The 55,279-nt window shown below is 60.7% G+C and carries 59 protein-coding genes (2 of these 59 cut by a window edge); 35 read left to right on the top strand and 24 right to left on the bottom strand.

The window, feature by feature from the left end; genetic code table 11:
• Both ACOQFT_RS07665 and ACOQFT_RS07660 read right to left on the bottom strand, forming a co-directional pair.
• On the bottom strand, positions 1-936 hold the 5' portion of the coding sequence (locus ACOQFT_RS07665; RefSeq protein WP_421597350.1) for an ATP-binding protein. 2,382 nt of this gene lie to the left of the window's left edge; 936 of the gene's 3,318 nt are visible here — the first part of the coding sequence; its start codon is at positions 934-936; the stop codon falls past the left edge of the window.
• 284 nt (positions 937-1,220) lie between these two features.
• Positions 1,221-1,691: an aminoacyl-tRNA deacylase gene (locus ACOQFT_RS07660; RefSeq protein WP_421597349.1), complete on the bottom strand. Its 471-nt coding sequence runs from the start codon at positions 1,689-1,691 to the stop codon at positions 1,221-1,223.
• A 260-nt stretch (positions 1,692-1,951) separates the two neighbouring features.
• Between ACOQFT_RS07660 and ACOQFT_RS07655 the strand changes: the two genes are divergently transcribed.
• The gene (locus ACOQFT_RS07655) at positions 1,952-2,920 is read left to right on the top strand and encodes a formylglycine-generating enzyme family protein (RefSeq protein WP_421597348.1); all 969 of its coding nucleotides are present in this window, start codon (positions 1,952-1,954) and stop codon (positions 2,918-2,920) included.
• 67 nt (positions 2,921-2,987) lie between these two features.
• Here the strand turns inward: ACOQFT_RS07655 and ACOQFT_RS07650 are convergent, their stop codons facing one another.
• From ACOQFT_RS07650 to ACOQFT_RS07625, 6 genes are read right to left on the bottom strand one after another with little or no spacing between them, the layout of a single operon-like run.
• Positions 2,988-3,371 (bottom strand): carboxymuconolactone decarboxylase family protein, encoded by a 384-nt coding sequence (locus ACOQFT_RS07650; RefSeq protein ID WP_421597347.1) that lies wholly within the window; start codon positions 3,369-3,371, stop codon positions 2,988-2,990.
• 17 nt (positions 3,372-3,388) lie between these two features.
• The gene (locus ACOQFT_RS07645) at positions 3,389-3,718 is read right to left on the bottom strand and encodes a hypothetical protein (protein WP_421597346.1); all 330 of its coding nucleotides are present in this window, start codon (positions 3,716-3,718) and stop codon (positions 3,389-3,391) included.
• Complete coding sequence (locus ACOQFT_RS07640) at positions 3,712-4,128, bottom strand: hypothetical protein (RefSeq protein WP_421597345.1); 417 nt, start codon at positions 4,126-4,128, stop codon at positions 3,712-3,714. Before ACOQFT_RS07640 ends, ACOQFT_RS07645 begins: the two co-directional genes overlap by 7 nt.
• Positions 4,129-4,146: 18 nt before the next feature.
• The gene (locus ACOQFT_RS07635) at positions 4,147-4,965 is read right to left on the bottom strand and encodes a hypothetical protein (RefSeq protein ID WP_421597344.1); all 819 of its coding nucleotides are present in this window, start codon (positions 4,963-4,965) and stop codon (positions 4,147-4,149) included.
• A gap of 16 nt (positions 4,966-4,981) precedes the next feature.
• Positions 4,982-6,073 (bottom strand): aromatic ring-hydroxylating oxygenase subunit alpha, encoded by a 1,092-nt coding sequence (locus ACOQFT_RS07630; RefSeq protein WP_421597343.1) that lies wholly within the window; start codon positions 6,071-6,073, stop codon positions 4,982-4,984.
• Positions 6,070-6,957: a MurR/RpiR family transcriptional regulator gene (locus ACOQFT_RS07625; protein ID WP_421597342.1), complete on the bottom strand. Its 888-nt coding sequence runs from the start codon at positions 6,955-6,957 to the stop codon at positions 6,070-6,072. Before ACOQFT_RS07625 ends, ACOQFT_RS07630 begins: the two co-directional genes overlap by 4 nt.
• Positions 6,958-7,025: 68 nt before the next feature.
• On the opposite strand from ACOQFT_RS07625, the gene ACOQFT_RS07620 reads away from it, so the two are divergent.
• From ACOQFT_RS07620 to ACOQFT_RS07590, 7 genes are all read left to right on the top strand, one after another.
• Positions 7,026-9,479 (top strand): FAD-dependent oxidoreductase, encoded by a 2,454-nt coding sequence (locus ACOQFT_RS07620; protein ID WP_421597341.1) that lies wholly within the window; start codon positions 7,026-7,028, stop codon positions 9,477-9,479.
• Positions 9,479-10,561, top strand: a complete 1,083-nt coding sequence (locus ACOQFT_RS07615) for an alcohol dehydrogenase family protein (protein ID WP_421597340.1) — start codon at positions 9,479-9,481, stop codon at positions 10,559-10,561. The genes ACOQFT_RS07620 and ACOQFT_RS07615 overlap by 1 nt, the downstream gene beginning before the upstream one ends.
• Positions 10,558-11,136 carry a dimethylsulfonioproprionate lyase family protein gene (locus tag ACOQFT_RS07610; RefSeq protein WP_421597339.1) on the top strand — a complete coding sequence of 193 codons (579 nt, stop codon included), beginning with the start codon at positions 10,558-10,560 and terminating at the stop codon, positions 11,134-11,136. Before ACOQFT_RS07615 ends, ACOQFT_RS07610 begins: the two co-directional genes overlap by 4 nt.
• On the top strand, positions 11,133-11,543 hold the full coding sequence (locus ACOQFT_RS07605) for a hypothetical protein (RefSeq protein WP_421597338.1): 411 nt from the start codon (positions 11,133-11,135) through the stop codon (positions 11,541-11,543). The genes ACOQFT_RS07610 and ACOQFT_RS07605 overlap by 4 nt, the downstream gene beginning before the upstream one ends.
• A complete protein-coding gene (locus ACOQFT_RS07600; RefSeq protein WP_421597337.1) occupies positions 11,540-12,652 on the top strand; it encodes a mandelate racemase/muconate lactonizing enzyme family protein in 1,113 nt (370 codons plus the stop codon). The genes ACOQFT_RS07605 and ACOQFT_RS07600 overlap by 4 nt, the downstream gene beginning before the upstream one ends.
• A gap of 112 nt (positions 12,653-12,764) precedes the next feature.
• A complete protein-coding gene (locus tag ACOQFT_RS07595; RefSeq protein ID WP_421597336.1) occupies positions 12,765-13,868 on the top strand; it encodes a mandelate racemase/muconate lactonizing enzyme family protein in 1,104 nt (367 codons plus the stop codon).
• Position 13,869: 1 nt separating this feature from the next.
• On the top strand, positions 13,870-15,147 hold the full coding sequence (locus tag ACOQFT_RS07590; RefSeq protein ID WP_421597335.1) for an aspartate aminotransferase family protein: 1,278 nt from the start codon (positions 13,870-13,872) through the stop codon (positions 15,145-15,147).
• Between the two features lie 223 nt (positions 15,148-15,370).
• Here ACOQFT_RS07590 and hemC read toward each other — a convergent pair whose 3' ends face one another.
• On the bottom strand, positions 15,371-16,330 hold the full coding sequence (gene hemC, locus ACOQFT_RS07585) for a hydroxymethylbilane synthase (RefSeq protein ID WP_421597334.1): 960 nt from the start codon (positions 16,328-16,330) through the stop codon (positions 15,371-15,373).
• A 108-nt stretch (positions 16,331-16,438) separates the two neighbouring features.
• Here hemC and hemE point away from each other — a divergent pair, with 108 nt between their 5' ends.
• Entirely contained in the window at positions 16,439-17,473 is a 1,035-nt protein-coding gene (gene hemE, locus ACOQFT_RS07580; protein ID WP_421597333.1) for a uroporphyrinogen decarboxylase, read from the top strand.
• A 60-nt stretch (positions 17,474-17,533) separates the two neighbouring features.
• Here hemE and ACOQFT_RS07575 read toward each other — a convergent pair whose 3' ends face one another.
• Positions 17,534-18,643, bottom strand: a complete 1,110-nt coding sequence (locus tag ACOQFT_RS07575; RefSeq protein ID WP_421597332.1) for a CaiB/BaiF CoA transferase family protein — start codon at positions 18,641-18,643, stop codon at positions 17,534-17,536.
• A gap of 154 nt (positions 18,644-18,797) precedes the next feature.
• On the opposite strand from ACOQFT_RS07575, the gene ACOQFT_RS07570 reads away from it, so the two are divergent.
• The 7 genes from ACOQFT_RS07570 to uvrC all read left to right on the top strand — a co-directional run bounded on the left by ACOQFT_RS07570 (position 18,798) and on the right by uvrC (position 25,493).
• A complete protein-coding gene (locus ACOQFT_RS07570; RefSeq protein ID WP_421597331.1) occupies positions 18,798-19,727 on the top strand; it encodes an ABC transporter ATP-binding protein in 930 nt (309 codons plus the stop codon).
• Positions 19,724-20,485 carry an ABC transporter permease gene (locus ACOQFT_RS07565; RefSeq protein ID WP_421597330.1) on the top strand — a complete coding sequence of 254 codons (762 nt, stop codon included), beginning with the start codon at positions 19,724-19,726 and terminating at the stop codon, positions 20,483-20,485. Before ACOQFT_RS07570 ends, ACOQFT_RS07565 begins: the two co-directional genes overlap by 4 nt.
• Before the next feature lie 113 nt (positions 20,486-20,598).
• The gene (locus ACOQFT_RS07560) at positions 20,599-21,396 is read left to right on the top strand and encodes a S49 family peptidase (RefSeq protein WP_421597329.1); all 798 of its coding nucleotides are present in this window, start codon (positions 20,599-20,601) and stop codon (positions 21,394-21,396) included.
• 1 nt (position 21,397) lies between these two features.
• Complete coding sequence (locus tag ACOQFT_RS07555) at positions 21,398-21,568, top strand: hypothetical protein (protein ID WP_170446400.1); 171 nt, start codon at positions 21,398-21,400, stop codon at positions 21,566-21,568.
• A complete protein-coding gene (locus ACOQFT_RS07550; protein ID WP_421597328.1) occupies positions 21,565-22,527 on the top strand; it encodes a calcium/sodium antiporter in 963 nt (320 codons plus the stop codon). Before ACOQFT_RS07555 ends, ACOQFT_RS07550 begins: the two co-directional genes overlap by 4 nt.
• A gap of 21 nt (positions 22,528-22,548) precedes the next feature.
• Positions 22,549-23,328, top strand: a complete 780-nt coding sequence (locus ACOQFT_RS07545; protein WP_421597327.1) for an SDR family oxidoreductase — start codon at positions 22,549-22,551, stop codon at positions 23,326-23,328.
• A 290-nt stretch (positions 23,329-23,618) separates the two neighbouring features.
• Positions 23,619-25,493, top strand: a complete 1,875-nt coding sequence (uvrC, locus tag ACOQFT_RS07540) for an excinuclease ABC subunit UvrC (RefSeq protein WP_421597326.1) — start codon at positions 23,619-23,621, stop codon at positions 25,491-25,493.
• Here the strand turns inward: uvrC and ACOQFT_RS07535 are convergent.
• A complete protein-coding gene (locus ACOQFT_RS07535) occupies positions 25,490-26,374 on the bottom strand; it encodes a DMT family transporter (protein WP_421597325.1) in 885 nt (294 codons plus the stop codon). The two genes, uvrC and ACOQFT_RS07535, sit on opposite strands and share 4 nt — an antisense overlap.
• A gap of 183 nt (positions 26,375-26,557) precedes the next feature.
• Between ACOQFT_RS07535 and pgsA the strand changes: the two genes are divergently transcribed.
• The 4 genes from pgsA (at position 26,558) to ACOQFT_RS07515 (ending at position 28,700) form a co-directional block, all read left to right on the top strand.
• A complete protein-coding gene (pgsA, locus tag ACOQFT_RS07530) occupies positions 26,558-27,226 on the top strand; it encodes a CDP-diacylglycerol--glycerol-3-phosphate 3-phosphatidyltransferase (RefSeq protein ID WP_421597324.1) in 669 nt (222 codons plus the stop codon).
• Between the two features lie 3 nt (positions 27,227-27,229).
• A complete protein-coding gene (gene moaD, locus ACOQFT_RS07525) occupies positions 27,230-27,475 on the top strand; it encodes a molybdopterin converting factor subunit 1 (RefSeq protein ID WP_421597323.1) in 246 nt (81 codons plus the stop codon).
• A 1-nt stretch (position 27,476) separates the two neighbouring features.
• Entirely contained in the window at positions 27,477-27,920 is a 444-nt protein-coding gene (locus ACOQFT_RS07520) for a molybdenum cofactor biosynthesis protein MoaE (RefSeq protein WP_421597322.1), read from the top strand.
• Between the two features lie 66 nt (positions 27,921-27,986).
• Complete coding sequence (locus tag ACOQFT_RS07515; protein WP_421597321.1) at positions 27,987-28,700, top strand: hypothetical protein; 714 nt, start codon at positions 27,987-27,989, stop codon at positions 28,698-28,700.
• Here the strand turns inward: ACOQFT_RS07515 and ACOQFT_RS07510 are convergent.
• From ACOQFT_RS07510 to ubiA, 3 genes are all read right to left on the bottom strand, one after another.
• Positions 28,697-29,017, bottom strand: coding sequence for a hypothetical protein (locus tag ACOQFT_RS07510; RefSeq protein WP_120632498.1), 321 nt, complete (start codon positions 29,015-29,017; stop codon positions 28,697-28,699). The genes ACOQFT_RS07515 and ACOQFT_RS07510 overlap by 4 nt on opposite strands.
• A gap of 1 nt (position 29,018) precedes the next feature.
• Positions 29,019-30,935 (bottom strand): OmpA family protein, encoded by a 1,917-nt coding sequence (locus ACOQFT_RS07505; protein WP_421597320.1) that lies wholly within the window; start codon positions 30,933-30,935, stop codon positions 29,019-29,021.
• 64 nt (positions 30,936-30,999) lie between these two features.
• Positions 31,000-31,962, bottom strand: coding sequence for a 4-hydroxybenzoate octaprenyltransferase (gene ubiA / locus ACOQFT_RS07500; RefSeq protein WP_421597319.1), 963 nt, complete (start codon positions 31,960-31,962; stop codon positions 31,000-31,002).
• A 12-nt stretch (positions 31,963-31,974) separates the two neighbouring features.
• On the opposite strand from ubiA, the gene ACOQFT_RS07495 reads away from it, so the two are divergent.
• The 8 genes from ACOQFT_RS07495 to pheT all read left to right on the top strand — a co-directional run bounded on the left by ACOQFT_RS07495 (position 31,975) and on the right by pheT (position 40,456).
• Entirely contained in the window at positions 31,975-32,700 is a 726-nt protein-coding gene (locus ACOQFT_RS07495; protein WP_421597318.1) for a 16S rRNA (uracil(1498)-N(3))-methyltransferase, read from the top strand.
• The gene (locus ACOQFT_RS07490; protein ID WP_421597317.1) at positions 32,697-33,545 is read left to right on the top strand and encodes a GNAT family N-acetyltransferase; all 849 of its coding nucleotides are present in this window, start codon (positions 32,697-32,699) and stop codon (positions 33,543-33,545) included. The genes ACOQFT_RS07495 and ACOQFT_RS07490 overlap by 4 nt, the downstream gene beginning before the upstream one ends.
• Positions 33,542-34,069: a hypothetical protein gene (locus tag ACOQFT_RS07485; RefSeq protein WP_421597316.1), complete on the top strand. Its 528-nt coding sequence runs from the start codon at positions 33,542-33,544 to the stop codon at positions 34,067-34,069. Before ACOQFT_RS07490 ends, ACOQFT_RS07485 begins: the two co-directional genes overlap by 4 nt.
• A 65-nt stretch (positions 34,070-34,134) precedes the next feature.
• Positions 34,135-35,505, top strand: coding sequence for a glutamate--cysteine ligase (locus tag ACOQFT_RS07480; protein WP_421597315.1), 1,371 nt, complete (start codon positions 34,135-34,137; stop codon positions 35,503-35,505).
• Between the two features lie 70 nt (positions 35,506-35,575).
• Positions 35,576-36,649 carry a phenylalanine--tRNA ligase subunit alpha gene (pheS, locus tag ACOQFT_RS07475; protein ID WP_421597314.1) on the top strand — a complete coding sequence of 358 codons (1,074 nt, stop codon included), beginning with the start codon at positions 35,576-35,578 and terminating at the stop codon, positions 36,647-36,649.
• A complete protein-coding gene (locus tag ACOQFT_RS07470; RefSeq protein ID WP_421597313.1) occupies positions 36,650-36,955 on the top strand; it encodes a hypothetical protein in 306 nt (101 codons plus the stop codon).
• Between the two features lie 231 nt (positions 36,956-37,186).
• Positions 37,187-37,981, top strand: a complete 795-nt coding sequence (locus ACOQFT_RS07465; protein ID WP_421597312.1) for an alpha/beta hydrolase family esterase — start codon at positions 37,187-37,189, stop codon at positions 37,979-37,981.
• A 78-nt stretch (positions 37,982-38,059) separates the two neighbouring features.
• Positions 38,060-40,456, top strand: coding sequence for a phenylalanine--tRNA ligase subunit beta (gene pheT, locus ACOQFT_RS07460; protein ID WP_421597311.1), 2,397 nt, complete (start codon positions 38,060-38,062; stop codon positions 40,454-40,456).
• Positions 40,457-40,728: 272 nt separating this feature from the next.
• Here pheT and ACOQFT_RS07455 read toward each other — a convergent pair whose 3' ends face one another.
• Complete coding sequence (locus tag ACOQFT_RS07455) at positions 40,729-41,034, bottom strand: hypothetical protein (protein ID WP_421597310.1); 306 nt, start codon at positions 41,032-41,034, stop codon at positions 40,729-40,731.
• Between the two features lie 226 nt (positions 41,035-41,260).
• Here ACOQFT_RS07455 and ACOQFT_RS07450 point away from each other — a divergent pair, with 226 nt between their 5' ends.
• Positions 41,261-41,710 (top strand): YtoQ family protein, encoded by a 450-nt coding sequence (locus ACOQFT_RS07450; RefSeq protein WP_421597309.1) that lies wholly within the window; start codon positions 41,261-41,263, stop codon positions 41,708-41,710.
• A 220-nt stretch (positions 41,711-41,930) separates the two neighbouring features.
• Positions 41,931-42,692 carry a mechanosensitive ion channel family protein gene (locus tag ACOQFT_RS07445; RefSeq protein ID WP_421597358.1) on the top strand — a complete coding sequence of 254 codons (762 nt, stop codon included), beginning with the start codon at positions 41,931-41,933 and terminating at the stop codon, positions 42,690-42,692.
• Between the two features lie 189 nt (positions 42,693-42,881).
• Here the strand turns inward: ACOQFT_RS07445 and ald are convergent, their stop codons facing one another.
• Positions 42,882-44,000: an alanine dehydrogenase gene (gene ald / locus ACOQFT_RS07440; RefSeq protein WP_421597308.1), complete on the bottom strand. Its 1,119-nt coding sequence runs from the start codon at positions 43,998-44,000 to the stop codon at positions 42,882-42,884.
• Between the two features lie 137 nt (positions 44,001-44,137).
• Between ald and ACOQFT_RS07435 the strand changes: the two genes are divergently transcribed.
• The gene (locus ACOQFT_RS07435; RefSeq protein ID WP_421597307.1) at positions 44,138-44,596 is read left to right on the top strand and encodes an Lrp/AsnC family transcriptional regulator; all 459 of its coding nucleotides are present in this window, start codon (positions 44,138-44,140) and stop codon (positions 44,594-44,596) included.
• A gap of 96 nt (positions 44,597-44,692) precedes the next feature.
• Here ACOQFT_RS07435 and ACOQFT_RS07430 read toward each other — a convergent pair whose 3' ends face one another.
• On the bottom strand, positions 44,693-45,439 hold the full coding sequence (locus ACOQFT_RS07430) for a CPBP family intramembrane glutamic endopeptidase (protein WP_421597306.1): 747 nt from the start codon (positions 45,437-45,439) through the stop codon (positions 44,693-44,695).
• A 283-nt stretch (positions 45,440-45,722) separates the two neighbouring features.
• On the opposite strand from ACOQFT_RS07430, the gene ppk2 reads away from it, so the two are divergent.
• Entirely contained in the window at positions 45,723-46,640 is a 918-nt protein-coding gene (ppk2, locus tag ACOQFT_RS07425; protein ID WP_421597305.1) for a polyphosphate kinase 2, read from the top strand.
• 55 nt (positions 46,641-46,695) lie between these two features.
• On the opposite strand, the gene ACOQFT_RS07420 is transcribed toward ppk2, so the two are convergent.
• The 3 genes from ACOQFT_RS07420 to rpsU all read right to left on the bottom strand — a co-directional run bounded on the left by ACOQFT_RS07420 (position 46,696) and on the right by rpsU (position 49,664).
• On the bottom strand, positions 46,696-47,832 hold the full coding sequence (locus ACOQFT_RS07420; RefSeq protein ID WP_421597304.1) for a CAP domain-containing protein: 1,137 nt from the start codon (positions 47,830-47,832) through the stop codon (positions 46,696-46,698).
• A 248-nt stretch (positions 47,833-48,080) separates the two neighbouring features.
• Positions 48,081-49,157 carry a CAP domain-containing protein gene (locus tag ACOQFT_RS07415; protein WP_421597303.1) on the bottom strand — a complete coding sequence of 359 codons (1,077 nt, stop codon included), beginning with the start codon at positions 49,155-49,157 and terminating at the stop codon, positions 48,081-48,083.
• Positions 49,158-49,457: 300 nt separating this feature from the next.
• Positions 49,458-49,664, bottom strand: coding sequence for a 30S ribosomal protein S21 (rpsU, locus tag ACOQFT_RS07410; RefSeq protein WP_005614280.1), 207 nt, complete (start codon positions 49,662-49,664; stop codon positions 49,458-49,460).
• A 111-nt stretch (positions 49,665-49,775) separates the two neighbouring features.
• Here rpsU and ACOQFT_RS07405 point away from each other — a divergent pair, with 111 nt between their 5' ends.
• Together ACOQFT_RS07405 and ACOQFT_RS07400 are read left to right on the top strand one after the other, a co-directional pair.
• Positions 49,776-50,468, top strand: coding sequence for a COQ9 family protein (locus ACOQFT_RS07405; RefSeq protein ID WP_421597302.1), 693 nt, complete (start codon positions 49,776-49,778; stop codon positions 50,466-50,468).
• 56 nt (positions 50,469-50,524) lie between these two features.
• Positions 50,525-51,511, top strand: a complete 987-nt coding sequence (locus tag ACOQFT_RS07400) for an NAD(P)H-quinone oxidoreductase (protein ID WP_421597301.1) — start codon at positions 50,525-50,527, stop codon at positions 51,509-51,511.
• A 34-nt stretch (positions 51,512-51,545) separates the two neighbouring features.
• On the opposite strand, the gene ACOQFT_RS07395 is transcribed toward ACOQFT_RS07400, so the two are convergent.
• Positions 51,546-52,403, bottom strand: coding sequence for a DUF2189 domain-containing protein (locus tag ACOQFT_RS07395; RefSeq protein ID WP_421597300.1), 858 nt, complete (start codon positions 52,401-52,403; stop codon positions 51,546-51,548).
• A gap of 193 nt (positions 52,404-52,596) precedes the next feature.
• Between ACOQFT_RS07395 and ACOQFT_RS07390 the strand changes: the two genes are divergently transcribed.
• Entirely contained in the window at positions 52,597-53,580 is a 984-nt protein-coding gene (locus tag ACOQFT_RS07390; protein WP_421597299.1) for a quinone oxidoreductase family protein, read from the top strand.
• Between the two features lie 51 nt (positions 53,581-53,631).
• Here ACOQFT_RS07390 and ACOQFT_RS07385 read toward each other — a convergent pair whose 3' ends face one another.
• The 3 genes from ACOQFT_RS07385 to ACOQFT_RS07375 all read right to left on the bottom strand — a co-directional run.
• Positions 53,632-54,165, bottom strand: a complete 534-nt coding sequence (locus tag ACOQFT_RS07385; protein ID WP_421597298.1) for an outer membrane protein — start codon at positions 54,163-54,165, stop codon at positions 53,632-53,634.
• Between the two features lie 268 nt (positions 54,166-54,433).
• Complete coding sequence (locus ACOQFT_RS07380; protein ID WP_421597297.1) at positions 54,434-54,907, bottom strand: YHS domain-containing (seleno)protein; 474 nt, start codon at positions 54,905-54,907, stop codon at positions 54,434-54,436.
• 195 nt (positions 54,908-55,102) lie between these two features.
• A protein-coding gene (locus ACOQFT_RS07375) for a hypothetical protein (protein WP_421597296.1) crosses the window boundary here: on the bottom strand, positions 55,103-55,279 show its 3' portion. 93 nt of this gene lie beyond the right edge of the window; only the last 177 of its 270 coding nucleotides appear in the window; its start codon lies beyond the right edge, outside the window; its stop codon occupies positions 55,103-55,105.

Below are 55,279 nucleotides of genomic sequence, written 5' to 3'. Positions count from 1 at the left end.
CAGCCGAGATTTGCCAATTCCCGGCTCACCCGACACCAGAACAACCTGCCCCTGACCACCACTGGCCAGCTTCCACTTTTCGTTCAGGGTCTCGTATTCGGCAGCACGGCCAACCAAAGGGTTAAGTAAGGCATCGTCCAACGCCATGAAGCGGCTGACCGTTTCCCGCGCGCCGGTTACTTGCCAGGCTTCGACCTCTTTCGCAAAACCCTTGAGCTTGAAGGCGCCGCGTAAAACGTATTCGAATGCGTCCCCTGCCAGCTGATGGGTGCTGGGGGCGATAATAAGCGTACCAGGGTCCGCCATGGCCTGAAGACGCGCCGCCAGATTTGGTGTCTCGCCCATTGCTGTGCCGTCCTCGAACATCTTTTCGCCGCGCAAATCGCCGACCACAACCAGCCCGGTCGCGATCCCTATTCGGACGTTCAGTTTCGCATGGGTGCGGATGTCCGGAATTTCCTTGATGATCCGCAGGCCCGCACGCACCGCCCGCTCGGGATCATCTTCGTGGGCATGGGGAAATCCGAAAAAGACCATGATCCCGTCGCCGTAATAGCTTGCGATGTGACCATCAAATGCAGCAACAGACGCCGCACATGTTTCCTTGAAAAGCCGCAGAACTTCGGCCAGGTCTTCCGGATCGACACGCTGGGATATTTCGGTGGACCCAACCAGGTCGATAAACATGACGGTAAGTTGCCGGCGCTCTGCGACAATGGCGGGGCCCGGTGCTGTGTGTTGCGGGCGTCGCCCGTCCTCGGCGCCAGCACGAACTGCTTTCAAGAAACGCCGTCTCGGACCCAGAGGAAGCCCGATCGTGACAAGGTCCTCGTCGGTCAACTCTGTCAGATCGCCGAGTTCAATTTCGTGCTTTTCAAAGGCCCCTGCGTATTTGGACAATCCGTGATTTTCCAACCAGACCGCGATATCGGACATATTTGATCGTTTCGCTTGCTGTTTTCGGCAGAACCGTCATCTGCACCCCAACAGCGCGCATCCCCCTGTTTACTTGGTCTGTGCAGAACACACCGTGCCGGAGTATCCAGTCCTTTTTCTCAATGAAGTACGCCGATCCGGTTTTGGTCAAGGGGTTCATGGCGCTTTACCGGGCTGGGCCGCCAACAATTCTGTGACCTTTCTGGGCTTGGCGCAAACGCAAACCGCTTTGTTGAACCTAACCGAATAGGCCCAAGACCCGTCTGCCAGATTTCGTCCGATACCTAGTGCATACAGCAGAAGGCCCCGTGCGGGGCGTCTTTCATCAATGTATCGAAATCCTTGCCGCGCATCTCGACCAGTGTTTTGTGGTCACCTGCTTCGAACCAGATCTTGTCCAGCCCGGTCAGGCTGTTGTCGACGACGGTCGGCAGATCGTAGGCTTCGCCCACAGGCGGCACCGCACCGAGGGCGCAATCATCGAACAGACCATCCATTTCAGATTCCGGCGCCAAGCCAAGACGCCGATTCATCATCGATTGCAGTGCGGTCAGGTCAATCTGATGATTGCTGGGCAGAACCGCGAGCAAGGGGCCTTCCTCCATATGGATCAGAACCGATTTGGCGAGGTGGTCACCGGGGACATGCGCCGCTTCGGCGCATTCGGCTGCGGTTGCGGCATAAGGATGGGGAACGGTTTCAAACGGAAGCCCTTGGGCATCCAGATGATGTTTCAGACGAGTCGCAATGGTCATTTAGCCCTCCGTATCATCGAAGGCGTCCCGGTCGCGAAACGTGTGACGGTGCGCAACTAGGGCGCAAGTGTGTGTGAGCCCATATTGTGCGCCCATTAGCCGGATCGGGCAAGGGGGCGGAGCGGTGATCGGCTGGAACAGATCAGACCGTCTTGACAACATGCTGTTTGAAAACCAAGAAAAATTCGCAGTGTCGGGAAATCTGTTGTCGTCCGCCCGTTCCAGACATCATCAGGTATTTGCGCCAAGGGGTTATTTCCATGAATTACGGTTTTCTGGGCATCTGGTTTCTGTTGTCGATCCTCACGACACCAGCGCAGGCGCAGTACCGGATTGCCGATGGAACACAGGTAGACGATCTGGAGATGTTTCAGGAATGCGACGTCTGCCCTGAGATGATCGTCCTGCCCCTTGGTGAGTTTACGATGGGTGGTCCAATCGGCGACTCGATAAACGGGTTGGTTATCCTTGATGGCAAGTTGGCTATGGTTGAGGTCGGGCACCCGGCCATTGGTGCCGACGAACGTCCTCTGCATCGTGTTGAGATTGATATACCCATCGCCATGGGGCGTAACGAAATCACTTATGATCAGTGGATGGCTTGCGTCAATGATGGCGGGTGTGGTGGGCATGTTCCCGAAAATATCATCTTACATCTCAATGACGCCGGGAAGCATGTCGAAACCCCTGTGCACGGCAATCACCCGGTTGTTGATGTGTCTTATTGGGATACGCTGGCATATATTGAATGGCTCAACGAAAAGGCTGGGACTGATGCCTACCGGCTACCGTCAGAGGCCGAGTGGGAATATGCGGCGCGCGCGGGTACTCAGACACGTTTCGCGCAAGGGGATGAACTAACATCAGATCAGGCAAATTTCTTCGGCCTTGGAACCGAGCAAATGAGCGGAGTTCCCCGTCCCGATTTGCTCTCGCGGAGGGTTCCAGTCCCGGTGGACGAGTTGGACGCGGCTAACGCCTGGGACGTCCGACATATGTCCGGCAACGTTATTGAACAAACACGATCGTGCTACACGAAAGACTACGCTGGTTGGACCACATCCAGTGAGTGGTTGCTACAAAGTGAAACAGAGAGTTGCAAGCGCGTTTCCCGTGGAGGCGCGTTCAACACAGGTATGGACTACATCCGCGTAGCCTCCCGAGGTTCGGGGTCCGAAGACCATCGCAGCCAGTATTCCGGCTTTCGTGTTGTTCGGCAAATGAAGTGACATCTTTGCGCTGCGGAACAGGCTGTGAAGTCACCGATGCTGATCCTGCTTCGACCTAGCTGAGGGCCTACCCCGCTTCAATCACTTTTCGCGCAACCCGAAAACACTCCAGCGCCTGGGGCACGCCGCAGTAGATGCCGACCACGTGGATGATGGCGCGGATCTCTTCTTTGGTCACGCCGTTGTTGATCGCGCCTTTGCAGTGAAGCTCCCACTCGTGCATTTTGCCCAGTGCGCCGATCATCGTCAGATTCATCATCGACCGGGTTTTCGCGTCGATCACGTCGTCGCCCCAGCCAAAGCCCCAACACCAGGCGGTCATCGCCTCTTGAAACGGGCGGGTGAAATCATCTGCCGCTGCAAGGTTCTTTTCCACGTATTCGGCGCCCAGAGTGCCTTTGCGTTGTTCCAGCCCTTTGAGGAAAAGGTCTTCGTCGAAAATATCTGCCATGTGGGGTCTCCGGTGCTTCAGCGCGTCAGGCGGTGTTTGTAGAGGTGATCATAATGCGGTTTCATCCGGCGATGCACCTGTTTCACCCGCTCCGGCGCATCGTCGATTTCCACATAGCGGCGGGGCTGCGGTGCAAGGCCCGTTGAATTCGCAAGGTTGGCGTGGAAGGACCCGCCATCCCACCAGCTATGGGCCGAGGGGTCGCCGCCCGCCACCCAACTCAGGGCGTCTTCGATAAAGGGAATGCCGACGGCGTCGCAGAACGCTTGCGTCATGGCGTGCGGGTCTTCCAGCAGATCATCGCTGTCGATCACCGGCGGCGGGGTGCCGTTCAGCGCGGTCAGCAATTCGAACAGGGCGCGTTTACGGGAAAGCCGACCTCGCCCTCGGCAAAATCGGGCCAGCGTTTGAACATCGAAGTGATGGTTTTGGCGGGGTCGCGGATCAGGAAGGCATGGTTGAAATGCGACAGGAACTCGGCATCCCACATGTGGTTGATGTAATGCGGGAAGTCCTTGAGGAAAACCGGCCCCTTTTTTGCACGCGTTTGAATGTCCCGCCACACGCTGTCCAGCGTCAAGCCCGGCGTCGTCACATCGCCCGGCTTGAACCGATGCCACAGCGGGTCTTCGCCCTGGTACCAGGCCTCGCCAAACGGTTCGTGCAGACAATCCAGATCACCACGTTGCCGCATCATCCATTCAAAGGCCGTTGAGGTGGAGCGTGGCAACGCCCAGAGCGCGAGGATTTTGTGCATGGGTTTGGAACCTCCGGGTCAGAGCCGTTTCAAAAGCTGGCCGTGCGGCGTTTCCGGTGACAGGCCAAGCGATTTGAAGATGCGCCAATAGAGCGCGATGTCGTGGTCGATCACCGGCTTGCCAACGGCAGTTTCCAACGCGGCGGCCAGATGCAGCGGGCGCTGTGGCAAGCCATTCGGACCAGTTCGAAAATTGCACATGCCATTGATCAGGATCGCATCGGCCTGCGGGACTTGCTCGGCCACAAATTCAAAGCTCTTGACCGCCAGATCACCGTCAAACACCCAGCGGCACGCGTTGATATCTTCCTGACTGGCAAACCACCCCTGATCGTGGAAATTGCCCGCATAGTGCACATCGAACCCGGCCTCTTGCAGATATCCGACCGTGCCCTGCCACCATTCGGGCCAATGATAGGCGGCGTTCAGCGCGACCTTCTCGACATTCATCTCGCGCAAGGCCTCGATCATGGCGTAACCGGCCATGTGGAATCGGGTGCCGTATTTGTCGGACAGCTCTGCGCAGTGCTGACGCACGCCCTCGACCCCCAACCCGCAGGCGTGGACCCAATTGGACCCGACCTGACCGCAGACATCGACACCGTTACGGGACATACAATGGACGAAATCCTCGAGCATCCCGAAGTTCTGCTTGCGCTGGTCCAGCCCGTGCGCGTAGTCCGGCACATGCAGCATCCAGCCATGCACGCCGACCGTCTCGGGGCAGATGCGTAGAAAATCCGACGGAGCCGCGTCAAAGTCGAAGGGCGGACAGGTGAAGCCGACCTGATGCGGGAACAGCTTGTGTTCGGGTCGCCAGTCTTCGGGCATCAGCATGGGTGGATCACTGCGATCACCCGTCCACCGCCTCGCGCATCCATTGCTGCAGCCGAGCGATCGAGTGTTCCGACATTACACCGCAGCTGGGGTCCAGAACCAGTGGGCCGGGGCGGTAGCCGCGGGATTTCAGGCCGCGATGAACGGACTCGACCAGACGGATATCCTCCTCGACCGTGGTTTCGCGGTCCTGCACGGCCAACTGCCGGATCACCGCACTTTCCGAACCGCCCTCGGTGTACCAGCCGCGCCAGACGGTGCAGTGATCGGCATCATTGGCGCGCCAGTGATAGGTGTTCAGCACATTGCCGGGGTAGCACTGGAACGAGAACATCGGCCACAGGAACCATGACTGGTACTCGCCCGCATGGGGCACTGACAGGTCGATGGGATAGGTCATCTTGTCGAGGCTCTGACACTCGGTCGTGTGTCGCAGGACATAGCCGCCACCCGCATCGGGCTGAATGTCATAGGTCTCGGGCTTGACCACGCCTTCGGAAAAGGTCGGGTGATTGGATGGGCAGTGATAGCATTCCGAGTAATTCTCGATGCTGACTTTCCAGTTGCAGTGTTCCGGAATCTCGACCCATTCCAGCGGTTCCAGATCGTCGATCTGTGGCACGAAGGCGCGGAGTTCCTCGCGCACGCCGGGGTACCATTCGTCCATCGGGGCGGCTTCATCGTCGAGGTTGACGAAGATGAAACCGTGGAACACTTCGGTCCGCACCGAGGTCAGGCAGATGGCGCTGCGGTCGAAGCCGGGGACGGATTTGATGTTCGGTCCGGCGCGCAACTGGCCGGACAGTTCATAGGTCCAGGCGTGGTAGGGGCAGACGACGACGCGGGTGTTGCCCGCGCCGCTGACCATTTCGTGCGCGCGGTGCTGGCAGACGTTGTAGAAGGTGCGGATTTCGCCGTCCCGGCCGCGAATGCAGAACAGGCTTTGCCCGGCGATTTCGAACGCGAAATAGTCGCCGGTTTCCCGCACCTGCGCCACATGGCCCGCGAATTGCCAGGTTCGGGACAGAAGCCCCTGCATTTCCAGCTGAAAAACCGCAGGATCGGTGTAATAGCGCGCGTCCAGCGAGTGCGTCAGCGGTGCGTTCATTCGGGCTCCTCCGCGTAGAGGCCAAGTTGGTAACGGCGTTGGTGAAACCGTTCCACCCGTTCGACGATCTCGTCACTGGATACCGCGATCACGAAAGATAGCAGCGTTTCCAGCAACGCGATGGTCGAGACGGATGACGGGAAGAATTGCGGTGTGTCGGCGGCGACGACAAAGCCGTGATGGGCGTTCAAGATGACCGGACTGGCCGGGCTGTCGGAAATGCCGACAACGGTCAGGCCCTGTTGGCGCGCCAGTTTGATCGCATCGATGACTTCGGTGCGATAGGGGTGGCAGGTGATGGCGATCAGCACGTCCTGCTCATCGGCCCAGGCCAGATCATCCACCGGGGTCGAGCCGGGGCGGGGGATGGCGTGGAACTGTTTCATCCCTGTCGAGGCCAGATAGGTAAAATTGCGTGCGTTCGAATTGTTCACGCCCACGCCCAGCGTGAAGATCTGGCGGCAGTTCCAGATGTCCTCGGCCGCCGCCTTCAGGCGCGCGGCATCGATCCCGGCAAAGGTGTCCTCGATATTGCGGATCGCGGCGCCGACCATATCGGCGTAAAGGCCGCCCAACTCTCCGGACTTGCCGATATCCTGCAACCAGCGGGCGCGGTCGGGAAACGACACGCCGCCCTGCCGAATCGCATCCCGGAACGGGGCGCGGAAATCCTCGTACCCTTCGAACCCCACCTGCCGCGCCATGCGCACGAAAGTGTTGGGTTTGACCTTGGCGGCCTCGGCAATCTCGCGCACGGTGGACACCCCGACATCTGTGGGGTTTTCCAGCACGTAGCGCGCGGCTTTCTGGGCCTCGGGGGTCAGGGCGTCCCATTCGGCGCTGAGGCGGTCAAGAACGGTCGATGATACATTTGTGTCATTCATGATTGACGATGGTACAATTGTGGAATTAGCCTGTCGAGCAGAAAAGCGACTCGGGAAGAGGAAATGTCATGTCCGGGAAGATTTTGCCCACCCACGCGCGCGTGGTCATCGTCGGAGGCGGCGTCATGGGGGTCGGTCTGGCCTATCATCTGGCGAATGAAGGCTGGGGCGCGGATACCGTCCTTTTGGAAAAGGCAGAACTGACCAGCGGCAGCACCTGGCATGCGGCGGGGCAGATCACCCATTCGACCTCCAGCTTCGGGCTGGGCAAATGCGTCGATTACAATATCGGCCTGTATTCAGGTGCGTTGGAGTCTGAGACCGGTCAACCGGTGACATGGCATGGCTGCGGTTCGTTTCGCCTGGCCTATACCGAGGATGAGATGGACTGGTTGCACCACACCCTGTCGGTGGGCCGGTCGCTGGGGTTCAACATCGAATTGGTGGGGCCCGAGAAGGTGGCTGAGCTGCATCCGTTCTACAATCTCGACGGCGTTTTGGGCGCGCTGCACACGCCGGATGACGGCCATGTCGATCCGACCAATGTGACCATGGCGATGGCTGCGGGTGCACGCCAGAAGGGTGTGCAGATCTTCCGCAACTGCCGCGCCACCAACATCACGCAGGCCGAAAATGGCGAGTGGGTGGTCGAGACCGAGATGGGCACCATCACCTGCGAGCATGTGGTGAATGCTGGTGGCACCTATGCGCGGCAGATGGGCGAATGGTCGGGGCTGCAACTGCCGATGACCTCGATGACCCACCACTACTTCGTGACCGAGCCGGTGCCCGAATTCCAGAATCTGGACAAGGAACTGCCGGTAATCCGCGATGACCGCAAGGTCTCGGGCTATATCCGGATGGAGCAGCAGCGCGGGCTGATCGGGATCTACGAGAAAGAGAACCCGAACTCGGTCTGGCATGATCACTGCCCTTGGGAATATGAAAACTGGCTGTTCGACGCGGATTACGACCGGGTGATGCCGTGGCTTGCGGAAAGCCTGAACCGGATGCCGATCTTTGCCAATCTGGGCATTCAGCGCGAGGTGCACGGCGCGATTTCGCACCCGCCGGACGGCAATCCGCTGATCGGGCCCGCGCCGGGTGTGCGGAATTATTGGTGCTGCTGCGGGACGCAGATCGGCATCGGTTGGGGGCCGGGCCTGACCCGCGAACTGGCACGCTGGATGGTGCATGGGGCAGCGGATATCTCGATGCGCGAGTTCGATCCGCGCCGTTTCGGCAGCTATGCGACCAGGGACTGGCAGGTGATCAAGGCCGAGGAAGATTACTGCCTGCGCCACGAAATCCCCTTTCCACATTTCAACCGTTTGGCAGGGCGTCCGATCAAGCCATCGCCGCTGTATGAACTGCTGAAGTCCAAAGGCGCGGTGCATGAAGAGATCTATGGGTTCGAACGCCCCCGCTGGTTCGCGCGGGACGGTGTGAAACAGCGCGATCACTATTCCTTCCGCCGCACCCCCGCCGACGACATGGTCGCGGTCGAGGTCAAAGCGGTGCGCGAGCGTGTCGGTATCATGGATGTCACTGCCTTTACCAAGGTCGAGGTTTCGGGGCCGGACGCCTATGCCTTGCTGGATCGGCTGACCGCCAACCGGATGCCGCAAAAGGTCGGCTCGATCACGCTGACCCATATGCTGAACCGGCGCGGTCGGATCGAGTTGGAGACAACGATCGTCCGCATGGCCGAAGACCGCTTCTATCTCGTCTGTGCCGCCTTCTTCGAACAGCGCCTGCTGGACCACTTGACGCAACAATGCGCGGAAGAGGATGTGCAGATCGCCGCCCTGTCCGCCGAATGGTCGGCCTTGTCGCTGAACGGCCCTCGGTCGCGCGACGTGCTGGCACGCTGCACTGACGCGGATCTGACCAATGCCGGGTTCCGTTGGTTGTGCGCTCAGGAAATCACCATCGCCGGGCATAAAGTCTGGGCCTTCCGCATGTCCTATGCGGGCGAGTTGGGGTGGGAATTGCACATGCCCAACACCGCATGTCTGGATGTCTACAACGCGCTTTGGGCAGCAGGCGAATTGCATGGCATCACCGACTATGGCAGCTTTGCCATGAACGTGATGCGGATGGAGAAGGGTTTCAAGGGTGCGGGCGAGTTGACCAACGAAGTCACTCTGGCCGAGGCGGATGTGCTGCGCTTTGCCCGCACGGACAAGGTCTATCTGGGCAGGGATAAGACTTTGAACACCGACCTGCCGTGGGTCTGCGCCTATCTGGAAATCGAACCGGATGGCGAGATTGACGGCCATGGTGGTGAGGCGGTGATGCTGGACGGGCGTGGCGTAGGGTCTACCGCTTCGGTGGTCTACGGGCATACGGTCGGAAAGATTCTGGCCTTCGCCTATATCAGGCCCGAAGCCGCAACACCCGAAACCGCCCTGCAGGTCGTGATCCACGGCTCGCCCCGCGCCGCCCGCGTGCTGGGCGAGCCGGCCTATGACCCGCAAAGCCTGCTGCCCCGCACAGACACCGCAATGGAGACCGCGTGATGACCCTGCCCGATACGATGAAAGCTATGGTCACGATGGGACATGGCGGTCTGGACCAGATGGTGTTGCACGCCGATTGGCCGCGCCCGGACCCCGCCACCGGAGAGGTGCTGATCAAGGTTGCCGCCTGCGGTCTGAACAACACAGACGTCAACACGCGGTCGGGCTGGTATTCCAAGACCGTTACCGACGCGACCACCGGAGGAGCCTTTGAAGAGGTCGGCGAAGAGGACCCCACATGGGGCGGCGCGCCGATCACCTTCCCGCGCATTCAAGGCGCCGATATCTGCGGCGAAATCGTTGCCGTGGGCGATAACGTGGACCCCGCCCGTATCGGCGAACGTGTCATCACCGATGGCTGGCTGCGCGATCCGTCAGATCCCGGCAACATGGACAAGACCGGCTATTTCGGCTCGGAACGGGACGGTGGTTTCGCGGAATACGCCACAACGCTGGCCGCGAACGCGGTGCCGATTGCGTCCGACCTGTCGGATGCGGAACTGGCGACGTTCTCCTGTTCTTATTCCACCGCCGAAGGCATGCTGACCCGCGCCAATGTCACCGGCAGGGATACCGTTCTGGTGCCCGGCGCCTCGGGCGGTGTCGGTGGTGCACTGGTGCAACTGGCCAAACGGCGCGGTGCCCGTGTGATCGCATTGGCGTCCAAGGCGAAGCATGCCGACGTGGCGGAACTGGGGCCGGACATGATCCTGCCTCGGGCACCCGAAAACCTGCGTGCGGCGCTGGGCGACGAAAAGATCACCGTGGTGGCCGATGTGGTCGGCGGCCCCTATTGGCCGCACCTGATCGACATCCTCGAACGTGGCGGCCGGTACACCTGTTCCGGTGCCATCGCCGGCCCGATGGTCGATTTCGACCTGCGGACCTTTTACCTGCGCGATCTGACCTTCACCGGGTCAACCGTGATCGACCCGCAGGTGATGCGCAACCTCGTGACATATATCGAGGCCGGTGAAATCAAACCCGCCCTCGCCGCGACCTATCCGCTGGAGGAACTGCGCGAGGCGCAAGCCGCCTTCATCGCCAAACAGCACACCGGGAATATTGTGGTGATCCCATGACTTTGGACGACGTATTAGAGGCCGCGCGGCAATTGCATCAGGCGCATCCCGACCTCTCGGCGTTCGGCGCGTGGCCTACGGACCTGACGGCAACCCGATTGCGGCCCAGCCACATTCCCGCGGTTGATCTGGTGCGCGACTTCGATGCGGACGGCAGCGAAACCACCCGCGCCTTGTCCGACGCGATCAGGGCCACTGCCCATTTGGCCCATTGGAAGCTGACCTATACCGAGGAGGAAGTCGGGGCCGATTTACTGCAACGGTACGGGTATTACGAACTGTTTGGTCCGACCGGTCATTTCCACTCGACCCAGTTGCGGGGGTACGTGGCCTATTGGGGGGCGGGTCTGCATTATGACTGGCACAGCCATCAGGCTGAGGAATTGTATCTGACGCTGGCAGGCGGGGCTGTGTTCCGAGTTCCAGGTATTGAGTGCTTTGTAGGGCCGAACAAGACGCGTCACCATGAAAGCTGGCAAAGCCACGCGATGACCACGACCGACCAGCCGATCCTGACCTTTGTCCTTTGGCGGGGCGAAGGCATGGACGATCTGCCACGGATGGATGCCGCATGAAGATCACCCGCATCCACATCTACCAGACCGATCTGCCCTATGTGGGCAGGACCTATGTCTGGGGTACTGGTAATGAGATTGAAAAGGCTACGGCGTTGGTGGTTGCGATCGATACCGGCGCCGGATTGCAGGACTGTGATAAGTTCACACCCTGCGGCGAGAACTTCATGGTTGCTCATTCCGAGGGCAGGGCGGCGCTGGCCCGCCTGGTGGCGCATTTTGCGGCCTGGACGCCGCCCGATTTCCTGCAGAACACCACCGACCTGATGAATTACAAAACCCGTTCCACCGGAATAGGCGGCCCGGTGTCGCGGGATGGCAAGCTTTACGCCCCGGACACGCCAGGATTGGGCGTAACCCCGGATTTCGAAAGCCTCGGCGCGCCGGTGGCGGAGTATGACCTATGAAAATCAAGACTACCACAGTTTTCCAAGTCGATCTGCCGCTGGAGCATCCCTATTGGCTGTCCGGCGGGCGGCTGAAATTCGAAACGCTCGACGCGACGGTGGTGAAAATCGAAACCGATACCGGCCTGATTGGCTGGGGCGAGGGCACCCCATGGGGCCATACCTATGTGCCTGCGCATGGGCCGGGCATCCGCGCCGGGATTGAAACGATGGCACCGTTCCTGCTCGGCCTCGATCCTCGCAAGGTGCTGAATGTGGAACGCGCAATGGATCTTGCGCTGCCTGGGCATCTTTATGCCAAAAGCCCGATCGACATGGCCTGCTGGGATATCGCGGGGCAGGCGGTGGGCCTGCCGATTGCCGATCTGATGGGCGGAGGGTCCCGCACCCCGCGCCCGATTGCTTCGTCGGTTGGCGCAAAAACCATCGACGAAACTCGCGAGGTGATGGACCGCTATCGCAGCCGGGGCTACATCGCCCATTCGGTGAAGATCGGCGGCGATGTGGAACGCGACATCGCCCGCATCCGCGACGTTGAGAGCATTCGGCTTCCGGGTGAGATCGTCCTCTACGACGTGAACCGGGGCTGGACCCGGCAACAGGCCCTGCGGGTGATGAGCGCCTGCGAGGACCTGAACGTGATGTTCGAACAACCCTGCGAGACACTGGACGATATCGCCGCGATCTCTGACCGTCATGCTTCGCCCGTGTCGGTCGATGAAAGCCTCGTCACCCTGCAGGACGCCGCCCGCATTGCCCGCGATGGCCTGGCCGAGGTGTTCGGGATCAAGCTGAATCGCATCGGCGGCCTGACCAAGGCGGCACGGATGCGGGATATCGCGCTGGCGCATGGGATCGACATGTTCGTTATGGCGACCGGAGGTTCGGTTCTGGCCGATACCGAGGCGCTGCATCTGGCCGCAACAATCCCGGATGGCAATTGCCACGCGGTCTGGGCCTGTCAGGACATGATCACCGTCGATATCGCCGGTGGTCGCGGGCCGCGCAACATCAATGGACACCTGCACCTGCCGGAAACGCCCGGCCTTGGCGTGCATCCTGACGAAGACAAATTGGGCTCGCCAATTGCAACCTACGAGGCCCCATGATGATCCGCCTCTTCATCTGGCCAAAAATATCCCGGGGAGTGAATTGGCCGCAGGCCAAGAGAGGGGCTGGCCCCTCTGTCAGCGCCACGCCCAAACGCAAAGGACGGGTTGAATGAAGATCAACAAGATAACGCTTTGGTCCGTCGACCTGACAAGCCATGAAACCTATCACATGGCCGAAGGCAAAACCTGCGGTACCGTGACCTCTCATATCCTCTGTCTTGAAACGGATACCGGTCTGATGGGATGGGGCGAGGTCTGCCCGATCCCGCATTACCTGCCTGCCTATGCGGGGGGTGTGCCGAGTGCGATCAGGGAAATGGGGCCGGAGATCCTGGGCATCTCCCCGTTTGGAGCCGATGCGCCGATGCGCAAGCTGGATGGATTCCTGCAGGGCCACCGCTATGCCAAGTCCATGGTCGATATCGCCTTGTGGGACCTGTTCGGGCAGGCCACCGGCCAGCCGCTCTATGCGTTGCTGGGCGGCCGGACGCGCAAGGACATGCCGCTCTACCACTCAATCACCTGCATCGCCCCGGATGAGATGGCCCGCATCGCCCAGACCGCTTATCAGACCGGCATCCGTCAGTTTCAGGTCAAGCTGGGCGTGGAAAGCGACTGGCAGGCCGATGCCGAGCGTCTGATCAAAGTGCGCGAGGCCGTGGGGCCGGGTCCGCTGATCTATGGCGACTGGAACTGTGGCGCGTCTCGTCTGCAGGCCACGCGCACAGGCCGGGCCGTGGCGCATCTGGACGTAATGCTGGAACAGCCCTGCAAAACGCTTGAGGATTGCGCCGCCGTAAGGCAGGCCACCGGTTTGCCGATGAAGATCGACGAGAACGCCCATGATCTGGCCTCGTTGCTGCGCGCGCATGAGCTGGGCTGCATGGATGCGGTGGCGCTGAAACTGTCGAAATTCGGCGGGCTGTCCGCCATGCGCCGGGCGCGGGACCTGACGGTGCATCTGGGGGCCGAGATTTGCGCCGAATGCACCTGGGGCTCGGATATCGTCACTGCCGCGTCACTGCACTTTGCGGCCTCGACCCCGCACGGATCGCTGCTGAACACGTGTGATCTGTCCTCCTATGTGGCCCCGCGCCTATGCCCGGACGCACCAAACCGTGAAGAGGGCCGGATTGCCCCGCCCGACGGTCCGGGCTTAGGTGTAACCCCTAACCCGGAAATCCTTGGTTCCCCGATATTGGAGATCGTGTGAGATGCTGAAGATCAACACCCAATCCGAATGGATCGCCCGCGCGAATGAGGTTCTGCCCGCCGGAGGGTTTGGCAATTTCGACCCCGGTATCATCATCGCCCGCGGCCGAGGCAGCCGGGTCTGGGACGAGGATGGCAATGAATATATCGACTATCTGATTGGCTCTGGCCCCATGCTGTTGGGCCATGGCCACCCCGAGGTGATGGAGGCCGTGCTGGAACAACTGCCCAAGGGCATGACCTTCTTTGCCAACAACTCCAAAGGCATCGAACTGGCCGAAGCCATCGTCGAGGCCGTGCCCTGCTGCGAACAGGTGCGCTTTGTTGCCTCGGGCGGTGAGGCGGATATGTACGCCATCCGTCTGGCCCGCGCCTATACCGGGCGCAACAAGATCCTGAAATTCGAAGGCGGCTATCACGGCATGAGCGCCGAGGCGCAGATGAGCCTCGCCCCCAGCCGTCGGGTAAATTTCCCTCAGGCGGTGCCGGACAGTGCGGGTATTCCCGACAGCGTGGCCGAACAGATGCTGATCGCGCCTTATAATGACCTCGAGGCCGTCGCGGCCCTGCTGGACGAACATGACGACATTGCCGCGATCATGGTCGAACCGTTGCAGCGGATCATCCCGCCGCTGCCCGGATACCTGCAGGGGCTGCGTGATCTGTGCGACAAGCACGATGTCCTGCTGATTTTCGATGAGATCGTCACCGGATTCCGACTGGCTTATGGCGGTGCGCAGGAAAGATACGGGGTGACGCCCGATATCTGCACGCTGGGCAAGATCATCGGCGGCGGCTTCCCCCTGGCCGCGCTGGGCGCCAGCGCCAAGATCATGCAGCATTTCGACAAGGCCAAGGTCGGCGAGGAGGGCTGGCTGATGCAGTTGGGCACCCTGTCAGGCAACCCGGTGGCCTCGGTTGCAGGGCTGAAGACAATGGAGGTTCTGCGGCGTGATGGCGTATATGACCAACTCCGCGCCACCGGGGCGGCGTTGCAGCAGATGCAGGGGGCGGCGCTGGCCAGGGCCGGTATTCCGCATCAGATCGTCGGGGATGAGACGCTTTTCGACATCAACTTTACCGATGCTGCCTGCCGCGACTATCGCAGCGCCAATCATGACGACCCCGGCCGTAATGCGCTTTACAACGATACGTTGCGTGCGCATGGGATTTTCAAATCACCGGGCAAGCTCTACCCGTCGCTGGCGGTGACCGAGGGTGATCTGGAACAGACCCGGTCGGCCGTCGATCAGGCCGTGCGGGCGATCAGTGCAGTCTGAGGTGCTATAACGGAATAAAATGGGCCGCTGTCATAATGTGACAGCGGCCCTTACCAATCGGATATCAAGGTTGGTCTCGCCCCCTCGAATACCACTTAATCAAGTTAACTGAACAAAAACTTTCGACTTATTCGAGACCGATCCAACATCGCAACCGGTATGACTCATTTATGCCCGATCCGGATGTTGGTTACAGTGAAGTTGTTCACATTGAATAAGTTTTTCAGCCTCTCCAGTCGAAAAAACCCGGCCCTGCCTGTTTCAGAAGGGTCTCAGCCATGACGCGGCCCATCTCGGCGCCGTCGGCAATTGCGCCGGTGATGCCCTCGGATATCGCCTCGGACCCGTCAGGGCGCAGCACTTCGCCGCGCAGGCGCAGCTGGTCGCCCTGTATCTCGGCCAACCCGGCAATGGGCGTTTCACAAGAGCCGTCCAGCGCGGCCAGCAAGGCGCGTTCTGCGGTAAGGCGCTGGCCGGTTTCAGCGTGATGGATGGCCTCAAGCATACTCGCAGCGCGGGAATCGTCGCTGCGGCGTTCGATGCCGATCGTGCCCTGTGCGATGGCGGGCAACATGTCCTCGGGGGCGATGGCGGTGGCGGGAACCTCGTCCATGTTCAGGCGGCGGATGCCGGCCATGGCCAGAAAGGTGCAATCTGCCACACCGTCGGCCAGTTTCTTCAGGCGGGTCTGCACGTTGCCACGGAATTCGACCACGTTCAGGTCGGGCCTCCGGTTCAGCAATTGCGCCCGACGGCGCAGCGATGAGGTGCCGACCACGGCCCCCTGCGGCAGATCATGGATCGAGCTCAGGCTGGGTGAGATGAACGCGTCGCGCACATCTTCACGCGGCAGGAATGTGTCCAGCACCAGGCCGTCGGGCTGCTCCACCGGCATGTCCTTGGTGGAGTGCACCGCGATGTCGATATCGCCGCGCAGCATCGCCTCTTCTATTTCCTTGGTGAACAGGCCCTTGTTGCCGATTTCTTTCAGCGGGCGGTCCGCGTCGATCATGGCGCGGTTGTCGCCGGTGGTTTTGATCACCACAATCTCGAACGCCTCTTCGGGCAGGTCGAATGCCGTTCCCAGCCGTTGCCGGGTTTCATAGGCTTGTGCCAGCGCCAGGGGCGAACCACGGGTGCCGATCTTGAGCGGTGAGGCGGGGGAGGGCAGGGTCAGTGTCATGTGCACAGCTTTAGTCGCGTCACATTGCCCTGACAATGGGGGCATGGCTTGACAAATTGCCGCCGAAGGAAGACCCGTTGCGACAAACCGGATGATTGGGGGCAAAAGATGGCCGAGACAAAGAAACTGCTGCGGGCGCTTGCGGGCGAGGTACAGGATGTGCCGCCGATCTGGATGATGCGTCAGGCGGGGCGGTATCTGCCGGAATACCGGGCGACGCGGGCGCAGGCGGGGGATTTCCTGTCGCTGTGCTACAACCCGGAACTGGCCGCCGAAGTGACCCTGCAGCCGATCCGCCGCTATGGGTTCGACGCGGCGATTCTGTTTGCCGACATTCTGCTGGTGCCGCAGGCGCTGGGCGCGGATCTGTGGTTCGTCACCGGAGAAGGCCCGCGCCTGTCAACGATCACGCAGCAATCGGAATTCGACGCGCTGAAACCGGTTGAGGCCATTCACGAGACCCTGTCACCGGTCTATGAGACGGTGCGTATCCTGTCGCGGGAATTGCCGTCCGAGACGGCTCTGATCGGGTTCGCGGGCGCGCCGTGGACGGTTGCGACCTATATGATCGCCGGGCGCGGCACGCCGGATCAGGGTCCGGCCCATGCGCTGCGCGAAGAAAACACCGCCCTGTTCGAAGCGCTGTTGGAACGGATCACGCTGGCCACCATCGAATACCTTTCGGCCCAGATCGAAGCCGGGGCCGAGGTCGTTAAGATTTTTGACAGTTGGGCCGGGTCGCTGAAAGGCGATGCGTTCCGGAAATATGCGGTCGAACCCTGTCACGTGATCACGCAAGCGATCAAGGACCGCCATCCCGGCATCCCGGTGATCGGCTTCCCGCGTGAGGCGGGCGACGGCTATATCGGTTTTGCAAAGGCGACCGGTGTGGATTGTGTGGCGCTGGACAACTCGGTCTCGCCGGAATGGGCGGCCGAGCATGTGCAGGTCGATGGCTGTGTACAGGGCAACCTGGCCTCGTCGCATATGGTGACCGGTGGGCAGGCCTTGGTGGATGAGACTCGGCGTATTGTCGAGGCGTTCTCGAAAGGGCCGCATATCTTCAATCTCGGTCACGGGATTACACCGGACGCGGATCCGGAGAATGTGCAACTGATGATCGACACGGTGCGCGGGCGGTAAGCTAGGGAAGGGGGCCAGCCCCCTTCTTGGCCTGTGGCCAATCCATCCCCCGGGATATTTTTAGCCAGATGAAGCAGCGGATGTTTGCTGCGCGTCAAGCTCGTTCAGGATGTCTTGACGGTGTTCTCCGCGTCTGGGGCTGGGTTTGGGGTGCCATTCGGACGTAGAGAATCTGGGTGCGGCAGCGGCTTGCAGGGTGCCATCTGTGCTGTGCCATGTCTTTCGGTCGGCGTTCATCGGGTGGGCGTGTGCTTCGATTGGACTAAGGACCGGCGCGACGCAGGCATCAGTGCCCTGGAAAAGATCGGCCCAGTGATCGCGGGGGTTTCTGGCGAAGATTTCGGTCAGGCGCTGGGTGAGGGCGGGCCATGTTGTGGGATCGAATTGCGATTGGAAGCCGGAGTCGTCCGACAGGCCCATTTTCTGCAGGAACTGTGCATAGAACTTGGGTTCGAGGCATTGGACCGTCACGAAGCCGCCGTCGGAACAGGTATAGGTGCGGCTCCAATGGGGGCCGTCCAGCAGGCTTTGGCCGCGTGTCTCGGACAGGTTGCCGGATTGGTTCAGGCTCATGAGCAGGTTCATCATATGCGCCGAGCCATCATAGATGGCGGCATCGACCACGGTGCCTTTGCCCGTTCTCTGCGCGTTCAGAAGCCCGGCCAGAAGGCCCGCGACCAGATACATGGCGCCTCCTCCGATATCTCCGACCAGGGTTGCGGGGGTTTGTGGTGGCTGGCCGGGGGGTGAGGCGTACCAAAGCGCACCGGACAGGGCGATATAATTCAGGTCATGCCCTGCCGTATCCGACAGGGGGCTGTCCTGACCCCAGCCGGTCATGCGACCATAGACCAGCCTGGGGTTCATCTCGTGGCAGGGTTCCGGACCGAGGCCGAGTTTTTCCATCACACCGGGGCGAAACCCTTCGATCAACGCATCAGCCGAGGCGATCAGGCGTTTGGCGATCTCCAGATCGCTTGCATCTTTCAGGTCGAGATCAATCGACCGTTTGCCGCGGTCCAGCACCGAGCGTTCGGGCATTCCCGGCGTTTCGGCCTGTCCCTTGCGGTGGATGGTGATCACATCGGCGCCCATATCCGCCAGCAGCATGGCGGCAAACGGGGCAGGGCCCAGCCCCTCAATCTCAATGATCCGTGTACCGTTCAGCATGGTCCCCCCTTCGATTAAGCGCAGGGTTCCGGGAACGCTGGCAAATTGCAAGGCCAGAGGTCAAACCCGCAAAAAAGCGCAGAACGTTGTGCGAAATTGGCCTGTTCTGTGCCAGTGGGCCGGGGTAGGGTCGCCGCCAGAACGGGGAACTTGCATGACGACCATTCTTTCGATCAAGGATTTGCGCAAATCCTATGCTGACGGGTTTGAGGCGCTGAAGGGCGTGTCTCTGGATATCGAGCAGGGGGAGATTCTGGCGCTGCTTGGCCCGAACGGAGCGGGCAAGACGACGCTGATCTCGACCATTTGCGGGATCACCACGCCGACCTCGGGTTCGGTGACGGTGGGTGGCCATGACATCCAGGCCGAGTTTCGCGCCGCGCGCCGCATGATCGGTCTGGTGCCGCAAGAGATCGCGCTGGAGCCCTTCGAAAAGGTCTGGAACACGGTGCGGCTGTCGCGCGGGCTGTTCGGGCTGGGCCGTGACAATGCTATGATCGAAGATGTTCTGCGCAAGCTGTCCCTGTGGGACAAGCGCAAGAACGCGATCAAGGAACTGTCGGGTGGCATGAAGCGCCGGGTGCTGATCGCCAAGGCGTTGGCGCACGAGCCGCGCGTGCTGTTTCTGGACGAGCCCACCGCTGGGGTCGATGTCGAGCTGCGCAAAGATATGTGGGAGATCGTGGCCGAACTGAAACGGGCTGGCGTCACCATCATCCTGACCACCCACTATATCGAAGAAGCCGAAGCCATCGCCGACCGCGTCGGTGTCATCGACAAGGGTGAGCTGCTGCTGGTGCAGGACAAGGACACGCTGATGGCGCAGATGGGTAAGAAACAGCTTGAGGTGATGCTGGCCGACCCGATCCAGACCATTCCGGACAGTCTGGCGGCGCATAATCTGGCGCTGAATGGCAATGGGGATGCGCTGGTCTATACCTATGACACCCACGCCGACCGCACCGGCATCACCACATTGCTGAATGACGTGGCGCAGGCCGGGCTGGTGTTGCGCGACGTGCAAACCCGCCAGTCGAGCCTGGAAGAGATATTCGTCAATCTGGTGTCCGGAGAGCCCGCATGAACTGGTCCGCCATCGCCGCCATCTACCGGTTCGAAATGGCCCGGTTCTTCCGCACATTGGCGCAGAGCTTTCTGTCTCCGGTCCTGTCGACCTCGCTGTATTTCGTAGTGTTCGGCACCGCCATCGGCAGCCGTATTCAGGAGGTCGAAGGGGTGTCCTATGGCGCCTTCATCGTGCCGGGGCTGATCATGCTGTCGGTGGTGATGCTGGCGATTTCCAACGCATCCTTCGGCATCTATTTCCCCAAGTTCCTGGGCACGATCTACGAGCTGCTATCGGCCCCGGTGAATTTTATCGAGATCGTGATCGGATATGTCGGGGCCGCGGCGACCAAGGCGTTGTTCGTGGGGTTGGTGATCCTCGTAACAGCCTCATTTTTCGTGGATTTACGCATCGAACACCCGTTTGCGATGGCAGCGTTCCTGATCCTGACCTGTCTGAGCTTCTCTCTGCTGGGGTTCATCATCGGCATCTGGGCCAGCAATTTCGAACAAATGTCGCTGGTGCCGCAACTGGTGGTGACGCCGCTGATCTTTCTGGGCGGGACGTTTTACTCGATTTCGATGCTGCCACCGCTGTGGCAGACCATCACCCTGTTCAACCCGGTGGTCTATCTGATTTCGGGCTTTCGGTGGTCCTTCTACGGCTTGGCGGATGTGCCGATCGGACTCAGCCTGCTGGCCATTCTGGCCTTTACCGGCCTGTGCCTGGGCATCATCGGCTGGATTTTCAAAACCGGCTGGCGCATTCGCAGCTAGGGTGTACCGGGCGTTGCATTTTTGCCCAACGACCCCGGGAAATGTGTTCACGTCACGTCTATCGGCCAAACGGTCCCTTGTTTACCGGTTGGGTGCACTCTACATCGGCATCCATGAAACTCAGCCTGCCGTTTCTCAAAAAGCAACCTTGCGTGGCCGTTGTACGCCTGTCCGGTGCCATCGGAATGGCCGGACGTGGGTCGATGTCCGACACCGCACTGGCCCCTGTTCTCGAGAAAGCCTTTCGCAAGGGCAAACCTGCCGCCGTCGCGCTTGAGGTCAACTCGCCCGGTGGCTCGCCGGTGCAAAGCTCGCTTATAGGCGCGCGAATCCGGCGTCTGTCCGAGGAACTGAGCGTCCCCGTCATCGCGTTTGTCGAGGATGTGGCGGCGTCGGGCGGTTACTGGCTGGCAGCTGCGGCGGACGAGATCTATGCCGATGACAGCTCGGTATTGGGCTCGATCGGAGTGATCTCTTCAGGCTTTGGCGCACATGTTCTGCTGAAACGGCAGGGGATCGAACGGCGGGTGCATACGGCGGGGCAGTCGAAATCCATGCTCGACCCGTTTGCGCCGGAAAAGAAAGAAGATGTCGCCCGGCTGGAGACCCTGCTGGCCGATATCCACGAGAACTTCATCATTCATGTCAAAACCCGGCGCAGCGGCAAGCTGGACGAAAGCCAGGATCTGTTCACCGGGGAAATCTGGCTGGCGCGGCGGGCGCAGGAACTGGGCCTGATCGACGGTATCGCGCATCTGAAACCGAAGATGCAGGAACGCTTTGGCGACAAGGTGAAATTCCGCCGCTACGGGCTGCGTAAACCGATCTGGGCGCGCTTTGGGGCGTCGCTGGCGCAGGATGCCATCGCCGGGCTTGAGGAGCGTGCTGCCTACGCGCGTTTCGGTTTGTGACGTGATTATCAAGATTGTCACCCTTTTCCTGATCGCCATGGGCGTGCTGGCGATGTTCGGCAAGCTGCGCTTTCCCGGGCAGAAACGGCTGCAATCCTCAAGATGTCCGCGCTGCGGGCGGTTCAGGATCGGTAAAGGCCCCTGCGCCTGCGAAAAAGGAGGCCGTACATGACGGCATGGCTGTTATCCGGCCTTGGGTTGCTGATCCTGCTGCTGGCGGGTGATGCGCTGGTGCGCGGTGCGGTAAACCTGAGCCTGCGTCTGGGCGTGCCGGCGCTGATCGTCAGTCTGACAATCGTGGCCTTCGGCACCTCGGCGCCCGAGCTTTTGATCGCCATCAGCGCGATCAAGGAAAACGCGCCGGGGATCGCCCTGGGTAACGTAGTCGGGTCGAATACGGCAAATATCCTGCTGGTTCTGGGCGTTCCGGCGCTGCTGTCGACGCTGCAGACCAGCGAATGCAACAGCCGCAGGAACTATGTGTTCATGCTGATGGCCTCGGTCCTGTTCATCGGTCTGGCCTTCTGCGGCGTGTTCACCCTGTTCAGCGGGGCGATTCTGCTGACGGCATTGGGTCTGATCTTGTGGAACGCCTTTCACGAGGCGCACGCGCATCGCAAAGCCTGCGGTCAGGCCTGCGCCGAGGATGAAGAGCTGGACGGTCTGGAAGAGGCCGACCCCAACATGGCTTACTGGAAGATTTCGATCTATCTGGTGCTGGGCCTGATCGGCCTGCCGATGGGGGCGCATCTGCTGGTCGAATACGCCACGGTGATCGCCCGCACCTATGGCGTCAGCGAAACGGTGATCGGCCTGACGCTGATTGCGGTCGGGACCTCCTTGCCGGAACTGGCGACCACGGTGATGGCCGCGATGCGGCGGCAGGCCGATGTGGCGCTGGGCAACGTTATCGGGTCGAACATGTTCAACCTGCTGGCCATTGTCGGGATTGCTACGCTGGTCGGGCCGATTCCCGTTGACCCGGAATTCTTGCGGTTCGACCTGTGGGTCATGCTGGGCGCTTCGCTGCTGTTGATCCCGTTCGTGTTTTTCAAGCAGGACATCACGCGCATCTGGGGCGTTGTGTTGACTCTGTTATACGCGGTCTACCTCATCGTATTGCTGGCGTGATTTGACTGAGAGGGAACACCCATGACCCGAGCGTTAGTGACCGGTGCCGGAATTCGCCTTGGCCGGGCCATGGCGCTGTATCTGACCCGCCGCGGCTATGACGTCGCCGTGCATTACGCCACCTCGGAACAGCCCGCACAAGAGACCGTGGCCGAGGTTCAGGCCCTCGGCCGCAAGGCTGTGGCTTTGCAGGCCGATCTGCTGGACGAGGCACAGGTCAGCGATCTGCTGCCCCGCGCGGCCGAGGCACTGGGCGGGCCGGTCACCTGTCTGGTCAACAACGCCTCGATCTTTGAATACGACAACATCCACACCGCCACCCGGCAAAGCTGGGACCGGCATATGGACAGCAACCTGCGCGCGCCCTTCGTTTTGACGCAGGCCATGGCCGCACAAGGGCTGGCGCCCGACACGGATGAGGCGGGCGAACCCGTCGCGACCGGTCTGATCGTCAACATGGTCGATATGCGGGTGCGCAAGCTGACGCCCGAGTTCATGTCCTACACCATCGCCAAGATGGGCCTGTGGGCGCTGACCCGTACCGCCGCGCAGGCCCTGACCCCTGCGATCCGCGTCAACGCGATTGGTCCGGGACCGACGATTCAGGGGCATCGGCAATCCGAAGATCACTTCAAGGCACAGCGCGCCAACACGGTTCTGGAGCGTGGCGCGAACCCCTCGGATATCACTGCCGCGCTGGGGTATTTTCTGGATGCGCACGCGGTTACCGGCCAGCTTTTATGCGTGGATGGCGGGCAGCATCTGGGCTGGCAAACGCCGGATGTTCTGGGGGTAGAATAGGTAAATTTGCTGCAAGTTTTGCACTGCTCACGTTCGCGTTACCTGCCCGTTACAAAATTGTCTTTTTTTTCATATGCTTGTCTTGTGCACAAAATAAAATAGCCTAAAAACAACAGTTTAAATATGTGCCTAATTTTTGTGCAACTCATTGAATCCATAAGCATACAAGGGATTTTCGCCATCCCCGGAAACTTATCTGCATAGTTATCCACAGAAACCGTGGATTTGTTTTCTCTTGATCTGGGGCCCTCAAGATTGCAGCCATTGTCAGGGAATCATATCTCAGGCCCATGACGACCCAGGACGAATCAAATCCGGACATTCAGCCCACCGGCTATGCCTGCATCCAGCGCTATGTAAAAACGCTGGACAGCTCGCCCGGTGTGTACCGGATGTTGGATGCGGACAGCCGGGTTCTGTATGTCGGTAAAGCGCGAAATCTGAAGGCGCGGGTGTCGAACTATACGCGCCCCGGCCATTCCGGACGGATCGAAAAGATGATCGCCTCGACCGCTTCGATGATGTTCCTGACCACGCGGACCGAGACCGAGGCGCTGCTGCTGGAGCAGAACCTGATCAAGCAGCTCAAGCCCAAGTACAACGTGCTGCTGCGTGACGATAAGAGCTTTCCAAATATTCTGGTCGCCAAGGATCATGCCTATCCGCAGATAAAGAAGCACCGTGGCGCGAAGAAAGAGAAGGGGGCTTATTTCGGCCCCTTCGCCAGTGCCGGTGCCGTGAACCGGACCCTGAACCAGCTGCAAAAGGCTTTCTTGCTGCGCAACTGCTCGGATTCCATGTTCGACAGCCGCACGCGACCTTGTCTGCTCTATCAGATCAAACGGTGCTCGGGGCCGTGTGTCGGGCTGATCTCGGAAGAAGGTTACCGCGAAAGCGTCCGCGACGCCGAACGGTTCCTGTCAGGCCGCTCGACCAAGGTGCAGGAGGATCTGGCCGAGCAGATGATGGCGGCGTCTGAGGCGATGGAGTTCGAACGCGCCGCCGGTCTGCGCGACCGTATCCGGGCGCTGACGCAGGTGCAGACCAGCCAGGGCATCAACCCGCGCGGCGTGGCCGAGGCGGATGTGATCGGCCTCTATATGGATAGCGGGCAGGCCTGCGTTCAGGTGTTCTTTATCCGCGCCAATCAGAATTGGGGGAACAAGGATTTCTACCCTCGGGTCGGGGCGGATGTGTCCCCGGCTGAGGTGATGGAGGCGTTCCTTGGCCAGTTCTACGACAACAAGGAACCACCGCGGCAGTTGATCCTGTCGGACGGGATCGAAAACACCGATTTGATGCAAGAGGCTCTGTCCGAGAAGGCAGGCCGCAAGGTCGAAATCCTCTTGCCCCAGCGCGGCGAGAAACAGGAACTGGTCGCCGGAGCCCTGCGCAACGCGCGTGAATCACTGGCGCGGCGCATGTCGGAAAGCGCCACGCAAACCAAGCTGTTGCGCGGGGTGGCCGAGGCGTTTGATTTGGATAACCCGCCGGGCCGCATTGAGGTCTACGACAACTCGCACATTCAGGGCACCAATGCGGTGGGCGGCATGATCGTGGCGGGTCCCGAAGGGTTCATGAAAAACGCCTATCGCAAGTTCAACATCCGCGGTGATGACCTGACCCCCGGTGACGATTTCGGGATGATGAAAGAGGTCCTGACCCGCCGCTTTACCCGCTTGCAAAAGGAAGACCCGGATCGTGAAAAGGGCATGTGGCCCGACCTTCTGCTGATCGACGGTGGTGCCGGGCAGGTGAGCGCGGTGCATGAGATCATGGTCGAACACGGCGTCGAAGACATCCCTATGGTTGGTGTCGCCAAAGGCGTCGACCGCGACCATGGCAAGGAAGAATTCCACCGCATCGGTCAGCGCCCCTTTGCGCTGAAACGCAACGATCCTGTGTTGTATTTCATCCAACGCCTGCGAGATGAGGCGCACCGGTTCGCCATAGGTACCCACCGTGCAAAACGGGCCAAGGCCGTGGGCGCGACACCTTTGGACGAAATCCCCGGCGTCGGGGCGGCGCGCAAACGTGCCCTGCTGGCCCATTTCGGTAGTGCCAAGGCGGTCAGCCGGGCCAATCTGGCGGATTTGAAGGCGGTTGATGGAATCTCGGCCGGGTTGGCGCAAAAGGTCTATGACTTCTTCCACGACAAGGGTTAGGTTTTTCGCCCGCGCCACAGGATATACAGCCCCGAGGCCACGATCAGCGCGCTGCCGATCCAAACGGTCTGATCAAGCTTCTCGCCAAACATCACCACGCCCAGTCCAACACCGAACAGCAGCCGCGAATAGCGGAACGGAGTGACGGCTGAAACTTCTCCGGTCCGCATGGCTTTCATCAGCGCCGCGTACGCCGCCGTGCCCATCACGATCGCGCCGCCCACATGCAGACTTGTGTGCAGGTCCAGCGGTGCCATCGGTGTGCCCTCCCAGAACCGATAGGCCAGCCCGGCAACGACGATGCAGAGGAAGCCGTAGAACCCCAGTACCTCGGTCCCCAGTGTTGCGGGGGCGGCGCGGCTGGCCAGATCGCGCCCGGCAAAGCCCAACATGCCCATCACTGCAAGGATCGACAGCGTCGAAAAACTGTCTCCGGTCGGTTGGACAATGATCACCACGCCGATCAGGCCGATCAGAATGGCGCTCCAGCGGCGCCAGCCGACGGCCTCGCCAAAGAACAGCGCCGCGCCTGCGACCACGACCAGAGGCGTGGCCTGCAGGATCACGGTTGCCGCAGACAAGGGTGTCAGCGTGATCGCCAGCACATAGAACAGCCGCCCCAGAATCTCGAACAGGACCCGCACCTTCATCGGGCGCGACAGCACGTCCCTGTGAAACAGATTCGTACGCCGCAATGCGGCCACCGCCGCAAAGATCACCGTTCCACCGACGCCGAACAGAACCAGAATCTGCCAGATCGGCAACGTGGCCGAGGCGCCCTTCAGCAGCGCGTCCTCCAACGCGAACAGCGCCATTCCGGTAATCATCCATGCACCGCCGTTCAGGTTGGATCGGGGGTCGGTTTGAATATGTGCGGTCATGACGTTTGGGTGCTCCTGAACCGCCCGCCAATCTGACCGCAAAGACGCCGCGCGCCAAGCAGTATCTGGCTGAGAATTCCCGGTTGCGACCCTTTGCCTTTTGGCCCTGCAACCGCCTGTGATCGGGTCAGTTTTTTGCCGCCCCGTCTTTCCTGTCCCGGACCGGCGATGTAGGGTCGGTGCATGAAGTGGAACCTGCCCAATATTCTGACCGTGCTGCGCCTGCTTGCGGCTCCCGGTCTGGCCGTGATGTTTCTGTATTTCACCCGCCCCTATGCCGACTGGTTCGCGCTGATCCTGTTCCTGACGGCAGCGATCACCGACTGGTTCGACGGCTATCTGGCCCGTGCATGGAAGCAGGAAACCAAGATTGGCGCGATGATGGACCCGATTGCGGACAAGGCGATGGTGGTGATCGCGCTGATGATCCTTGTGGGCTATTCGACCGAGCACTGGACGCCGTGGCTGGTGTTGCCTGCCACCGTGATCCTGTTCCGCGAAGTTTTCGTCTCGGGGCTGCGTGAATATCTGGGCGATACGGCGGGAACGCTGAAGGTGACCAAACTGGCCAAGTGGAAGACGACCGCGCAGATGGTTGCCATCGCGGTTCTGTTCTCGCAGGGGATCTTCGAGCATAATTTTGTCATGGCCACCTTCGGAATGGACTCCACGATCATTGATCAGGTTTTGACTGGGCAGGTCGAGGACCTGAACCACATCCGCTGGCATCTGGAGGGGATGTTCTGGTCCGGCCGCATCGGCTTGTGGCTGCTGTGGATTGCCGCCACGCTGACATTGATCACCGGCTATGACTACCTACGTAAAGCCATGCCCCATCTGAAGGAGAGCTAACCGATGGACGTGCTATATTTCGCCTGGGTGCGCGAACGCATCGGCCTGCCGAAGGAAAAGGTCGAAACACAGGCCGCGACGGTGTCCGACCTGGTGGTTGAACTCAGCGCGCGCGAGGACCGCTATGCCGCAGCCTTTGCCGATCTGTCCGCGCTGCGGGTGGCGCTGGATCAGGAGCTTTCGGACTTTGACGCCTCGTTGGCGGGCGTGCGCGAGGTCGCGTTCTTCCCGCCGATGACTGGTGGCTAAGATGCGCATCGCGGTTCAGGAAGAGGCGTTCGATCTGGGGGCCGAGGCCAACGCATTCGCGTTGGGCAACGCGGCCAACGGTGCGATTGTGACCTTCACCGGCGTCGTGCGTGATCTGGCATCTGGCGATCTGGATGTGATGGAGATCGAGCATTACCCCGGCATGACGGAACGCGCCCTGACCAAGATCGCCGAAGAGGCGCAATCACGCTGGTCGCTGGGGGATGTGCTGGTGATCCACCGCCACGGGCGTTTGGCCCCGGGGGATCGGATCATGATGGTGGCCACGGCTGCACCGCATCGCAAGGACGCGTTCGAGGCGGCGGAATACCTGATGGACTACCTGAAATCCCGCGCGCCGTTCTGGAAGAAGGAAATCACCAAATCCGGTGAGGAATGGGTGGCTGCCAAGGACGAGGACGAAGACGCGCTGACCCGGTGGTGAAGGCTGGGAGACTCCATTGCAGCTTCTCCAAAACTACGTATCGTGTAGCTTTTGGAGAGATCATTGATGACATTTTATGCCCCCGAGAACCGTTTGGTTCTGGCGTGTTTCGAAGCGAGCCGCGCATGGTTTTCTGACGAAATAACCTTGCAGAAAGCGATCAGTTCGAAGTCCGAAACAGACAACGGCGAATTCGCACAATTCCTAAAAGTCTGGCAACTCAGGCGGAATGCCAAAGCGTGTCCGGAGAGTCGGCGACAACTTCTAAAGCGGCTCGGTTCTATTGCTGAAAACTACGCAGATCGAGAAGCGATCAAGCGGCCTGGGTTCCAAGCAGAAATTGACAGTTTGCGAATTACCGAGTCGCAACCGGACGGCCTTACTTACGGCAGACCTGTTTCGATGGTCTCGAAATTCCTGTTCTGCAAAAACCCTTGGGAGTTCTCACCCTATGATCAATACACGCGTCGCGCATTGAATTCCTTGGGGGCCAGTATAACCGTGGCCAACTATGCTGCATTTGTGGATGCTTTTGACCGGTTCCATGAGTTTGTTCAAAAAGACATGAGCAAAAAAGAACTCGAGTATGAAGCTTTCAAATTTGGCACCAAGAAATTTGAGAGCAACGAGTTGTTCACCCGCAGGGTGGCAGACAAGTACCTCATGCTACTGGGCGGGTTCGGTGATGGCCGAATGGTCAACGACATAAACGAGGTCAAAGGCGAGTTTCCAAGAAAGACGCGGGCAGACCACGGGCACGTACTCGAGCCGCGGTCTTAATCCGCGTTGTTGATGCGGCCGCGCAGTTCCTCGGCCTCTTGCCGGGCGGCGCGCAGGCCGTCCATGGCGGCGGCCAGTTCGGCCTCGGTCTGGGTCAGTTGATTGGTCAGTTCGGCCTCGCGCTGTTGCAGGTAGGTGATCGCCTGATCGCGGGTTTCCTCGGCCTCGTGCAATTCCTGGCTCATGCGGTCCAGATCGGCCACGTCGCTTTGGCGCACGCGCGACAGGCGATGCGCCAGCCAGTTGGCGAACCAGCCCATGCAGAAGGCTGCGAACAGGATGATGGCGGTGGCGATGATGAATTCGAATCTGTTCAACTTATTGGTCCCCTGCATCCGCGTCTGAGGCGGGTGTGTCCGTCTGTTCCGCCTCGATTGATTCAGCCTCGATCGCGTCCAGCCCGGTTTCGGTGTTTTCCACCGGCTCGGGCCGGATCAGGCGGAATTCGATCCGGCGGTTTTCCTCGCGGCCTTCTTCGGTGCCATTGTCGGCGATCGGTTGCGTTTCACCGTAGCCTATTGCGGTAAAGCTGGCAGTGGGCACACGGCGCCCGCGCAGCTCGTTCAGGATAGACTGAGCGCGCGACTGGCTGAGCTGCTGGTTCATCTCTTCGCGGCCCTGACTGTCGGTATGGCCCTGAATCTCAAGGCGGATGGGGCCGCATTCGCGCAGGATGTCGGCAATCTGGTTCACCGTATCGCGCGAGTCGGCAGCGACGGTTGCCGATCCGGGCTCGAACGCGATCTTGGTGCTGGCCTGAGCCTCGGCGATGCGCTCTTCGCAGACCTCGGGGTCGGGCAGCTTGTCGGCGGGTTCGGGCGGTTCCTGATAGGTGATGGACAGGGTGAACTCCTGCGCGTCGCCCAGTTTCTCGGACAACAGACCGGCGATCTGTGCCTTCGTTTCAGGGTCATGGCTGATTCCGTTCAGGACCAGATCATCCGGCGTGACCGTCAAAGCGCCGTTATGCAGTTGGGCCAGCGCCTCAAGCCCGGTCAGAATCCGCACCGGCCAGCCCATCGGCAGGCCATCGGGCGCGATGCGGGTCGCGATGTGAACCTGTTCCGAGCCAAAGGCGGCGCGGGCATAGCTGTCGACCATGTCGCGCTGGGTCTCGTCGCCCAGACGCCCGCGCATCTGCACCAGCCCTTCCGGGCTGCGCGTTGCATTGAATTCGGGGGGGCCTTCTTCGCCCTCGGTTTCGGGGGGCGGCAGGATGGCGTGCAGGGCAAAGACCGGGGGCAGGGCGTTCTCCAGTTCACCCACGACACGGTCGAATGTCCCGGTTTCGGTGCCTTCTGCCGCGGCCAGCGTGATGTCAGCATCCGACATGGTCACCGAACCGCCGCCCAGTTCCGCCAGCGCGTTGATGCTCAGCGCAGCGGCCTCGGACCAGCGGGGTGAGGGCACGCCCAGCCCGATGGTGCAGCTATAGGGGCCGGTCATGCCCGCCTCTTGCGCGGCGGCGACGATCGCTTCGCGCGCTTTCTCGTCCTGTGCCGAGCAGGCGTCGAACTGGCCGCCATCCTCGTCGATCAGAAAGCGCAGGGTATAGGGCGTGATCACCGGGCGCGGGGCCGAGATCGACAGGCCGATCCGCAGGCTTGGCGGCGCGGCGCGGGTCAGATCCTGTTCCAGCTTTTCCTTTTCCTGCTGGCTGTCGGCAATCGCGGTGATCTTGACCAGACCGGGGCTGGCCGAGATTTTCGCGCGCGGCAGGCGTGTCAACGCGTCAACGGCATAGGTGATCGCGGCGTCCCAGCCTTTGGGCTTGGGATAGTCGGCGGTTTCCATCAGGTCCGAAACCGGGGCGCCACCGTCCAGATCGCTGAGCCGTTCCATCAGCGCCTCGCGGTCTTCGCTGACCGGGATCAGGCCAATCACCGAGATGCCGCTGTCATTGCGCAGAATCTCGGCCGAGAACCGGGGCGCGGCCAGTTCGGTTGTCGGGGCCACCTGCATTTCGTCGATCACGCGCGAGGTGTCGACCTCGGTGCCCGCTGCGGTCAGCGCGTTGAAGCGGGTCGCCTCATCGGTTGCGGTTCCTGTCAGCACGACACGTAAACCGTCCGAATGCACCTCGGCCCAGTCATGCCCTTTCAGGTCCAGCGCCCGGCGCACGGCAAATTCGGACGTCTCTTCGACCTTGGTCACCGCAAAGCTGGAGGCCAGCAGGCACAGGCCAGCCGACACGAGGAAGATAAGTCCAACGGCAATGAAATATGGCAAACGCATGTGCGGGTTATCGACTCCTCAAGCGATTGTGCGAACTCTTACAGAGGCATGCGCCAAGGTGCAATCAGAGCAGCAGCGCGACGCAGAGGAAGATCAGCGGAATAAGGCCAGTGTCCCGGTTGGCGCGGAACAGTTGCAGCAGTTTCGCGTTATCCTCGATATCCAGTCCGCGCAACTGCCACGCCATGTGCCAGCCCATCGCCCACGGCCCGGCCAGGGCCACGGCCAGCGCCAGCACCGAGGCCTGCGCCAGCGCCCCGTCGATGATCGCCAACCCCATCAGGAACACCGTGGCCACAAGGAAGTATTTCAGCCAGCGCGCAGTATCGGTGCCAAACAGCCGGGCAGTGGATTTGATGCCGATCAGCTCGTCATCTTCGGCGTCCTGATGCGCATAGATCGTGTCATAGAACAGCGTCCATGCGATCCCGGCCAGATAGAGCGTGATCGCGGGCACGCCCACCGTGCCGGTATGCGCGGCCCAGGTCAGCAGGATGCCCCAGTTGAAGGCCAGCCCCAGAAACACCTGCGGCCACCAGGTGAACCGCTTGGCATAGGGGTAGATCGTCACCGGCAACAGCGACAGCACGCCCATGGCGATGGCGGCCTGGTTGAAGCTCAGCAGTATCCCCAGCGCCAGCAGGCATTGCAGGCCCATCCAGATCACCGCCTGACGCACACTGACCTGACCCGATGGAATCGGGCGCGACCGTGTGCGTTCCACCTGTCCGTCGAACTTGCGGTCGGTGATGTCGTTCCAGGTGCAGCCCGCGCCGCGCATCAGGAAGGCGCCGAACGCGCAGCCGATGGCGATCCACAGGTCCTCCCACCGCGGGCTCCCGTCGCTGAGGATGGCCAGCGCCAGACCCCACCAGCAGGGGATCAGCAGCAGCCACGTGCCGATGGGCCGGTCCGCACGGGAAAGGCGCAGGTAGGGGCGGGCGAAAGCGGGCGCGTGTGTGTCGACCCAGTTGCCACTGACCGCATCTGCGACCTGACCGTCTGGTGTTGGGGCGTTGCCTTGCATATGTAACGTCTCATGAGTGCAAAGATCAGACTGTATGTAGAGCACCCTCTGGGTCAGGGGCAATCGGTAGATTTGACGCGCGAACAGGCCCATTACCTGTTCGGTGTCATGCGTCTGGCCGTGGGCGGGCAGGTGGCCCTGTTCAACGGCAAGGACGGCGAATGGCTGGCACAGGTCGTTGAGGCGGGCAAGCGCAGCGGCGTTCTGACTTGTGTCGAGCAGACCAAGCCGCTGCAATTGCCGCCCGATCTGTGGTTCCTGTTTGCGCCGATCAAAAAGGCGCGCACCGATTTCATCGTTGAAAAAGCGGCGGAAATGGGCGCTGCGCGGATCATGCCGGTGCAGACCGAATTCACCAATTCCGAACGCATCAGGCAGGACCGGTTGCAGGCCCACGCTGTCGAGGCCGCCGAGCAATGCGGCGGCACCTTCGTGCCCGAGGTTGCCGATCTACAACGGCTGGACCGCGTTCTGGACGCGTGGCCCGAAGGCCGCCAACTGATGTTCTGCAACGAGGCCGAGGTCGGCTCGGCCCTGCGTCTGGCAGCAAACGAAAAGGGTCTGCCCTGGGCGATTCTGATCGGCCCCGAGGGCGGTTTCTCGGACCGAGAGCGCGCACGACTGACGGCGCTGCCCTATGCGCATGTGGTCAGCCTTGGTCCGCGTATCCTGCGCGCGGATACGGCGGCAGTGGCATCGCTGACCATGTGGCAGCAGGCGCTGGGGGATTGGTCTTGAATTGGAGAATCGCGACGGATGCGGATCTGCCAAAGATCGATACCTTCCTGTCGCAGCACATCCAGACCTCGATGTTCCCTTTGGCCAATCTGCGCGATTTCGGCCTGCGTGGCGATGATCCGCGATCAGTAAACATCTGGGTGCTGGGCGATGGTCCGCGCGCTGTTTTCGCTATCACCAACGAAGGCATGGTGTTGGCGCAATGTCCCGATTGCTCGGATGCCGAGCTTGCCGCGGCAATTGCCCTGATCCGGAGTCGAAAACTGTTCGGCGTGGCATCCGAGGCAACACAGGCGCGCCGGATCATGCAACTGGCGGGCTGGGAAAATCGCCCCGCCACCCTGAACAGTGATGAGCCCGGCTTTACTCTGCAATTGGATGACCTTGTCCTGCCGGACACAGCCGGCGCGACCTTGGTTCCGCTGGGTGATGTTGATCGTTCCATTCCCGAAGCCTGGCGTGAAAGCTATTTGGTTGAAGCCATGGATTTCGCACCCGAACGCGCGCAGGTGCAGTCGAAAAAGGACATCGAAGCCTATGTGCAGCGCAACTCGCACCGGGTTCTGCTGATCGACGGGCAGCCCGTTGCGATGACCGGGTTCAACGCCCGGCTGCCCGAGGTCGTGCAGATCGGAGGGGTCTATACCCCGCCCGAGCTGCGCGGCCACGGCTATGCCCGGCTGGCTGTCGCGTTGCATCTGAAACAAGCACGCAAGGCCGGGGCGTCCCGCGCGGTTCTGTTCGCGGCTTCCGATTCCGCGGCGCGTGCCTATATGGGAATTGGATTCAAACCCGCAGGGCAGTTCTCGCTGATCCTGTTCACATATCCCGAGGACCCGGCATGAGTTTCATCCGACCCGAAGCCAAACTGACCCTGTGGCGCTGGCGCGAAGTGCTGGTGGCTGGGCTTGTGCTGCTGGTCGGCCTAAGCTGGATCAGCGGCCCCGGCGGGCTGCTGGGCTGGCTGGGCTGGGTGCTGGTGGCCGTATCGGTGGCGCTGGCCGTGATTGGCATTCAGCGCGCCCGATTCCGCACCGGTGTCGGCGGTCCCGGAGTGGTAACCATCGACGAAGGCCAGATCACCTATCTCGGCCCGTTGGATGGCGGTATGGTCGCCACGCGGGAAATCGAACGCCTGGCGCTGGACCCGACCGCGTCGCCTGCGCATTGGGTGTTGGAACAACCGGGCCAACCGGTGCTTCACATTCCTGTGAATGCTGAAGGGGCCGAGGCTTTGTTCGATGTCTTCTCGGCCCTGCCGGGCCTGAAAACCGAACAGATGCTGGCGGAACTGAACGGTGGTGCGGCCCATCCGGTGGTGATCTGGGAACGCACGCCATCCCGTCCTGCCCACCTTAGGCTGCATTGACACTGGCGCGGTTTGCCCCCACGACTGACCAACTAGACAGACACATCAGGATCGGAGCGCGATTCATGTCCATCCCCCAATCCGGCGGCGGGCCGATCGAACGTCATGAGCAACTGGCCGAGTATCTGGAATCGGGCTGCAAGCCCAAATCCGATTGGCGCATCGGGACCGAGCATGAGAAGTTCGGCTATTGCAAAGACACCCTGAAACCACTGCCGTTTGAAGGCACCCGCTCGATTGTTGCGGTGCTTGAGGGCCTGCGCGACCGCCATGGCTGGGCCGAAGTGCGCGAAGGCGACAAGCTGATCGGTCTGGAAAAGGACGGCGCCAATGTCAGCCTTGAACCGGGCGGCGCGCTGGAGCTGTCAGGTGCTCCGTTGGAGACGATCCACGAGACCTGCGATGAGGTGAACACCCACCTGCGCGAGGTGAAGGATATCGCCGACGAGATTGGCGTGGGCTTCATCGGTCTGGGCGCGGCCCCGATCTGGACCCATGACGAGATGCCGCTGATGCCCAAGGGCCGCTATCGGCTGATGAACGACTACATGGAGGAGGTCGGCACCATGGGCCGCGCCATGATGCGACGCACCTGCACGGTTCAGGTCAATATCGACTTCGGGTCCGAGGCCGACATGGTGCAGAAACTGCGCGTGGCGCTGGCCTTGCAGCCGGTGGCGACGGCGCTGTTCGCCAATTCTCCGTTCTTCGAAGGTAAAGTGAACGGCCAGAAAAGCTGGCGCAGCTATATCTGGCGGCATCTCGACGATGCGCGTACGGGCATGCTGCCGTTCGTGTTCGAAGAAGGCTTTGGGTTCGAACGCTACGTGCAATACGCGCTCGATGTGCCGATGTATTTCGTCTATCGCGACGGCCAGTATATCGACGCGCTGGGCATGTCCTTCCGCGACTTCCTGCAGGGCAAGCTGCCCGCGCTGCCGGGTGAGACACCGACCCTGTCCGATTGGGCCGACCACCTGACCACCGCCTTCCCCGAAGCGCGTATCAAGAAATTCATGGAGATGCGCGGCGCCGATGGTGGCCCGTGGCGGCGCCTGTGCGCGCTGCCCGCCTTCTGGGTTGGTCTGACCTACGATCAAGGCGCGCTGGATGCGGCGTGGGATCTGGTCAAAGGCTGGGATGCGGAAACGCGCGAAGCCCTGCGGATCGAGGCCGCCAAAGACGGGCTGCAGGCGCAGGTCGGCACCATCAACATGCACGATCTGGCGCGTGAGGTTGTTGCGATATCCGAGGCAGGTTTGAAATCCCGCGCCTTCCCCGGTGCAGGCGGTTTGGTGCCTGATGAAACGCACTTCCTGAACGCGCTGAAAGACAGTCTTGAGACCGGCAAGGTTCCGGCCGATGAGTTGCTGGAACACTACAATGGCGACTGGAATGGCGATCTGACACGGGTGTTCCCGGAATACAGCTACTGATCCGTTCAGTCCTGCTTGCATTCGCGGGGCTGGCCCGATAGCAGGTTGGCGACCAAATTCAGAGGGCGTCATGGACGATCTTAAGGCAAAATATCTGGGCCAAATCGCCGAGGCTGGCGACGAAAACGCGCTTGAGGCGATCCGCGTCGCCGCCGTGGGTAAAAAAGGCGAGGTCGCGCTGAAGATGCGCGAGCTGGGCAAAATGACCCCCGAGGAACGCCAGGTCGCAGGCCCCGCGCTGAACGTCCTGAAGGATGAGATCAACTCGGCGCTGTCCGCCAAGAAAGCCGCGCTGGCCGATGCCGCGCTGGATGAGCGTCTGCGCACCGAATGGCTGGACGTCACCCTGCCGACTCGCGCGCGCCGTCAGGGCTCGATCCACCCGATCAGCCAGGCGACCGAGGAATTGACCGCGATCTTTGCCGAACTGGGCTTCTCGGTGGCCGAAGGGCCGCGGATCGAAGACGACTGGTACAATTTTGACGCCCTGAACATCCCCGGCCACCACCCCGCGCGGGCCGAGATGGACACGTTCTACATGCACCGCCCCGAGGGCGACAATCGCCCGCCGCACGTGCTGCGCACCCATACCTCGCCGGTGCAGATCCGCTCGATGGAGAAACAGGGCGCGCCGATCCGCGTGATCTGTCCGGGCGGTGTCTACCGCGCCGACTATGACCAGACCCACACGCCGATGTTCCATCAGGTCGAAGGACTGGCCATCGACAAGGACATCTCGATGGCGAACCTGAAATGGGTTCTGGAAGAGTTCGTGAAAGCCTTCTTCGAGGTCGACGATGTCGAGCTGCGCTTCCGCGCCTCGCACTTCCCCTTCACCGAGCCGTCGGCCGAGGTCGATATCCGCTGTTCCTGGGATAACGGTCAGCTGAAGATCGGCGAGGGCGACGACTGGCTGGAGATTCTGGGTTCCGGCATGGTCCACCCCAAGGTGATCGCCGCCGGCGGGATCGACCCCGAGGTTTATCAGGGCTTTGCCTTTGGCATCGGCATCGACCGTCTGGCGATGCTGAAATACGGCATTCCGGATCTGCGGGCGTTCTTTGATTCAGACTTGCGGTGGTTGCGGCACTATGGATTTGCAGCGCTGGATATGCCGAACCTGCATGGTGGTTTGAGCCGGTAAATGTATCCGCTGGGTTTTTATCTGGCTCGTTACATCGATTGGTGGCACCTTCGCGTGGCCAAGGCTCCATTTCTATGGCTGGTCGGAATAATTGTTGCGGCAAACGTTCTCCAGTTTTCGGTAATCCGGTTGTTCGGATCGTCCTTCGCGTGGGTCTTGCTGATCGTGGCTGTAGCGTTAGTTCCGGGAATGTGGGCGGCGCTCCTAGGCGTTTCTAAGAAGCTGAATCCGAGTAAAGAAACCGAGGATCAAAAAGCCTTGGCTAAGAAGTTCATTGATGAGTTCGCGAACAAATGGTCGAAATAGCAGCGCGGAGCAAAGGCCGACAGGCCACTGCGCCATCGCTAGACCGCTCGGATGGGCTGGCGATTTGTCTCCGTCGGCACAACGTTTGAACCATACACGGGTTTGGCCAACATAAACTGCCCACCGCGACCCGAGGATCGCCACCCCGCGGTCTGGCGACAGCGCGGCTTGTTACACGCCCCCACGGGGTTGTTAAGTGACAGCGGGCGTGGGGGCAGTAGGCTCCGGCCTATGATATACCGACTGATTTTCTTTCTGATGCTAACGGCCTCTCCGGCGCTGGCCGCGCGGGAGTGTCATGGGGATGCCGCCTGCCCCTTGGGCGACCGTTCGTACCATGTGCTGGAACCGGACGGGTGGGACGGGGTAACGCCTCTGCCGGTGTTGTTGCACTTCCACGGCTGGTCCCGGCAGGGAACGGTGGTGGTGAACCATGAACGGATCGCGGGGGCGACGAAGCTGCGCGGTGTGTTGCTGGTGGCCCCGAACGGGCTGGGCAAAAGCTGGAACTTCTGGTCGGCGGATACCGGCGATGTGCCTTTTGCCGACCGGGTGTTGGAGGATGTCGCCAAGCGGTATCCGATTGATCCGGAGCGCATCTATGTCTCGGGCTATTCCTTTGGCGGCGCGATGGCGTGGCGCTATGTCTGCCAGTCGGGCGACGACATCGCGGCGCTGCTGGCCGTTGCGGGCAGTATCCGTCAGACGGAAGCCTGCCCCGAAGCCCCGCGCGAGGTGCGCCATGTGCATGGGCTGGACGATACGGTGATGGATTTCCCCTTTGGCCCCGGCGGCGAAACGACCTATCCGGTGGCGCTGTGGCGGGCGAAATACAACTGCAACGGCGCCACCCCGCGCGGGGATTGGAGCGTGAAGCCGTTCCTGACGCTCAGCCGGTTGGAATGGACCGATTGCGCGCTGGGGCAGGTCACGCTGGACACCCATCCCGGCGGGCATTTCATCCCCCATGGCTGGATCGGCTGGCAATTGGACGAGCTTTTGGGCCGCACCCCCAGCTATCCGTGACGCAGGGCGCTTGCACCCCGGCCCATTCTTTGTCATTGCCTGTGCCGACTGGATGTTTGCCCAAAAAGGCCTGTAGCAATGAAATTCACCCTTTCCTGGCTGAAAGACCACCTCGATACCGATGCGTCGGTGGATGAGATTGCAGAGACGCTGACCGATCTTGGACTGGAAGTCGAAGAGATCGTGAACCCTGCGGACCGTCTGGCGGGCTTTACGCTGGGCTACGTGAAACACGCCGAGAAACATCCCGACGCCGACAAGCTGCGGGTTTGCACGGTAGCTACCGATGAAGGTGAGCTGCAGATCATCTGTGGTGCGCCCAACGCACGCGAAGGCATCACCGTCGTGGTTTGCAAACCGGGCATGTATATCCCCGGCCTGGACCTGACCATCAGTGTCGGCAAGATCCGCGGCGTCGAAAGCTTTGGCATGATGGCCTCGGAACGCGAGCTGGAACTGTCGGACGAACATGACGGCATCATCGAGTTGCCCTCGGGCGAGGTGGGTGACAAGTTCATCGATTGGCTGGCCGAGAACGACCCGTCCAAGATCGACCCGGTTATCGAGATTGCGATCACGCCAAACCGCCCCGATGCGCTGGGTGTTGCAGGGATTGCACGTGATCTGGCGGCGCGCGGCGTCGGCACGCTGAAACAGCGCGACTACACGCCGGTGCCGGGGGATTTCGAAAGCCCGATCAAGGTGACGATTGACGACGACACGCTGGACGGTGCGCCGCATTTCACCGGCCGCCTGATCCGGAACGTGAAGAACGGCCCCAGCCCGCAGTGGCTGCAGGATCAGCTGAAGGCGATTGGCCTGCGTCCGATCTCGGCTCTGGTGGATATCACCAATTACATGACCTTCGACCAGAACCGCCCGCTGCACGTGTTTGACGCGGACAAGGTACAGGGTAACCTGCGGGTACACCGCGCCAAGGGCAGCGAGACGCTGGTGGCGCTGGACGAGAAGGAATACACCCTGCAGCCCGGCATGATGGTGATCTCGGACGACAAGGGTCCCGAGTCGATTGCCGGTATCATGGGCGGCGAGGAAACCGGCTGCACCGAGGAAACTGTGAACGTCTTCCTCGAAAGCGCGTTCTGGGATCATGTGCAGATCGCGCTGACCGGTCGTGCGCTGAAGATCAACTCGGACGCGCGCTATCGGTTCGAGCGCGGTGTTGATCCCGAATATACGCTGGAAGGGTTGGAGCAGGCGACGCAGATGATCCTGGATATCTGCGGTGGCGAAGTGTCCAAGGTGGTTGAGGCAGGCAAAGCCCCGAACCATGCGCGCGCCTTCAAGCTGGATGCCGAGCGGGTTCAGTCTCTGGTCGGGATGGACATTCCCGAAAGCGAGCAGCGTCAGACCCTGACCCGTCTGGGCTTCCGTCTGGAAGGTGAGATGGCACATGTCCCCAGCTGGCGTCCTGATATCATGGGCGAGGCCGATCTGGTGGAAGAGGTCGCGCGGATTGCGTCTTTGACCAAGCTGCAGGGTAAACCGCTGCCGCGTATTTCCGAGGGTATCCCGAAACCGGTGATGACCCCGACGCAGCGCCGTCAATCCATGGCGCGGCGCACCTGTGCGGCGCTGGGGTACAACGAATGTGTGTCCTATACGTTCATTGATCAGACCTCGGCGGCGCTGTTCGGTGGCGGAGACGCGGCGACTCAGCTGGAAAACCCGATCTCGTCCGAGATGAGCCACATGCGCCCAGATCTTCTACCCGGATTGCTACAGGCCGCGGCCCGCAATCAGGCACGTGGATATGCGGACGTGGCCCTGTTCGAGGTCGGCCCCGTCTTCCATGATGGCGAGCCCGGCGACCAGAAAACCCAGATCACCGGCCTGCTGGTTGGCCGCAATGGTCCCAAGGACGTGCACGGCGCCTCGCGCCCGGTTGATGTGTTCGACGCCAAGGCCGATGCCGAGGCGGTGCTGGCTGCCATCGGGGCGCCCTCCAAGGTGCAGATCCTGCGCGACGGTGATGCCTGGTGGCATCCGGGCCGTCACGGCAAGATCTGTCTGGGCCCGAAAAAGGTGCTGGGCGTGTTCGGTGAATTGCACCCGCGTATCCTGCAGGCGATGGATATCAAAGGCCCGGCAATGGCCTTTACCATCTGGCCAGACGAGGTGCCTCTGCCCCGTAAATCCGGTGCAACCCGCGCCGCGCTGGAACTGCGCGATCTGCAAGCGGTCGAGCGTGACTTTGCCTTTGTCGTCGACGAGGGGGTCGAGGCACTGACGCTTGCCAACGCCGCTGCCGGTGCCGACAAAGCGCTGATCGAGGATGTGCGCGTCTTTGACGAATTCATCGGTGGCAGCCTGGGTGAGGGCAAGAAATCTCTGGCCATCACCGTACGCCTGCAACCGACGGATGCGACGCTGAAGGAAAAGGACATCGAGGCGGTGGCCGAGAAGATCATCGCCAAGGTCACCAAGGCGACCGGCGGTGTTTTGCGAGGGTAAGCTGTCGGGTTGCATGACCATTCAAAGAAAGAGGGGCTCCGAAATCGGAGCCCCTCTTTCAGTTTCCGACGACTGGTCAGTACGAGATCTTTTCGTGCAAGAAGTCCTTCCAGTTCTCTATATAGGGCCACTTTTTAGCGAAGTGTTCGACAAAATTTTTGACAAAAGAATCTAGATACGCATGGTCAGCAGGCGTCATTTCTTCGCCTTTGCGATCACCCGACGGAATGCGAAGGGTATCTGGATCATTGTAAGCGAGTATGCGTGCCGGATTAGTTATTCCACTCTCTCGGCAGACGCAACGACATTAGGTAGTGAGTTCGGGCTTCGTCCGCCAAGCGATGGCATTCTCTTTTGTCGATGCTGTATCTCAAGTCCAAGACGTCTTGTTGAAGTCTGAATATCTCTTCCCAAAGCTCCTCATTCGTCGCGGTTTCAGCGTTAGTGCGCTCTTGTTGCGCGACCGCCTGGGCAACGACCTGACCAATGCCCTTGGCCATGTCTTTCATATCCCGGTTGTTCTGATTCAGCTTGGTAATCGATGCCTGCCGATCAAACCCGTCGAAAAATCCGCCCATAATTCCGTCCTTGCCTTGCGCTCCGTTGTTGCCACCTGAAAGTGGCCTCGGAAACTGTTTCAAATCATTGCGTTACTTGAACTCTGTCGAAAATTGCGAGGGTGGCCAGCGACCGTTTCAATTCTTGCGGTTGCAGCGGGAAAATCAGCCCGGTTTGCCTGATCCCTCTCTTGGGTTGTCGCAGCAATAGCATTAGGGTCGCCGCAAAAGGTTAAAGGAGACACCCATGGGCCTGAACGTCTATCTGTCCGGAGAAATCCACACCGACTGGCGCGATCAGATCATCGACGGCGCACAGGGGCTGGATATCATCTTCAACAGTCCGGTCACTGATCACGCCGCAAGTGATGATTGCGGCGTGGCCATTCTGGGCGCCGAGCCGAACAAATACTGGCACGACCACAAGGGCGCGATGGTCAACGCGATCCGCACCCGCAAGGGTATCGCGGATGCGGATGTGGTCGTGGTCCGCTTTGGCGAAAAGTACAAACAGTGGAATGCCGCCTTTGACGCGGGTTATGCGGCAGCGCTGGGTAAGTCACTGATCGTGCTACACGGCGCCGATCACCAGCACGCGCTAAAAGAGGTCGACGCCGCCGCGTTGGCCGTGGCTGAAGAACCGAGTCAGGTGGTTGAGGTACTGCGCTATGTGTTGACCGGGAAACTGCCGGGTTAAAAAGGAACAACACGGATTTTGGCCGCCCGTGCACGCGGGGGTTGCCTTGTTGGACCTGCCGATTAACGGGGAAAACCGGGGCAACTGGCACCTAGACCACGATTCAATTTTCGCTAAGACTTCGGCAAATCCCGCGCGAAAGGCGCGGGTTTATTGTTGTGGAAAGGAGAGTCGCGTGGATGACGTCGTAACACAGGTGAACGCGTTTGCACCGCTAATCATGAGCGCGGTCAAGGCGCTGGTCGTTCTGATCCTGGGCTGGATCGTTGCCGGAGCGATCGGAGGACTGGTGCGTCGCCGGATCAACGCGGCCCCGCAGATTGACCCGACACTGGGCAATTTCGCCGCAAGCCTGGTCAAATGGGTCATCCTTGCGATGGTTCTGGTCGCCGTTCTGGGGATTTTCGGTATCGAGGCCACCAGTATCGTTGCCATTCTGGGTGCCGCGTCGCTGGCCATTGGTTTGGCGCTGCAGGGAACTCTCAGCGATCTGGCCGCCGGTGTCATGCTGGTGGTGTTCCGTCCGTACAAGCTGGGCCAGTATGTCGATATTGGCGGCACCGCAGGGACAGTGAAAGACCTGAACCTGTTCACCACCGAACTGGTGACACCGGACAATGTGCAGATCATTGTGCCCAACGGACAAAGCTGGGGCTCGATCATCACCAACTACTCGGCTCATGACACGCGACGTGTCGATCTGGTGTTTGGCATCGATTATGGCGACAGCGCGGATGAGGCGATGCAGACCATTCTGGACGTCGCCAAGGCGGATGAACGGATTCACAGCGACCCAGAGCCCTGGGTGCGCGTGACCAATCTGGGCGACAGCTCGGTCGATCTGACGGCGCGCCTGTGGTGTGCTGCGGCGGATTACTGGGACGTGAAATTCGAGGTGACCAAAGCGGTGAAAGAGGCGTTCGACGCCAAGGGCGTGTCGATCCCGTATCCGCATTCGGTGGAGATTCACAAAAAGGCGTAAGCCTCCCGTCCGTCGATCGGGCATTGAAATGCCCTCCTCCGGTTGGGCCCGGCGCCGCGCTGACCGCGCGGCGCCGGTTCGTTTGCGGGACCGTTGCGCTTCACGCAACCGCGCCGCACCGCAGGTGCGGCGCCTGGCCCAACGCTGCAGGCGCCCTCGTCAGAGGGCGCTTTCAGGGGCGGGAGTGCTTCAGGATTTGATCACCACGTTGGGCGATACGACATCGATGCCCAGAGCTTCGCCGACCGCGTCATAGGTCAGTTGGCCGGCATGGACGTTCAGGCCGGCCAACAGATGCGGGTCGTCCTGACAGGCCTGTTTCCAGCCTTTGTTTGCAAGCGACAGCATGAACGGCATCGTCGAATTGCCCAGGGCAATGGTCGATGTCCGCGCAACTGCGCCCGGCATGTTGGCGACGCAGTAGTGCATGATGCCATCGACCTCGTAGATCGGGTCCGCATGGGTGGTCGCCCTCGATGTCTCAAAGCAGCCGCCCTGGTCGATGGCCACGTCCACCAGAACCGCGCCGGGCTTCATGGTTGACAGCTGTGCGCGGGTGACCAGCTTCGGAGCTGCCGCGCCGGGGATCAGAACCGCGCCGATGACCATGTCGGCATCCTGGATCAGCTCGGCGGTTGCGCCGGCTGTCGAGTACTGGCTTTTGAATGTGCCACCGAAGACGTCGTCGAGGTAACGCAGGCGCGGCAGCGACCGATCCAGCACAGTGACATCTGCACCCATGCCCGCAGCGATCTTGGCTGCGTGAGTACCGACTACACCGCCACCGATCACGATGACTTTGGCCGGACCAACACCGGGCACGCCACCCATCAGAACACCACGGCCGCCATTGGCTTTTTGCAGCGTCCAGGAACCAACCTGAGGCGCCAGACGACCAGCAACCTCGGACATTGGCGCCAGCAGAGGCAGGCCACCGTTCGCGTCGGTCACGGTTTCATAGGCAATCGCGGTGCAGCCCGATTCCAACAGGTCATGAGTCTGATCCGGGTCGGGAGCCAGGTGAAGGTAGGTGAACAGCAGCTGACCTTCGCGCAGCATCTTGCGCTCGACCGCTTGCGGTTCCTTGACCTTGACGATCATGTCGGCGGTGGCGAACACCTCTTCCGCCGTGTCGATGATCCGCGCGCCTGCAGCGATATAAGCGTCGTTGTCGAAGCCCGAGCCGAGACCGGCATTGGTTTCGATCAGGACCTCATGTCCGCGCGCGACGGCCTCTTGCGCGGCGTTTGGGGTCATGCCGACGCGAAATTCCTGGGGTTTGATTTCCTTGGGGCAACCGATTTTCATTTTTGCTCCTCCATTCATAAACTGCTTAAATTATGGGCATTCCGATGCGCAATTTCTGTGAAACTCTGCCCGCGAATTGACTTTTCTTCGGGAAAATTTCCGTTAAACTGCTAAATCTCTGCAAAGGAATTGCGCCAATGAGCGTGGATGCGACAGATAAAAAGATTTTGGCGGCCCTGCAGCGGGACGGCCGTATGTCGAATGCCGAACTGTCCGAGCAGGTGAATCTGTCTCCGTCAGCCTGCCACCGGCGGGTGCAGCGGCTGGAGGCGGACGGCTATATCCGCAACTACGTGGCGCTGCTGGATGCGCGCAAGATGAATGTGCCGACGACGGTGTTCGTCGAGATCACCTTGCAGGGACAGGCGGAAGAGTTGTTGGACGCGTTCGAGAAAGCCGTCGCCCGTATTCCCGACGTGTTGGAATGTCATCTGATGGCGGGCACGGCGGATTACATCCTGAAGGTCGTTGCCGAAAACACCGAGGATTTTGCCCGCATTCACCGCCAATACCTGTCACGCCTGCCAGGCGTGGCGCAGATGCAAAGCTCATTCGCGTTGCGCACGGTGTTCAAGACCACTGCCCTGCCGGTATGACGCTCAGACTGCACCGGGGTAGGTGAACAGGGCCAGATGCAAGGCGTTGAAACCGAAATGCATCAGAACCGGGACCCAAAGCCGCCCCGTTGCATATTAGCCCAACCCACAGGCCGCCCCGAGGATCGAGGCGAACACCACCAGCGCCGGGCCTCCGCCCGCGTGGGCCAGACCGAATAACAGGCTGGCCGCTACGATCCCGAAGGAGGCCCCGGTTTTTGAGGTTATAATCGATTGCAGGTAACCGCGGAAAAAGGCCTCTTCGGTGAGGCAGGTCAGAAACAGGTTCGACAGTGCAAAGATCAACCACCACGGGGGCAGGTCGATCTCGGGCCGGACCGCGCCGGTGGCGAGCCCCAGCAGGAACAGCGCGGGCAGCAGCAGCAAACCGAGCAACAGCGGCGCGGCTTTGATCGGTTTGCTGCCCTGGATCATTCCGGGCCAGACCAGCAGGACGGCAAACAGAACCAGCGGCTTGTCCAGATTCAGATACATGGTAAAGGTGGTGCTGTCTGGCCCGGCCTGCACCTGATCCAGAACCAGCAGGTTGTGAAATCCGGGAACCAGATGCGCCGCCAGCGCGAGGCACCACAGAATCAGCGCCAGATGTCCTGCCAAAGCCACAGGTCCGGACAGGCGGCGCAGCCTTGCAGCCCCCAGCAACCCAATGCCGGCGATCCCCACCGCCAGTGGTGTGGCCAATCCAAGCATCAGTGCAATGCAGCCAAACGCGGCCAGCAGGGTCAGGCCCAGCCTCTGCTGGCCTGACGCGGCGCCTGTTTGTGCGGCAATCAGGATGAACCAGGGCCAAATAGCGGGCAGAAGAGAGAGAAAATGCGCCACGGTCGTCTCATGCTTTGACGGGTCGTTTTTGCCGTTGGATTGTGGTCCGTGGCAAGGGTGGAAGCGGCAGCTTTAGGCCAACCCGTTGGCAATGCGGCAATTCTTACGCTTGTATCCCACCGCTTGCGGGTTCAAAAAGGGGAAGACCGAACGCCCGCCTGCGTTGCCTGTATTGGTATCCGCAGCGCAGACTTGGCGGGAGTATCATCAATTTCTCTGATGACATCAGGCGGTTACACGCGCCCTGTACGGTCCGGACCCGATAGACGATAAGGATGTGACCTTGGCTTATGAAAACGAAGACGCCCCCAAAGACTGGCTGGAAGCCGAGTTGGAAGACACGCTGGACGAAGATTTCGAGATTGAGTTCAGCGAGCCGATGCTCTCGATGGAAGTCCGCAAGATCTACAAGGACCAGCACCCGGACATGCTGGATCGCAAGGTCTATTTTCGCAACCTGCTGCGCCTGCAGGCCGAGCTGATCAAGGTTCAGGACTGGGTGCAGCATACCGGGGCCAAAGTCTGCATTCTGTTCGAAGGCCGTGACAGTGCGGGCAAGGGGGGTGTGATCAAACGCATCACCCAGCGTCTGAATCCGCGGGTGGCCCGCGTCGTGGCTCTGCCCGCGCCCAGCCGACGTGAACAAAGTCAGTGGTATTTCCAGCGTTATGTTCCGCACCTGCCTGCAGCGGGGGAAATCGTTCTGTTCGATCGTTCCTGGTATAACCGCGCCGGGGTCGAGCGGGTGATGGGCTTTGCCAGCGACGATCAGGTCGAACAGTTCTTCCAGGACGTTCCCGAATTCGAACGGATGCTGGTGCGGTCCGGGATCATCCTGCTGAAATACTGGTTCTCGATCACGGATGAGGAACAGCAGCTGCGATTCCTCATGCGCATTCACGATCCGATGAAACAGTGGAAACTGTCACCGATGGATCTGGAATCCCGCATCCGCTGGGAGGCATATACCAAGGCCAAGGAAGATATGCTCTTCCGCACCAACATCCCCGAGGCACCGTGGTACATTGTCGAAGGCAATGACAAGAAACGCGAGCGCCTGAATTGTATCGAGCATTTGCTGACCAAAGTCCCCTATACGGATGTGCCGCAGGAAAAGGTCAATCTGCCGGACAGGCGCTACAACCCGGAATACGAGCGCCGCGTCCTGCCGGATGAGTTGCACGTGCCCAAGATCTATTGATCACAAAAAACGCCCCCGAAACCGGGGGCGTTTTCAGTTTGGAATGTCGGGCGCATCAGAACAGGAAAAAGTCCTGTGTCAGCTCTGACACTTGCGTGTTCGCCAGAATCAGGCTGTTGCCGTTGCCGTCATCGATCACAACATCGTTGCCGGATTGCGAAATGTGATTGTTCATCAGATCGCTGTACCCGGTGATCGAGGCCGGGCCTCTGAGATCGATGTAGTCGTCACTGGAGAAGTCCAAAACGGTGTCCGCCCCGGAGGTGAAGACGAACAGGTCTGAACCGGACCCGCCAGTCAGATCGTCGTCGTCGCGGCCGCCATACAGAATGTCGTTGCCCTCTCCGCCAAAAAGGTCATCCTGGCCGCGTTCACCCCGCAGGATGTCATTGCCGTAGCCCGATTGAATCCGGTCATTCTCGGTGCCGCCCAACAATATGTCATTGCCATTGCCGCCGTGCAATTGGTCATTGCCCCGGCTGCCCTGAGCAAAGTCGTCTCCGTCACCGCCTCTGAGCAGATCTGTTCCCTGACCGCCGATCAGGACGTCATTGCCGCCATATCCGATAACCGTGTCATTGCCTGTGCCGCCGTGAAGGAAATCGCCGTTTGCACCGTTAAGCGTGTCGCTGCCGCCGGGCCCTTCCAGCGACCCGGCCTGGTTGAGGTGCAGGGCGAACCAGTCATCCCCGTTATCACCGACCGTGCCGGCGTTTACATATTCAGGTCCCGGCTCTGCAGGTGTAGGCGTAGGGGCGGGTGCGGGTGTCGAGCCACCGGTATCCAGTTGAACCGCGCCTGTGGTGCGGGCAAAGTTCTGCGTCACGATGATCGCGTTATAGCCGTCGAAATTGCCGACCTCGATGCCGATTCCAACCAGGGTGACATTCGAATCCAGGATGTTGGCCCGGTGGCCGGGGCTGTTCATCAGGCTGTTATGCAGGTCCACAACGTCGTCGGACAGGCCCGGTTCGCCGCGAACGGACTGCCAGGCGATGTTCTCGGTTGCGCGCCAGTTGCCCGCAAAGTTGAACCCGGCATCTTCCATCCGGTCCCACGGCTGCGAGCCGCCGGCACCCGTATGGTCGAACCGGTTGGTGTTCAACATCCATTGACTGTGGTCTTCGGCGGCCTCGTTCAGGTTGAGTTCAAGCTGGACGGGGGGGCAGCCCCGCCTGTGCGCGCTCTGCATTGATCAATGCAAGCATCTGCCGTTCAAGATCGCTAGCGGTTGACATGATTCTGCCTCCAGTGGATTGCGTAATTTTGGCTGGACATTAATGGCGAGACTTTGACGGGATAAGGTCACAAACCGGACACCCCGGCCTGCTGAGCGAATTGTCACCGCCGGTTTTGCCTCATTTGTGCGGATTCCTGCGCAGATTGACCCGCACGTAAGGGCGGGGCACCGAAAAGGCGCCCCGCGTGCCGGATGTAAGCTTAGACGAAGTCCATCATGCAGGCGTTGTCGATCGAGACGAAGGTGAAGAAATCGTCCTGCATGTCCGCACCCATGTCCAACGTGACATCGGTTTCGGCCGGGGCGTCGTCACACATGTCCCAGGTCAGCATGAAGTCATCCTCAACCTCAGCGGTCTCAGTTGCCGGGGCATCGTTCAGCCGGAAATCGTCAACCAGGACCAGCAGGTCGTTCACGAAGTCTTCGATCGCCGCAAGGAACCCTTCCACGTCGAAACAATCATCCGCCGGGGCTTCGGTGACGTCGGTGTCTGGTGTTTCGTCTGCCGGTTCCTCGGTCTCGGTGACGTCGGTGTCAGGCGTTTCGTCTGCCGGTTCTTCAGTTTCGGTGACGTCGGTATCGGGCGTTTCGGCTGCCGGTTCCTCGGTCTCGGTGACGTCGGTGTCAGGCGTTTCGTCTGCCGGTTCTTCAGTTTCGGTGACGTCGGTATCGGGCGTTTCGTCTGCCGGTTCCTCGGTCTCGGTGACGTCGGTGTCGGGTGTTTCGTCTGTCGGTTCCTCGGTCTCGGTGACGTCGGGCTCTTCCACCACGGGGTCTTCGGCAAGAGGCTCTTCCACCGGTGGGATCGGTGCGGCGCCGTTATCCAATACAACCGTGCCATCTGTGGTGGCAAAGTTTTGGGTCACCATGACGGCGTCCCAGCCGTTATAATTGCCTTCTTCGATGCCGATCCCGATGTATTCGTAATCGGGGTTCAGGATATTGGCGCGGTGACCCGGGCTGTTCATCAGGCTCTGGTGCAGTTGCTCGACATCATCGCTGATGCCCTGCGCGCCGCGTTCCGATTGCCAGGCGATGTTTTCACCCGACCGCCAGTTGCCGGAAAAGTCGAACCCGGCATCTTGCATCCGCTCGGTCGCGCTGGACCCGTTCGATCCGGTGTGGCTGAACGTATCGGTGTTCAGCATCCAGGCGCTGTGATCCTCGGCCGAGTCATTCAGGCGGGTTTCCAGTTTCAGCGGGTTCAGCCCGCGGGATGTGCGCTCTTCATTGATCAGCGCCAGCATTTCTTGCTCGAATGTACTTGCAGTCGACATGGTAGCCTCCGTTTGAGTGGTCGTCTGTGCAGACCGGGCCAATTACAGGGGGCACCGAACGGACGGACAGAGGAGGCGGGGATTCAGGCGAAATCCGGCAGGTGCATGCTGCCGGTCAGAGATTCGCTGCGCTGCAAATTGCCGGGCAAAATGTTGCTGTGCCGGATCTGGCAGCTTGCCGCTTAAAGCGGTGGATGATTCGGCGAAATACAACCGGTGCCAGAAACGACAAACCCCCGGGCGGGGCCTCGGGGGTCGTCAATTAGTGTCATCCAAAGCTGGACGAGACTCAGGCAGCTCTTAGAGCAGACCTTCGCGCTGGGCTTTCTTGCGTGCCAGTTTACGGGCACGGCGGATCGCTTCAGCTTTCTCGCGCGCTTTTTTCTCGGACGGTTTCTCGAAATGTTGCTTCAGCTTCATTTCACGGAACACGCCTTCGCGCTGCAGCTTTTTCTTCAGGGCACGAAGCGCCTGATCGACGTTATTGTCGCGAACACTAACCTGCATGTGGTTGTCACCACCTTTCTAGATAGAGTTGCAAGGAAATTGCAGGAGTTGGCCGTATAGCAAAGCCGGTCTATCTTGTCTAGTACTGGCCCCGAGAACCGGAGAACCGCCATGACTGTCACTTATGAAGATGCAAAACAACAGCTTTTGGACGCGATCCTGATCCATGTGCCGTTTGATGGCTGGTCCGAGGCTAGCTTTCGCGCTGCGATCACCGATTGCGATCTGGATGACGGTTTGGCACGCGCAATCTGCCCCCTCAGTGCGGTTGATCTGGCGCTGGCGTTTCATGCGCGCGGCGATGCGGCCATGGTAGACCGCCTGAAATCCACCGACCTGAGCGAGATGAAATTCCGCGACCGCGTGGCGGCCGGCGTCCGGTTCCGGCTTGAGGCCGTGACCGACAAGGAACTGGTGCGCCGCGGCATGACGCTGTTTTCCCTGCCGACCCATGCGGCGGACGGGGCCAAGGCGCTGTGGCAGACCTGCGATCTGATCTGGGACACTTTGGGCGATACCTCGGACGATGTGAACTGGTACACCAAGCGCGCGACCTTGTCGGGGGTCTATTCCTCGACCCTGTTGTTCTGGCTGGGGGATGAGTCTCCGGATCATGAGAAAACGTGGGAGTTTCTGGATCGCCGCATCGACAACGTCATGCAATTCGAAAAGCTCAAGGCGCAGGTGAACGACAATCCGCTGTTCAAGCCGTTCCTTTCGGTGCCGAACTGGTTCGCCAGTCAGGTGAAACCACCGATGAAAATGCGAGCCGACCTGCCCGGGATGCTGAACCCGCGCAAGTAAGTATCTGGGCCTTCCTGAATTTGCCTGCTAGGCATTGGGCAAAGGAGGATTTGCCCATGACCCAGACGATGCGCGCCATAGAAATCTCGCAGCCTGGCGGCCCGGATGTTCTGCAACTGACCGAACGCCCGGTGCCCGAGCCGCAAAACGGCCAGGTGATCCTCAAGGTTGCTTATGCGGGTGTGAATCGCCCCGATGCGTTGCAGCGGGCCGGGGCCTATGACCCGCCTCCGGGTGCCAGCGATCTGCCGGGGCTGGAGGCATCTGGCGAGGTGGTTGCGGTGGGTACGGGGGTCGAGGGGCTTTCGGTCGGCGATCAGGTTTGCGCGCTGCTGCCCGGTGGCGGATATGCCGAATACGTGGCCACGCCTGCTGCCCATTGCCTGCCGGTTCCGACCGGAATGGGCATGAAAGAGGCCGCCTGCCTGCCCGAGACCTTCTTTACCGTCTGGTCCAACGTTTTCATGCGTGGCGGGCTGAAGGCTGGCGAGCGGTTTCTGGTACATGGCGGTTCAAGCGGCATCGGTACCACGGCGATCCAATTGGCTCACGCCTTTGGCGCCCGTGTCTTTGCCACCGCCGGTTCGGATGAGAAATGCGAGGCCTGCGTCAAGCTGGGTGCCGAGCGGGCGATCAACTACCGCGATGAGGATTTCGTCGGCGTGATGCGGGCCGAGGGCGGTGCAAACCTGATTCTCGATATGGTGGGCGGCGACTATATCCCGCGCAATGTCAAAACGCTGGCCGAGGATGGCCGTCTGGTGCAGATCGCCTTTCTGCAGGGGCCGAAGGTCGAACTGAACTTTGCCCTGATGATGGTCAAACGCCTGACCCTGACCGGCAGCACCCTGCGCCCGCAAAGTGATTTGGCCAAGGCGAAGATCGCCCAAGAACTGCGCGAGGCGGTCTGGCCATTGCTGGAGGCCGGGAAGGTTGCCCCCGTCATGGACAGCGAGTTCGATCTGGCAGAGGCGTCAGCGGCGCATGCGCGGATGGAAAGCTCGGGCCATATCGGCAAGATCGTCCTGAAAGTCGCGGGTTAACCGGGCGGCGCGGGCTTGTCCCGCGCGTCGTCCGTCAGGCCACCGCGCGGCGATACAGATGCCATGTGGCGTGACCCAGTACCGGCATCACCACGATCAGCCCCAGCATCATCGGGATCGCACCAAGGACCAACAGGGCCGCGACGATGAATCCCCATGCCAGAATCACTCCGGGATTGTGGCGCAGCACCCGAACCGAGGTCACGACCGCCACCGGCAGCCCCACCTTGCGATCCAGCAACAGCGGAAAGCTGACCACGCTGATGGCCAGCGCGACCAGAGCAAACAGGAACCCGACCGCGTTGCCGAAGATGATCATCGTCCAGCCCGCGCCGGTGGTGAACACCTGCGTGACAAAGGCGCCGATGGATGTGGGCAGGTCGGGGCCCAGCGTGTGGACATAGATGCTCTGCGCTACCATCAGCCAGATCAGCAGCCACATGACCAGATAAAAGCCAAGCATCAGGATTGCCCCGAAGGATGGCGACTGGAACACCCCGAACGCGTCCAGCCAATGGACCTCGCCCCCCTTTTCGCGTTTGCGGCTGATTTCATACAGGCCGACCGCGGCGACCGGGCCAATCAGGGCAAACCCCAGAATCAGCGGTGCCAGCAGCGGCACCATGTTGCGGTTCAGTCCGAAGCCGAACATCAGCAACCCTGCAATGGGGTAGATCAGCACGATGAATATGGCATCTGCCCGTGTTTCCAGAAAATCATTGTAACCGGCCCGCAGACAGGCGCGCAGATCCTGCATCGTCAGGGTCCGTACCTCTGGCAGGTGCCGTGTATCCGCGCTGCCGATGCGGTTCACGCTTTCCGCAATATGATCACCGGTCGCGCCGATATTCCGGGCGGTCCAGGTGATCGGATTTCCAATCGTTTTGGCCATCGTCTTTCCCCTCCCTTTGCGTATCCGCGCAGCAGGGTGGTTCCGGCATCGGTTGCCCGTGGCCGGACCAGCCGGCAACGCCTGGTCATGAGTATAGCACATTTTTTCGCGTTGCGGTTGCGCGGTGCGGAATCGTGCCGATTGCCCTTATTATCAGGCGTGTTAGCTTGGCTGCAGGCAACAGGAGGTCAGCATGCAGCAAACGGCAAGAACCGTCGTCATTCACGAACACGGCGGCCCCGAAGTTCTGAAGATCGAAGACCGCCCCCTGGGCGACCCCGGTCCCGGAGAGGTGCGCATCCGTCACCACGCCTGCGGGCTGAATTTTATCGACGTCTACCAGCGCACGGGGCTGTATCCGATGGACCTGCCGCACGCTTTGGGCATGGAGGCCGCAGGTGTGATCGAAGCCGTCGGCGAGGGCGTGACCCATCTGGAGCCCGGCCAGCGCGCCGCCTATGCTGCCGCGCCCTCGGGCGCCTATGCCGATGCGCGGGTGATGCCCGCGGCGCAGGTTTGTCCCTTGCCCGACGGCATATCCTTTGATGCGGCGGCAGCGATGATGCTCAAGGGGATGACGGTGGAATACCTGTTTCACCGCACCACGCCGCTGAAACGCGGCGATACCGTGCTGTTTCACGCGGCGGCGGGAGGTGTGGGCCTGATCGCCTGCCAATGGGCCAAATCCGAGGGGATCACCCTGATCGGCACCGCCGGGACGGATGAAAAATGCAGTCTGGCCCAGTTCAACGGGGCGACCCATTGCATAAATTACCGCAATGAGAACTTTGCCGAACGCGTGGCCGAGATCACCGGCGGCAAGGGCGTGGACGTGGTGATGGACTCGATCGGAGCGGATACGTTCAACGGTTCGTTGGACAGCCTGAAGCCTTTGGGAATGATGATTTCGTTCGGTAACGCGTCTGGGCCGGTGCCGCTGATGGATATCGGGATTCTGGCCAAGAAGGGCTCGCTCAAGGTCACCCGGCCAACCCTGTTCACCCATATTTCCGATCACACGGTCTGTCAGGCGATGGCCCGGCGCCTGTTCGGCAAGGTCGAGGGCGGAGAGGTCAAACTCCACATCGACCAGCGTTTTCCGTTGGATCAGGTCGCCGAGGCCCACCGCGCGCTTGAGGCCCGGCAGACCACCGGCAGCACGGTTCTGGAACCCTGACACGCAGAACCCGGCCCATGGGGCCGGGTCCGTTGCTGACCTGTTGCCCGATCAGAACCGGTAGGCCGCGCGCACCTGCACGGTGGTTGCGTCCACGTCGATGCCGGTGCGGTCGAAATTGTCGAATTCGTGATAGAGGATTTCGCCACCCACGCTGATATTCGGGGCGACGATCTGTTCATAACCAGCCCCGATGAACCAGCCGTCTTCGCTGCCCAGGTTATCGGTTCCGGCTTCGGCAAAGCCGCCGACACCGTATAGCAGGCCGTTGGAGGTCACTTTGTAGCCCGCACGCGCCTTGACGCGCCAGACCTCTTCGACCTCGACGCCGGGGGCCAGCCCGATACCGGTCCAGTCATAGTCGAAACCCAGACCGACAACCCAATCGCTCAGGTCGTAGTCATAGCCCAGGATGATGCCACCGATCACGCCGTCTCCGTCCACGCCCGATGCGCTGGTGTTAATGTCGGCGTAACCCAGCTGCAAGCCGCCATAAAAGCCGGTCCAATTGCCCGAGGACTGCGCTGCGGCCGCACCCGCGGAAAAGGCCGCGATCACTGAGGCGAGAAGAAACTTACCTTTCATGTTATGTCCTTTCATCGGAAATGGCCTGCAGCAAATCCGCGCTGCCTGCGTATGTATTGATCACTACGGTCCGGTTTCACGACCGGATCACAGTTTGTTCAATAGTGTGCGACCCAAAAGATGCGCCGCGTTTGTAATCGGTGGCGGCACCGGCCCGCTAAAACGGGGCGTGTCCTTTCCTTTAAATGTAGGTTCTCAAAATGGGTGTTGCAAATGGCAATCGGCGGCAGAGTGATCCGCCGCCGATCCGGTGATTTCTGTCAGCGGGTTATTGCTGCAGTTCTGCCGGGGTCTTGTCGGCAATGGTCTCCCAGTTGGCGCTGGCCTTGTCGATAAAGCCCGGGATATCGCCTTCCCAGCGTTCCTGAATGTCCTGCGACAGGTTCAGGTACAGCTTGTTGTCGACGATCTTCCAATAGGTCGGGTCACCGTCGAACTTGAAGCCCATCGCGGCACCGAATGCGCAGTAGCCACCGTATGCGGGCAGGTAGGCTTCGGGGTTCTCTTCGAACGCGACTTTGTTTTCCTCAGTGGCAAAGCGGTACAGCGCGTCATTGTGCAGCGCGGTGATGCGGTAATCGCCTTTGGTCGGCTGACCTTCGGTGAAATAAGCAACCGGGTCGTAACCCTGCAGTGCCAGACCGGTCGAGCTTGCGTTCAGTTCAACGCCTGCGGCCAGGACTGAGCTTGCGATTGCAACGGACAGCGCAACGCCGCCAATGATGGATTTGATCTTGTTCATTGTTTTCACCTTTCGTGAAACGGGCGGTCCGGCGGCGCTGAAATTACGCCTGGACATCCCTTGGGATTTTTGTCCGTGCGACCGGGAATTGGCCGTCACGCAACCGAAGTGGGCAATCGCATCATCACGTTCAAAACAATCAATTGTGAATGTGCGACGGCGAAGGGGCGCTGTTCAAATTCGCGCATTTCGACCTCAGGCGTCGGGTTCGAACGCCACCACGAAGGTGATGACTTTTTCGGCAGGCATCTCGCACGGTCGCAGCAACGCGCCGCTGCTGTCGGTCAGGTAAAGGTTCAGGCTGATAAAGTCGCCGCCGCCCAGTTCATGCGCGACCAGCTTGTGAGATTTGCCGCCGGCCAGTTCCGTGCG

This window comes from Ruegeria sp. MALMAid1280 (assembly GCF_049195285.1).
GTDB lineage: Bacteria > Pseudomonadota > Alphaproteobacteria > Rhodobacterales > Rhodobacteraceae > Ruegeria.
Note: the sequence above shows the minus strand (reverse complement) of the source record. Positions and strands in the feature narration are given on the sequence as shown.

Bases quoted from the DNA above. Each gene is read 5' to 3' on its own strand.
- ACOQFT_RS07570 (WP_421597331.1), top strand. From the start codon at position 18,798: ATGACGACCATTCTTTCGATCAAGGATTTGCGCAAATCCTATGCTGAC.
- ACOQFT_RS07380 (WP_421597297.1), bottom strand. From the start codon at position 54,907: ATGAACAAGATCAAATCCATCATTGGCGGCGTTGCGCTGTCCGTTGCA.
- hemE (WP_421597333.1), top strand. From the start codon at position 16,439: ATGGCCGAGACAAAGAAACTGCTGCGGGCGCTTGCGGGCGAGGTACAG.
- ACOQFT_RS07455 (WP_421597310.1), bottom strand. From the start codon at position 41,034: ATGGGCGGATTTTTCGACGGGTTTGATCGGCAGGCATCGATTACCAAG.
- ACOQFT_RS07400 (WP_421597301.1), top strand. From the start codon at position 50,525: ATGACCCAGACGATGCGCGCCATAGAAATCTCGCAGCCTGGCGGCCCG.
- ACOQFT_RS07565 (WP_421597330.1), top strand. From the start codon at position 19,724: ATGAACTGGTCCGCCATCGCCGCCATCTACCGGTTCGAAATGGCCCGG.
- ACOQFT_RS07610 (WP_421597339.1), top strand. From the start codon at position 10,558: ATGACTTTGGACGACGTATTAGAGGCCGCGCGGCAATTGCATCAGGCG.
- ACOQFT_RS07505 (WP_421597320.1), bottom strand. From the start codon at position 30,935: ATGCGTTTGCCATATTTCATTGCCGTTGGACTTATCTTCCTCGTGTCG.
- ACOQFT_RS07630 (WP_421597343.1), bottom strand. From the start codon at position 6,073: ATGAACGCACCGCTGACGCACTCGCTGGACGCGCGCTATTACACCGAT.
- pgsA (WP_421597324.1), top strand. From the start codon at position 26,558: ATGAAGTGGAACCTGCCCAATATTCTGACCGTGCTGCGCCTGCTTGCG.
- ACOQFT_RS07495 (WP_421597318.1), top strand. From the start codon at position 31,975: ATGAGTGCAAAGATCAGACTGTATGTAGAGCACCCTCTGGGTCAGGGG.
- ACOQFT_RS07600 (WP_421597337.1), top strand. From the start codon at position 11,540: ATGAAAATCAAGACTACCACAGTTTTCCAAGTCGATCTGCCGCTGGAG.
- ACOQFT_RS07595 (WP_421597336.1), top strand. From the start codon at position 12,765: ATGAAGATCAACAAGATAACGCTTTGGTCCGTCGACCTGACAAGCCAT.
- ACOQFT_RS07385 (WP_421597298.1), bottom strand. From the start codon at position 54,165: ATGAAAGGTAAGTTTCTTCTCGCCTCAGTGATCGCGGCCTTTTCCGCG.
- ACOQFT_RS07575 (WP_421597332.1), bottom strand. From the start codon at position 18,643: ATGCTGAACGGTACACGGATCATTGAGATTGAGGGGCTGGGCCCTGCC.
- ACOQFT_RS07520 (WP_421597322.1), top strand. From the start codon at position 27,477: ATGCGCATCGCGGTTCAGGAAGAGGCGTTCGATCTGGGGGCCGAGGCC.
- ACOQFT_RS07470 (WP_421597313.1), top strand. From the start codon at position 36,650: ATGTATCCGCTGGGTTTTTATCTGGCTCGTTACATCGATTGGTGGCAC.
- ACOQFT_RS07450 (WP_421597309.1), top strand. From the start codon at position 41,261: ATGGGCCTGAACGTCTATCTGTCCGGAGAAATCCACACCGACTGGCGC.
- ACOQFT_RS07640 (WP_421597345.1), bottom strand. From the start codon at position 4,128: ATGCACAAAATCCTCGCGCTCTGGGCGTTGCCACGCTCCACCTCAACG.
- ACOQFT_RS07660 (WP_421597349.1), bottom strand. From the start codon at position 1,691: ATGACCATTGCGACTCGTCTGAAACATCATCTGGATGCCCAAGGGCTT.
- pheS (WP_421597314.1), top strand. From the start codon at position 35,576: ATGGACGATCTTAAGGCAAAATATCTGGGCCAAATCGCCGAGGCTGGC.
- ACOQFT_RS07635 (WP_421597344.1), bottom strand. From the start codon at position 4,965: ATGCTGATGCCCGAAGACTGGCGACCCGAACACAAGCTGTTCCCGCAT.
- uvrC (WP_421597326.1), top strand. From the start codon at position 23,619: ATGACGACCCAGGACGAATCAAATCCGGACATTCAGCCCACCGGCTAT.
- ald (WP_421597308.1), bottom strand. From the start codon at position 44,000: ATGAAAATCGGTTGCCCCAAGGAAATCAAACCCCAGGAATTTCGCGTC.
- ACOQFT_RS07590 (WP_421597335.1), top strand. From the start codon at position 13,870: ATGCTGAAGATCAACACCCAATCCGAATGGATCGCCCGCGCGAATGAG.
- rpsU (WP_005614280.1), bottom strand. From the start codon at position 49,664: ATGCAGGTTAGTGTTCGCGACAATAACGTCGATCAGGCGCTTCGTGCC.
- ACOQFT_RS07515 (WP_421597321.1), top strand. From the start codon at position 27,987: ATGACATTTTATGCCCCCGAGAACCGTTTGGTTCTGGCGTGTTTCGAA.
- ACOQFT_RS07650 (WP_421597347.1), bottom strand. From the start codon at position 3,371: ATGGCAGATATTTTCGACGAAGACCTTTTCCTCAAAGGGCTGGAACAA.
- ACOQFT_RS07545 (WP_421597327.1), top strand. From the start codon at position 22,549: ATGACCCGAGCGTTAGTGACCGGTGCCGGAATTCGCCTTGGCCGGGCC.
- ACOQFT_RS07655 (WP_421597348.1), top strand. From the start codon at position 1,952: ATGAATTACGGTTTTCTGGGCATCTGGTTTCTGTTGTCGATCCTCACG.
- hemC (WP_421597334.1), bottom strand. From the start codon at position 16,330: ATGACACTGACCCTGCCCTCCCCCGCCTCACCGCTCAAGATCGGCACC.
- ACOQFT_RS07415 (WP_421597303.1), bottom strand. From the start codon at position 49,157: ATGTCGACTGCAAGTACATTCGAGCAAGAAATGCTGGCGCTGATCAAT.
- ACOQFT_RS07395 (WP_421597300.1), bottom strand. From the start codon at position 52,403: ATGGCCAAAACGATTGGAAATCCGATCACCTGGACCGCCCGGAATATC.
- ACOQFT_RS07445 (WP_421597358.1), top strand. From the start codon at position 41,931: ATGAGCGCGGTCAAGGCGCTGGTCGTTCTGATCCTGGGCTGGATCGTT.
- ACOQFT_RS07465 (WP_421597312.1), top strand. From the start codon at position 37,187: ATGATATACCGACTGATTTTCTTTCTGATGCTAACGGCCTCTCCGGCG.
- ACOQFT_RS07560 (WP_421597329.1), top strand. From the start codon at position 20,599: ATGAAACTCAGCCTGCCGTTTCTCAAAAAGCAACCTTGCGTGGCCGTT.
- ACOQFT_RS07435 (WP_421597307.1), top strand. From the start codon at position 44,138: ATGAGCGTGGATGCGACAGATAAAAAGATTTTGGCGGCCCTGCAGCGG.
- ACOQFT_RS07485 (WP_421597316.1), top strand. From the start codon at position 33,542: ATGAGTTTCATCCGACCCGAAGCCAAACTGACCCTGTGGCGCTGGCGC.
- ACOQFT_RS07550 (WP_421597328.1), top strand. From the start codon at position 21,565: ATGACGGCATGGCTGTTATCCGGCCTTGGGTTGCTGATCCTGCTGCTG.
- ACOQFT_RS07620 (WP_421597341.1), top strand. From the start codon at position 7,026: ATGTCCGGGAAGATTTTGCCCACCCACGCGCGCGTGGTCATCGTCGGA.
- moaD (WP_421597323.1), top strand. From the start codon at position 27,230: ATGGACGTGCTATATTTCGCCTGGGTGCGCGAACGCATCGGCCTGCCG.
- ACOQFT_RS07405 (WP_421597302.1), top strand. From the start codon at position 49,776: ATGACTGTCACTTATGAAGATGCAAAACAACAGCTTTTGGACGCGATC.
- ACOQFT_RS07480 (WP_421597315.1), top strand. From the start codon at position 34,135: ATGTCCATCCCCCAATCCGGCGGCGGGCCGATCGAACGTCATGAGCAA.
- ACOQFT_RS07605 (WP_421597338.1), top strand. From the start codon at position 11,133: ATGAAGATCACCCGCATCCACATCTACCAGACCGATCTGCCCTATGTG.
- ACOQFT_RS07420 (WP_421597304.1), bottom strand. From the start codon at position 47,832: ATGCAGAGCGCGCACAGGCGGGGCTGCCCCCCCGTCCAGCTTGAACTC.
- ACOQFT_RS07625 (WP_421597342.1), bottom strand. From the start codon at position 6,957: ATGAATGACACAAATGTATCATCGACCGTTCTTGACCGCCTCAGCGCC.
- ACOQFT_RS07535 (WP_421597325.1), bottom strand. From the start codon at position 26,374: ATGACCGCACATATTCAAACCGACCCCCGATCCAACCTGAACGGCGGT.
- ubiA (WP_421597319.1), bottom strand. From the start codon at position 31,962: ATGCAAGGCAACGCCCCAACACCAGACGGTCAGGTCGCAGATGCGGTC.
- pheT (WP_421597311.1), top strand. From the start codon at position 38,060: ATGAAATTCACCCTTTCCTGGCTGAAAGACCACCTCGATACCGATGCG.
- ACOQFT_RS07615 (WP_421597340.1), top strand. From the start codon at position 9,479: ATGACCCTGCCCGATACGATGAAAGCTATGGTCACGATGGGACATGGC.
- ACOQFT_RS07390 (WP_421597299.1), top strand. From the start codon at position 52,597: ATGCAGCAAACGGCAAGAACCGTCGTCATTCACGAACACGGCGGCCCC.